Origin of the sequence: Kosakonia radicincitans DSM 16656 (assembly GCF_000280495.2) — a bacterium.
Taxonomy (GTDB): Bacteria; Pseudomonadota; Gammaproteobacteria; order Enterobacterales; family Enterobacteriaceae; genus Kosakonia; species Kosakonia radicincitans.
In genome coordinates this window covers 1,721,164-1,778,834 of record NZ_CP018016.1, presented here as the reverse complement: position 1 = coordinate 1,778,834, position 57,671 = coordinate 1,721,164, and the positions used below count along the sequence as shown (strand labels likewise).

The following is a 57,671-nucleotide window of genomic DNA, read 5'->3' as shown; positions in this document are numbered from 1 at the left end:
CTGGTCATCAGGAAATAGACCATCAGGCCGATCAGAATATAGGAGAACAGCGCCCCGCCAGGACCAGCTGAAGAAATGGTCGCCCCTGATGCGACAAACAAACCCGTACCAATGGAACCGCCAATGGCGATCATCGTCAAATGACGCGCCTTAAGTTCACGACGAAGCGTGGGCGCTTCTGTGGTTTTAATTTCGGAAACCATAAGAAAATGCTATCCATCCAAAAAATGAGGCGCGATTGTAGCAAACGAAACGCCCCCCTTCCGGTATAAAACACGTCATATTAGAGAGCTTCATGATAGGCGGCGAATTATAAGTAAAGCAGTGAATGGTTGATGTTGCGAGCCTGTCGGCAGGCTCGCTGTCATCAGAGAGAGCAATAGCTAATAAAGCGCTGTAATGCGCTGGAGAGGTGTTTCTGGCGATGATGGATGCGCCACAGCGTGCGTACCAGGCGCGGCAACGGAATGGGCACCTCCACCAGCGAACCGCTTTCCAGTTGTTCGGCAATCACGCGGCGCGACAGGCAACTAATGCCCAGCCCGTGACGTACCGCATGTTTGATGGCTTCCGAGTTGCCCAACTCCATGCCGAGATGAAACTGCGGCAAGTGCGACAGCAGTAAATAATCCACAAGTTCCCGCGTACCCGAACCACGTTCACGCAGGATCCACGGCGCGGCAGCCAGTTGCTCCAGCGTAACCGGCCCCTGCAATAACGGCGAGGAAGGCGGCGCGAAAACCACCAGTTCATCCTCCAGCCACGGTTCGGCAATAATCTCCGCGGTGTGGCACGGGCCTTCAATCAGACCGATATCCACGCGGAAATCGGCTACCGCATTGATCACATCCTGGCTATTGCCGACGCTCAGCTCCAGCGGTAAATCGGGGAAATCGCGACGGTAGCGGGCAATCACTTCCGGCAGAATGTAGTTACCGATGGTACTGCTGGCAAAAACGCGGATGGCACCGTTATCTTCGCGAAACAACTGCTCAATTTCCGTTGCCTGCTCCAGCGCTGCCAGCGCACGCGGATAGAGCAGTCGCCCGTGTTCGTTCACCACCAGCCGCTTACCGACGCGGTCAAACAGTTGCACGCCAAGCTGCCCTTCCAGATCGGTAAGCGCAGCACTCACCGCCGACTGGGAGAGCGCCAGCATCTGCGAAGCCTGTGTGGTGGAGCCGCTTTTCAGCACTTCGGCGAAGACTTCCAACTGACGCAACGTTATATGCATAGAGGTTACTTACCACTTATAAAGATTGATTATAAATATATAATCAATTTTACCTTTAAGCCAGCGAGCCTTACCCTTTTATCCAGCAAAAGGAGAAGGTTATGACTGAAATCACACTACAGACTCACCGTCATCCGGCCTGGCGTTTTATCCCCGGCCTGTTACTCAGCGGTTTCATTACGGGGCTCGCCCTGTGGCTTGGCGCTATCCCGTCGGTAGCAGGTATGGGATTAAGCGCCCTGACGCTGGCGATCCTTATCGGTATGGTTATCGGCAACACGCTCTACCCTGCCCTGCATACGCAATGCGACAGCGGTGTACTGTTTGCCAAACAGCATCTGCTGCGGCTTGGCATTATTCTGTATGGTTTTCGCCTGACGTTTTCGCAAATTGCTGATGTCGGCGTAAGCGGGATTGCCATTGATACGTTGACCCTCTCCAGCACCTTTTTGCTGGCCTGCTTCCTTGGGCAAAAAGTCTTTGGGCTGGATAAAAAAACCAGTTGGTTGATTGGCGCTGGTAGCAGTATTTGCGGGGCCGCCGCCGTGCTGGCAACAGAGCCGGTGGTCAAGGCCGAGGCCAGTAAAGTCACCGTTGCCGTAGCGACCGTGGTGATCTTCGGTACGCTGGCGATCTTTATTTACCCTGCACTTTATCCGCTGCTGGGTCAGTGGTTCAGCCCGGAAACCTATGGCATCTGGATTGGCTCTACCGTGCATGAAGTGGCGCAAGTGGTTGCCGCCGGGCATGCCATCAGCCCCGATGCTGAAAACGCGGCAGTGATTGCCAAAATGCTGCGCGTCATGATGCTGGCTCCCTTCTTATTACTGCTGGCGGCACGCATCAAACAACTCAGCCCGCAGGCAGGCGCAGAAAAAAGTAAGCTGACGATCCCGTGGTTTGCACTTGGCTTTATCGCGGTAGCGGTGTTTAACTCGTTCCACCTGCTGCCCTCTTCCGCAGTGAATGCGTTGAACACGCTGGATACTCTGCTGCTGGCGATGGCAATGGCGGCGCTGGGGCTGACCACGCACATCAGCGCGCTGAAGAATGCCGGTGCGAAACCGCTGGTAATGGGATTACTGCTGTTTGTCTGGCTGATTGTCGGCGGCGGCGCGATTAATCTGGCCGTTCATCACCTGATGGCATAAACCACTACATGCCAGCCCTGGAGACCCGCTATTATTGACGTTTTCCCCTGGCGGGTTTTAACAGGAGTTTTTATGAAATACATTGGTGCGCATGTGAGCGCCTCGGGCGGCGTAGCGAATGCCGCCGTCCGCGCCGCTGAAATCGAGGCAACGGCTTTTGCGCTGTTTACCAAGAACCAGCGCCAGTGGCGTGCCGCGCCGCTGAGCACGGAGGCCATCGACGAATTCAAAGCCGCCTGCGAAAAATATCACTACACGCCCGCACAGATCCTGCCGCATGACAGTTACCTGATTAACCTCGGACATCCGGTGGCCGACGCGCTGGAAAAATCCCGCGAGGCCTTTGTGGACGAGCTGACGCGTTGTCAGCAACTGGGACTGACGTTGCTGAACTTCCATCCTGGCAGCCATCTGATGCAGATCCCGGAGGACGAGTGCCTGGCGCGTATCGCCGAATCCATCAATATCGCGCTGGCGCAAACCGAAGGGGTAACTGCGGTGATTGAGAACACTGCGGGCCAGGGCAGTAATCTTGGGTTTAAGTTTGAACATCTGGCGGCGATTATTGATGGCGTGGAAGATAAATCCCGCGTCGGCGTCTGCATTGATACCTGCCACGCTTTTGCCGCAGGTTACGATCTGCGTACGGAGCAGGCAACGGCAGAAACATTTGCTGAATTTGAGCGTGTGGTTGGCTTCAAATATCTGCGCGGTATGCACCTGAACGATGCGAAAAGCGCATTTGGCAGCCGCGTTGACCGCCACCACAGCCTTGGTGAAGGTAATATCGGCCACGATGCGTTTCGCTGGATTATGCGCGATGAGCGTTTCGATGGCATTCCGCTGATCCTCGAAACCGTCAACCCGGATATCTGGGCGGAAGAGATTGCCTGGCTGAAAGCGCAACAAGACGCTGACGCCGCGGCATAAATCGTGCTGCGGGACGCCCCATTGTCTGATGGCGTTTCGCTTATCAGCGTTGCCAGTTGGCGACAGCAAATTACGCCATAAAAAAAGGCCGCTTAGCGGCCTTTTTTACTCATTACGTTTTATGCAACTTTCGCAACCACTTCCGTTTCCGGACGTTTCAGGAAGGCATACACCAGACCTGTCAGCAGCGTACCGGCAACGATGGAGAGCAGGTAACCGAGAACCGGCGTAATCGCACCCGGGATCAGCAGTACAAACAGACCACCGTGCGGTGCCATCAGTTTTGCACCAATCGCCATTGAGATAGCACCTGTCAGCGCACCACCGGCGATACAGCACGGGATCACACGCATCGGATCACGAGCCGCGAACGGGATAGCCCCTTCAGAGATAAAGCACAGGCCGAGAACCAGCGCCGCTTTACCACCTTCACGTTGACCTTTATCGAACTTGTTACGCGCAACCAGCGTTGCTAAGCCCATTGCCAGCGGCGGAACCATACCGGCCGCCATAATGGCTGCCATCGGCGCGTAAGTCTGAGTACTCAACAGACCCACCCCAAACGCATAAGCCGCTTTGTTCACCGGGCCGCCCATGTCGGTACACATCATACCGCCGAGGATTGCGCCCAGCAGAACAGCGTTTGCCGTGCCCATGGTTTGCAGCCAGGAAGTCAGACCGGCCAGGATTTTCGCAACCGGCGTACCGATCAGGTAAATCATCGCCAGACCGACAATCAGGCTGGAGAACAACGGAATGATCAGAATCGGTTTCAGCGCTTCCATACTCGGTGGCAGCTTCAGACCTTTACTGATGGCTTTTGCCAGATAACCGGCGAGGAAACCGGCGATAATACCACCGATAAAACCGGAACCGGTGCTTACCGCCAGCATCCCGCCAATCAGACCCGGCGTCAGGCCCGGACGGTCAGCGATAGAAAAGGCGATGAAACCCGCCAGTACTGGCACCATCAGCGCGAATGCCGAACCACCACCGATTTTCATCAGCGCAGCCGCCAGCGTGCCTTCTTCTTTAAACGCGGTGATACCGAAAGCGAAGGAGAGTGCGATCAGCAAGCCACCCGCGACCACCATCGGCAGCATATAAGAGACGCCGGTCAGCAGGTGACGATAAGCGCCCGCGCCCTCTTTTTTCCCTTCCGAACTTTCGGACTGAGCCTGACCTGACGGTTGATAAGGCTTCGCTTCCGCGACGGCTTTATCTAGCTCCTGAGCCGTTTTCTTCAGCGCCAGACCCGTTGTGGTGCGGTACATCGGTTTACCCGCAAATTTTGCCAGGTCAACTTCAATATCGGCGGCAACCACGACCAGATCGGCTTGTGCCACCTCTTCCGGCGTGATGGCATTGCCTGCACCCACGGAACCACGCGTTTCCACTTTCACCCACCAGCCGCGTTTTTTTGCTTCGGTTTCAATGGCTTCTGCGGCCATAAAGGTGTGCGCCACGCCGGTCGGGCATGCGGTAACCGCAACGATGCGTTTCGGGCCATTGCTGGCAACTGGCGCAGCCGCTACCGCTGTCGGCGCAGTGTAAAGCGCGGCATGGTTTTTCGCTTCGCTGAGGAACAGATCCGGGTGTGCCACTGCACGATTGATATCGCCCAGCCACACTTTTTTCCCGCTGAGCGCACTGTCGTTTGGCAGTTGACTACCCAGCACAATCGCCAGTTCCGCTTCGCCAGGGTTTTCGATGAATTGCAGATTTGCTTTCTGCGCCGCCGCACCCAGTAAGGTCTTCGCCATATAGGCGCGGGCCTGTCCGAGTTCGGAGTCAATAATCAGCAGCGTTTTCATTATGCCTCTCCTGCTGTTAGTTAAAGGGTTTTAAGTCAACTCGCGCCATCATCGCGGCTAACTGGGTACGGTCGGTAATACCTACGTTACTCTGACTAACCGCCAGTGCAGCAACAGCGGTAGCCAGGCGTAATGTATGTTCACTGGACTCACGCATCAGCAAGCCATAAATCAGGCCGCCAACCATTGAATCCCCTGCGCCAACGGTGCTTACCACTTCCATTGACGGCGGTTTGGCAATCCATTCCCCTGAAGCGTTAACCCACAGAGCCCCTTCTGCGCCCAGCGAGATCACCACGTGGGCGATCCCCTGTTCGCGAAGCGCGTGAGCGGCTTCAATAACATCCTTCAATTCAGGTAATTTGCGGCCCGCCCAGATTTCCAGCTCGCGGCGGTTTGGTTTTACCAACCACGGCGCGGCTTTCAGGCCAGCCACCAGCGCATCACGGCTGCTATCGAAAATAATGCACGGGCACTGGCTGCGCAGGCGCGTCATCCAGTCGGTAAAGGCTTCCGGGCTAACGCCGGATGGCAGGCTGCCGCTGACGCAGACCATGTCGAACTGACCCAGCCAGGTCAGTGAGTCGTTGACAAAACGCTCCCAGTCAGCCGGAGTCACTTCAAAGCCGGAGAAATTGAAATCGGTCACTTCACCGTCTTTTTCCGTCAGCTTCACGTTAATGCGGGTACGTCCGGCAACCACCTGGAAACGGTTGGCAATACCCAACTCGCTGAACAGTTGCTGAAAACCATCCTGGTTATCCTTACCAAGGAACCCGCCAACGGTCACGTCAATGCCAAGATCTTTCAGTACCTTCGCAACGTTGATCCCTTTACCCGCCGCATGCAGGCCGGTAGTGCGGACCAGGTTCACTTCGCCGCGTTCAATTTCCGGGGTGAACCCCACCAGATCATAGGCCGGGTTCAGGGTAATAGTGGCAACACGTCTGCTCATTTACGCGCCCTCCCCAAGACCGGCAGCGATGGCTTCGCCTATCGCTTTCAGCGCCTGTTCAGCATCACTGCCCTGCGCCGTGAAACGCAGGCGATGCCCTTTTTTCACGCCCAGCGCGACAACTTTCATCAGGCTACGGCCGTTTGCCGGTTTACCGGTGCCGTCGAGGTTCGTCACGGTGATTTCGCTGGTAAATTGCTTGATGGTGTTGACCAGCATGGTGCCCGGACGGGCGTGCAGGCCGTGCTCGTTACGCACCACAAACTCATCGCTCAGCACATCGCCAACCAGCGCATCATCGCTGGTCAGCAGCGCCAGCAGCGTGGCCGCATCAGCATTCAGCAAGCTGTCAGCTTTGTTTTCTAACAGCAGATCGCTCAGGCGCTTCAGCACGGCAACAGGCTGCTCATCAGCCATTGCAACGCTGACCAGCAGCGCAGCTTGCTCACCTTCGACGTCGAACGGGGTTTCCGCGCGGCTTATCGCCACGGCGCTCAGCAAATTGCCTTCTGCGCTATCGTTCAGCCAGATGCCCTGACCAAGGTTCAGCGGTTTCTCATTAATCGCACGCGTAACATAAGCCGCGTCAACCGCACCGGCTTCTTTCAGACGCGCCGCATTCAGCGCCTGCAGTGTCAGCAGATCGCTTGCTGCAACATCAAGGGTTAAGGTGTCGTTATCCAGCTTCAGCGCCTCGCTCTGTTTCTCGCCCATCAGCAGAGCACGCAGCTCTTCAGCCGTGGTGGCGGATTGCAGTTGCGCAGCGACGTCATCATCGCTCAACACATGCGTCAGCTGACGCAGCAGGCCGAGGTGCTCATCGGAACTTGCAGCAATCCCGATAGCAACGTAGGCAACCTGGCCCTCGCTCCACAGAATGCCCTGCGGGAACTGGAACACTTTGACGCCGGTTTTCAGCACCTGGTCGCGCGTGTCGGTCGTGCCGTGCGGAATGGCAATACCATTGCCAAGATAGGTGGAGGTTTGCAGCTCGCGCGCCAGCATGCCATTGACGTAGCCATCAGCTACATTGCCTGCTGCTGCCAGCGCTGCTGCGATCTGGCGGATAGCCTCTTCTTTATTACCGGCCTGCTGGCCCGGATGGATGTCCTGAACGGATAACTGGAACATGTAACCCCTCTCTCGCTGATATTGAATCGTTTCAGCTAACTTGAGAAATAAGGCGCCATCACTCTGGTTCAGATATTACGCGATGACGCTGAAACGTTTCATGGAATCTTCACCTTTTTACTCCAGCAATCAAGAAATCTCTGAATTTGCGTTGCAGAATTTAGAGCTACTGCACATTTCATCATCGCGTTAAGCGAATTTGCTGAAGTGGATTTGAATTTCAGCACCGAAGTTTCAGCTTCATTCAGCTTTGATGAGAATGATTTGAAATGGCGTTTTGATTTTTCGTGGCAAATGTTGCTTAGCAGGCTGTGCTTTTTTAGCGCAACGGCGTAAACTCCGCGTCTCACTATTGGATCTCATGAAAAATGCAAAACTCTCCCGCCGCCGCCAGACCCGGCACGTTTGATTTTACATCGACGGCGTTCCTGATTGTCGCGTTCCTGACCGGCATTGCCGGTGCCCTGCAAACCCCCACGCTCAGCCTGTTTTTAACCAACGAAGTGCAAGTCCGCCCGGCGATGGTTGGTTTCTTTTTTACCGGCAGCGCGGTGATTGGCATTCTGGTCAGCCAGTTTCTTGCCGGACGTTCCGATCGCAAGGGCGATCGGAAGTCGCTGATTGTGTTCTGCTGCCTGCTGGGCATGTTGGCCTGCGTGCTTTTCGCCTGGAACCGCAACTACTTTGTTCTGCTGTTTGTCGGCGTGTTCCTCAGCAGTTTTGGTTCCACCTCCAACCCGCAGCTTTTTGCTCTGGCGCGTGAACATGCGGATCATACTGGTCGCGAGGCTGTGATGTTCAGCTCCATCCTGCGTGCGCAGGTCTCGCTGGCATGGGTGATTGGTCCGCCGATCGCTTACGCGCTGGCAATGGGCTTTGGTTTTACGGTGATGTATCTCTGCGCTGGCGCTGCGTTTATTGTCTGTGGCGCCATGGTGTGGCTGTTTTTGCCCACGATGCGCAAAGAACCCAAACTGAATTCGGCCGTGCTGGAAGCACCGCGCACGCATCGCCGCGATACACTTTTGTTGTTCGTAATTTGCACGCTGATGTGGGGCACTAATAGCCTGTATATCATTAATATGCCGCTGTTTATTATTGATGAATTGCATCTGTCGGAGAAACTGGCAGGGGTGATGATGGGCACTGCCGCCGGGCTGGAAATCCCGACCATGCTGATTGCGGGTTACTATGCGAAGCGTTTTGGTAAACGTTTTTTAATGCGCGTCAGCGCGGTTGCCGGGATCTTTTTCTATGTCGGGATGCTGACGGTGCATACGCCAGCCCTCCTGTTAGCTTTACAAGTGCTGAACGCTATTTATATCGGCATTCTCGCCGGGATTGGCATGCTCTATTTCCAGGATCTGATGCCTGGTCAGGCGGGTTCAGCCACCACCCTTTATACTAATACCACGCGTGTCGGCTGGATTATTGCCGGCTCTCTGGCAGGCGTGGTGGCAGAAATCTGGGACTATCACACGGTGTTCTGGATTGCGCTGGCGATGACGCTGATAACCCAGCTCTGTCTGACGCGTATTAAAGATATTTAGGGCGCCGTCTGGCGTTCTAAATCGAGCAGGTAAACCATCGCATCAGCGCGATTCGAGCCGCACATATCGCGGCCCGGCTGCAACCCGGCGCACACTTTTGGGCGCAGCGGCGAAGCGAAGATTTTGCAACGCTGCTGTTCATCCAGCTGGACGCAGGGAGTGTTGGCCGGTTTACCATTGGGCATGCCGGGGATTGGGCTGGAGATGGACGGTGCGGTACAACACGCTCCACAGTCCGGGCGGCATTGCATAGTGGCTCTCTTTTTTGACGGCGCGCCGGGCTGGCGCGTACAGGGCGCAAACTACCATCTTTTGCAGCCCAAAGGCAAAACTCAGATTCCGCTTGCCTGGAATCCGCCGCGCGAGTAGTTTGTCGCGATATTTTTGTTATTTTAATCTCACAGGACCCTTGCAATGCCAAGAGCGAACGAAATTAAAAAAGGTATGGTGCTGAATTACAACGGCAAGCTGCTGATTGTGAAAGATATTGATATCCAGGCACCGAGCGCCCGTGGCGCAGCGACACTGTACAAGATGCGTTTTTCCGATGTCCGTACCGGGTTGAAAGTGGAAGAGCGTTTTAAAGGCGATGATATCCTCGATACCGTTACCCTGAACCGCCGCTTTGTTGACTTCTCTTACATTGATGGCAACGAATACGTGTTCATGGATAAAGAAGATTACACGCCGTATACCTTCACGAAAGATCAGATTGAAGAAGAGCTGCAGTTTATTCCGGAAGGCGGCATGCCGGATATGCAGGTTCTGCTGTGGGATGGCCAGCTGCTGGCGCTCGAACTGCCGCAGACTGTCGATCTTGAAATCGTGGAAACGGCTCCGGGCATTAAAGGTGCTTCTGCCAGCTCCCGTACCAAACCCGCCACCCTGAATACTGGCCTGGTTGTGCAGGTGCCGGAATATCTGACCACCGGTGAGAAGATCCGCATCCATATCGAAGAGCGCCGCTACATGGGCCGCGCTGACTGATCTCGTGTTGCCATGAAAAAAACCACTTCAATGAAGTGGCTTTTTTTTGCCTGATGGCGCTTTGCTTTACATCAGAACGACATTACAGCAAATCGCGGAACAGGGTTTTCTTCAGCGCCAGCTCAACGCCGCGCACTTCCGCCATCCCTTTCAGACGACCAATCGCCGAGTAACCCGGGTTAGTTTTCTTGCGCAGATCGTCCAGCATCTGGTGACCATGATCCGGGCGGAACGGGATCGGGCGCAGATCGCCTGCTTTCTTGCGGCGCTGCTCTTCAGTCAGAATCGCTGCCACAACAGAGACCATATCCACATCGCCCTGCAAATGCGCAGCCTCGTGGAAGGTTTTCGGGTTATCTTCACGGCACGTTGAACGCAGGTGCGTAAAGTGAATGCGATCGCCGAAGGTTTCAATCATCCGCACCAGATCGTTATCAGCACGCACACCGTATGAACCGGTACACATGGTGAAGCCGTTATTGATGCTGTCGACAGCTTCTTTCAGCCACTGCATATCTTCAATAGTCGAAACGATACGCGGCAGGCCGAGGATTGGACGCGGCGGATCGTCCGGGTGAACCGCCAGACGTACGCCCACTTCCTGAGCAACCGGCACAATAGCGCGCAGGAAATAAGCCATGTTTTCACGCAGTTGCGCTTTATCGATACCATCATATTCCGCCAGACGCGCACGGAACTGATCCAGCGTATAACCCTCTTCGGCGCCCGGCAGACCGGCGATGATATTGCGTGTCAGCTTTTCGACTTCCGCATCGCTCATCGCGTTGAAGTAAGCCTGCGCCTGGCGCTGCTCTTCTTCGCTGTAGTCCGCTTCCGCGCCTGGGCGTTTCAGGATATGCAGCTCGAAAGCGGCGAAGGCGATCTGGTCGAAACGCAGCGCTTTGGAACCGTCCGGCAATTGATATTCAAGATCAGTACGCGTCCAGTCGAGGATCGGCATAAAGTTGTAGCAGACAGTATCGATACCGCAGGTCGCCAGGTTACGGATGCTCTGCTGGTAATTGGCGATCCAGGTTTCATACTGGCCGGAATGGGTTTTGATATCTTCATGTACCGGGATACTCTCCACTACCGACCAGGTCAGCCCTTTTTCTGCCAGTAGCGCCTGACGCGCCTTGATCTCCTCAACCGGCCACACCTGACCATTTGGGATATGGTGCAGCGCAGTGACCACGCCGGTTGCACCTGCCTGCCGCACATCGTCAAGAGATACCGGATCGTTCGGTCCATACCAACGCCAGGTTTGTTCCATCGCCTTACCCTCTAAAGTTGTTATACCAATACACATCATTGCATGACGACTACCATACATGTTTAGCTGGAAGGGTCAATTCCTCCCACAGCAATGATTGATCCAGCTCACATTCCCCGGATATTTAAGGCATACCAATTCTTTTTGCTGTCATATAACTTTACACTGCTGTTGTTAATTATTGGTTAATCAGGTGTATACAGATGAAGACTATTGCTTCCGCATTGCTTCCCGCCACGGTACAGCAACCTCAGTATGATCGCACACAGCTGCGCTCGCGAATTGTGCACTTCGGTTTTGGCGCATTTCATCGCGCGCATCAGGCGCTGTTAACCGACCGGGTGCTGAATACGCAGGGCGGTGACTGGGGGATTTGTGAAATCAGCTTATTCAGCGGTGATGTACTGATGTCGCAACTGCGCGAGCAGGATCATCTGTATACCGTGCTGGAGAAAGGCGCAACCAGCAACCAGCCGATTATTGTCGGCGCAGTCAATGAGTGTCTGAACGCAAAGCTCGATTCCCTGCCTGCCATCATTGAGAAATTTTGTGAGCCTCAGGTGGCGATTGTTTCGCTGACGATTACCGAAAAAGGCTACTGTATCGACCCGGCCAGCGGCCAGCTGGATCTGCACCAGCCACGTATTGAACATGACCTTCAACACCCGCACGAGCCGCATTCGGCGCCGGGCATTCTGGTTGAAGCGTTGTATCGTCGTCGTGAGCGCGGGTTGCCGCCATTTACTGTACTCCCCTGCGATAACATTCCCGACAACGGGCATATTGTGAAAAATGCGGTGTTGGGCATGGCAAACACCCGCTCACCGGAACTGGCGCACTGGATCGCGGAGAATGTCAGTTTCCCGGCGACAATGGTCGATCGCATTGTACCGGCAGCAACAGACGAATCGCTGGCGGAAATCAGCGATGTACTGGGCGTTTTCGACCCCTGCGCTATCAGCTGCGAGCCGTTTATTCAGTGGGTGATTGAAGATAATTTCGTCGCCGGGCGTCCGCAGTGGGAAGTCGCAGGCGTACAACTGGTGCAGGATGTGCAGCCGTGGGAACAGATGAAACTTCGTATGCTCAACGGCAGCCACTCTTTCCTTGCTTATCTGGGGTACCTGGCCGGTTTTGCGCATATTAATGACTGCATGCACGATGAAGCATTCCGCGAAGCAGCGCGTCGTCTGATGCTGGATGAGCAAGCGCCAACCTTGCGTATCACCGGTGTAGATCTGACAGCTTATGCTGACAGCCTGCTTGAACGCTTCGCTAACCCGGCGCTGAAACACCGCACCTGGCAAATCGCCATGGACGGTAGCCAAAAACTGCCGCAGCGCATACTGGACAGCGTTCGCGTCCATTTACAGCGGGAAAGTCACTGGCCGCTGCTGGCACTGGGCATTGCTGGCTGGATGCGTTATGTCAGCGGCGTGGATGATGCCGGGCAGCCTATTGATATTCGCGATCCGCTGGCGGATAAAATTCACGCCATTGTCGAAACCAGTAACGAAACTGAGCGCGTGGCTGCGCTGCTGGCGCTGAAGGAGATATTCGGTAACGATCTGCCACTTAATCCGTTGTTTGTCGATGCCGTTGGCGATGCATGGCAAAGCATTGTCGCCCATGGCGCTCACGGCGCGGTAAAACGCGTGCTCAGCGCTTAACAATTATTGCGATTTACGCGGATGGTTCGTGCTTTACACCGTCCGCGCCCTTCTCTTTTTTCATTTTTTTCTCCAGGATCACAAATTACCTACGTTTTATTGACGACTGGAGCTTTTGTGACCAAGACCAATCTCATTACTGGCTTTCTCGGAAGCGGCAAAACCACCTCTATTTTGCATCTGCTGGCGAATAAAGATCCGCAGGAGAAATGGGCTGTGCTGGTGAATGAATTTGGCGAAGTCGGTATCGACGGCGCATTGCTTGCCGACAGCGGCGCACTGCTTAAAGAGATCCCCGGTGGTTGCATGTGCTGCGTAAATGGTTTGCCGATGCAGGTGGGGCTGAACACCTTGCTGCGTCAGGGCAAGCCCGACCGTCTGTTAATTGAACCAACCGGGCTCGGCCACCCGAAACAGATCCTCAATATGCTGACGGACCCGGTCTATGAACCGTGGATTGACCTGCGCGCCACCCTCTGTTTGCTTGATCCACGCCAGTTGCTGGATGAGAAAGCGCTTACTAATGATAACTTCCGCGATCAACTGGCGGCTGCCGACATCATTGTCGCCAATAAGCAGGATCGCGCGACCATAGAGAGCCAGCAAGCACTGGAAGCATGGTGGTCCCGCTTCGGCGGCGATCGTCAGCGGGTCAGCGTCACCCAGGGCGCGATTGATGGCGCGTTGCTCGATCGCCCGCGTCGTAATCTGCGGGAACTCCCTTCCAGTGCCGCGCATGAGCATACGCACGGTGAGCGGAAAGGTCTTGCGGCGCTGAGCCTGCCTGCGCATCAACGCTGGCGTCGCAGTCTGAACAGCGGCCAGGGCCATCAGGCATGTGGCTGGATTTTTGATGAAGACACGGTGTTTGACACCATTGGCCTGCTTGAGTGGGTGCGCCATGCCCCAGTTGAGCGTGTCAAAGGCGTTATGCGCATACCGGAAGGCCTGCTGCGGGTGAATCGCCAGGGAGAGGATTTTCATCTCGAAACGCAGAATGTTGCGCCGCCGGATAGTCGAATCGAGCTAATTACCGCCTCAGAAGCGGACTGGAACATGCTTCAGTCCGCTTTGTTGAAGCTTCGTTTAAGTCAGGAGCACTAACGTTCCCCCTGTGTTTATTAAGAATCCTTAAGTAATGAAAACTCGTTTACCCTTGATTATTTTGCTGAACGCCATCGGGCTGGCGTTGTTTATGTGCTGGTATCTGCCTGTAAATCATGGTTTTTGGTTTCCGCTAGACTCGGCCATTTTCCACTTCTTCAACCGTGGGCTGGTAGAAAATCGTGCCTGGCTTTGGCTGGTGGCGCTAACCAATAACCGCGCGTTCGATGCCTGTTCGCTGGTCGCCATGGGCTGCCTGATGCTCTCGTTCTGGCTGCCAGCCGATCGCACCGGCCGTCGCCGTGTGGTAATCATTGGTTTGACCATGTTATTGATTGCTGTAGTGGTAAACCAGCTGGCGCAGCATCTGATGCCGGTACAACGCGCAAGCCCGTCCCTCTACTTTACCGATATTCACCGCGTCAGCGAGCTGCTCGATTTCCCGACCAAAGATGCCTCGAAGGATAGTTTCCCCGGTGACCACGGAATGATGTTGCTTATTTTCGCTGCGGTGATGTGGCGTTATTTCGGCAAAAAAGCATTTGGCATTGCCCTGATTATTTTTGTGGTTTTTGCCTTCCCACGCGTCATGATCGGTGCACACTGGTTTACAGATATTGCTGTTGGTTCGTTATCCGCCGTGCTGATTGGTCTGCCGTGGTGCCTGTTAACGCCGTTAAGCGATAAAATTATCGCTTTGTTCGATCGTTATTTGCCTGGAAATAACAAACTTTAAACAATCACCCAACATCAATAAATGTCATCCATTAGGGATCGTTTTCGATCCCTAATTCAAATCTGCCGCCTTTTCCCACTATTGTCATTTTCCTGTCATGGTAAACTGCATATGAATTAGCACATTGCGTGCTTTTTACACTGCACGGGTTAATATTTGAGCATTTCAGGAAATTCACTTTCTGTATCATAATTTCTTATAAAAAAATGCAGAAAAGCGCTCGCCATGCCCAGGATGTTCAGGTAACCTCGGTTCGTCTTGTCGCAAAGAGTGCTGTTATTCTCGTTGTGCGTTTTTTTGTGCGTTCTTCCACAAATCTATGCCGGAGTAATTGTCTCGATGCCTTCAGATAATTAATCTCGCTGCGTTGGCATTTTTATAACGATATTTATCGTTAAGGACTTCAAGGGAAAATAAGTAACATGGTCAAATCTCAGCCGATTTTGAGATATATCTTGCGGGCGATCCCTGCAATTGCAGTAGCGGTACTGCTCTCTGCTTGTTCTACAAATACCGCAAAGAACATGCATTCTGAGACGCTTGCTGTGGGTGAAGACAGTTCTTCACTGCAAACCTCTCAGGATGAATTTGAAAATATGGTTCGTAATCTGGACGTAAAAAGCCGCATTATGGATCAATATGCTGACTGGAAAGGCGTTCGCTACCGTCTCGGCGGCGACACCAAAAAAGGCATCGACTGTTCTGGTTTCGTGCAGCGCACCTTCCGTGAACAGTTTGGGTTAGAACTGCCGCGTTCCACATGGGAACAGCAGGAAACCGGTAAGTCCATCTCGCGCACCAGTTTGCGTACGGGCGATCTGGTTCTGTTCAGGGCGGGTTCAACGGGTCGACACGTTGGCATCTACATTGGCAATAACCAGTTTGTTCATGCTTCCACCAGTAACGGTGTGATGATTTCCAGCATGGATGAGCCTTACTGGAAGAAGCGCTACAACGAAGCGCGACGCATCCTGACACGCAGCTAATTGCTTAATGCCGGTTTACCCTTGAGCTGGCGATTAAGTCTAAAAACACTGCTCCGGCGGTGTTTTTTTATGCCTGTTGTATGCCATCCCCTTCTTTTCAAGTTATAGTCCAGCAACTGTTGCTCCCGCATCTCTGAACGCCTGGAATGGACCTGACACTATGTTCAGCCGTTATTTTTCCCTGAATCGCAAAATTATACTGATAAGCCTAATCGCGGGAGTACTCTCTGCATTGATTGTCGGTGGACTGCAATTGGGGCTGGAGCAGCATAAACGCGAAGATCGCTATACCGCATTAGTGAACAATATCCAGCACTGGCTCTCAGGCTATCTCCGTGAAATACGAACAACAGCAGAATCGCTGCAACCGTTCACGCTGAATGAGTGTCATGTCGTCGTCAGCGAGCTGACCTCCAGAGCCGCATTCACGATTAACGTGCGAGCGTTTCTGCTGGTAAAAGATCAACGAGCCTTTTGCTCATCGGCCACCGGCGAGATGAGTATGGCAATGAAAGATCTGGTACCGGATATCGACCTGACGAAAAACATGGATATGGTGTTACTGCCCGGCACACCGATGATGCCGAACAAACCCGCCATCGCCGTCTGGTTTCGCAGCCCGCTCCGGGAGAACCGCGGGGTGTTCGCCACGCTGAATATCAATCTGACACCTTATATGCTCTATACCTCGCAACGCCCCGATCTGACCGGCGTGGCGCTGGGCATCGGCAATCGTGCCGTTTCTACCTTTTCACCCGGTTTAGTTGATCTGAGTACGATAACCCCGCCGCCGATACGAGCTACGCACATTGAAGGGTCGCCAATCACGTTTTATCTCTATGCAGAAAAGTGGCGATCAGAGGATATTCAATTCGCCGTGCTGCTTGGTGCCACTTTTGGCATACTTTTTGGCCTGCTGACAGCCTATATCCTGCAAAACAATCTCACCCCTGGCCGCGAGATCCTGACCGGTATCAAGCGCGATCAGTTCTATATTGTTTACCAGCCAGTGGTGGAAGCGAAAAATTTGCAGGTCACCGGCGTTGAAGTTCTGATGCGCTGGAAGCATCCAACGGCAGGTGAAATACCGCCGGATGCATTTATTCATTTTGCTGAAGCCCAGCAACTGATTGTGCCGTTAACGCAGCATCTGTTCCGTTTAATCGCCCACGATGCGCCGCGATTAAAGACATTGCTGCCCGAAGGCGCAAAACTGGGCATTAACATTGCCCCAGGTCACCTGCAAGATGAAACCTTTATGCAGGATATCCGCCAGCTATCACGTTCACTCCCCGCCCACCATTTCAGTATCGTACTGGAGATCACCGAGCGGGATATGTTGCGTTTTAACGAAGTGACTGCGCGGTTTGAGCAGCTTCGGGAAGAGGGCTACGAAACCGCTATTGATGATTTCGGCACCGGCCACAGCGCGCTGATTTATCTGGAACGTTTCACGCTGGACTACCTGAAAATCGACCGTGGCTTCGTCAATGCCATTGGCACAGAAACCGTGACGTCGCCCGTGCTTGATGCCGTGCTGACGCTGGCAAAAAAGCTGAATATGCTGACCGTCGCCGAAGGTGTTGAAACGCCAGAGCAAGCCCGATGGCTGCGCGAACATGGCGTTCATTATATGCAGGGCTACTATTTTAGCCGTCCGATGACGCTGCAACAGTTTACCGAATGGCAGCCGCCGCCATTTTCCGCCCTGCTATAGGCGCGAATTATTTCACAACCTGCCGGGCCTCCCTTATTATTCAATGATTAGAGGTTAAGGCGCCTGCTGCGCCGCCGTTCACAGGAACACAGCGAATGAAGTTTTTGCGTATTTCAGCTTTCGTGCTGGCGTTTGCCGCTCTGGCTTGTCAGGCCCAGACCATTAAAGAGAGCGACTCATTTGCCGTGATCGGCGAGCCTAAATACGCCATCAACTTTACCCATTTTGACTACGTGAATCCTGCCGCACCGAAAGGCGGTAGTGCAACGCTGTCGGTGATTGGCACCTTCGATAACTTCAACCGTTTTGCCATGCGGGGCAACGCCGCAGTCCGAACTGAATCACTGTACGATGCCCTGTTTACCACCTCCGATGATGAACCCGGCAGTTACTACCCGCTGGTCGCAGAAATGGCCCGCTATGCGGACGATTTCTCCTGGATGGAGGTTTCGCTGAACCCCCGCGCAACATTTCACGACGGTTCGCCCATCCGCGCCAGCGATGTGGCTTTTACCTTTCAAAAATTTATGACGGAAGGCGTGCCGCAATTTCGCCTGGTCTACAAGGGAACGACGGTGAAAGCGATTTCGCCGTTGACCGTACGCATTGTGCTGGCGAAACCGAGTAAAGAGAGCATGCTTAGCCTGCTGACGCTGCCAGTAATGCCGGAAAAATTCTGGAAAGATCACCGGCTGGATGAACCACTCTCGCGCCCTCCGCTGGGCAGCGGTCCTTATCGCATCAGCGCCTGGCGCATGGGGCAGTACATTACTTATAGTCGGGTCAAAGACTACTGGGGCGCGAATCTGCCGGTTAACCGCGGACGCTGGAATTTCGACGCGATCCGTTACGATTACTACCTCGACGATAATGTCGCGTTCGAAGCCTTTAAGGCGGGCGCATTCGATATGCGCAGCGAAAGTGATGCCAAAAACTGGGCCACGCGCTATACCGGCAGCAACTTCAGCCATGGTTATATTGTTAAAGATGAACAACCGAACGCATCAGCGCAGGATACTCGCTGGCTGGCGTTTAATATTCAGCGGCCGATTTTCAGCGATCGCCGCGTCCGCGAAGCCATCTCGCTGGCTTTTGATTTTGAATGGATGAACAAGGCGCTGTTTTACGGCGCCTACAGCCGCGCTAACAGCTATTTCCAGAACACTGAATACGCCGCGCGCGCTTATCCCGATGCGGACGAATTAGTCCTGCTGGCGCCGCTGAAATCACAAGTACCGCCGGAAGTTTTCACTTCCGTTTACACACCGGCAAAATCCGATGGCAGCGGTTATGACAGGGCTAATCTGCTCAAAGCCGATAAACTGCTGACGGAAGCGGGCTGGGTGCTGAAAAATCAGCGGCGAGTGAATGCGCAAACCGGCCAGCCTTTCACCTTTGAGCTGCTGCTGCCTTCCGGCGGCGATACCTTGTGGGTTCTCCCGTTCCAGCACAGCCTTGCACGCCTGGGCATCGATATGGAGGTGCGCCAGGTTGATAACTCGCAGGCCACCAGCCGCCTGCGCAGCCGCGATTACGATATGATGCCGCGCCTGTGGCGGGCGCAATTGTGGCCGAGTGAGGATCTGCAGATTGCCTGGAGCTCGCAATACATTGACTCTTCATATAACGCGCCCGGCGTCAAAAACCCGGCGGTGGATAATCTGATCGCGCAGATCGCGCACTGGCAGGGCAATAAGGAGAAACTGTTGCCTCTTGGTCGCGCACTGGATCGCGTGCTGACCTGGAATTACTACATGCTGCCAATGTGGTATATGTCGGCCGATCGCATCGCCTGGTGGGATAAATTCTCAATGCCTGGCGTTCGCCCGCTCTACTCACTGGGTTTTGACACCTGGTGGTATGACGTAAATAAAGCGGCAAAATTGCCCGCAGCCAGACGTTAAGGAGATCGGATGGGCGCCTATATCATTCGTCGCTTATTGCTGATAATTCCCACTCTCTGGGCCATTATCACCATTAACTTTTTCATCGTGCAGATTGCCCCCGGCGGCCCTGTCGATCAGGCTATTGCCGCCATCGAGTTTGGCGATCATAGCGCATTGCCCGGTAGCGGCGCAGGCGGTATGGGCGCAACCCATGCGCGAACCGGCGTGGGCGATGTTCTCAGTAACGACAGCCACTATCGCGGCGGGCGCGGCCTCGATCCGCAAGTCATCGAAGAGATCAAAAAGCGCTATGGTTTTGATAAGCCGCTATACCAGCGCTACTTCAAAATGCTGTGGGATTATATACGCTTCGACTTCGGTGACAGCCTGTTTCGCAGCGCCTCAGTGCTGCAATTAATCAAAGACAGCCTGCCGGTTTCTATCTCTGTTAGCCTGTGGGCAATGCTTATCGTCTATCTGGTGTCGATACCGCTCGGCATTCGCAAAGCGGTCTACAACGGCAGTCGTTTCGACATCTGGAGCAGCGCGGTCATTATCGTTGGCTATTCAATCCCCTCTTTCCTGTTCGCGATCCTGCTGATTATCTTTTTTTCCGGCGGCAGCTATTACGATATTTTCCCGCTTCGCGGACTGGTCTCGACAAATTTTGACACGCTGCCCTGGTATCAAAAAATCACCGACTACCTGTGGCATATCACTCTGCCGGTACTGGCTTCGGTGATTGGCGGATTAGCCGCGCTGACGATGCTGACCAAGAACTCCTTTCTGGATGAGATCCGCAAACAGTATGTGGTTACTGCTCGCGCCAAAGGCGTCAGCGAGCGCAATATCATGCGCAAACATGTGTTCCGCAACGCCATGCTGCTGGTGATTGCCGGTTTTCCTGCCACCTTTATCAGCATGTTTTTTACCGGTTCACTATTGATTGAAGTGATTTTTTCGCTTAACGGTCTTGGCCTGCTGGGCTATGAAGCCACGCTCTCGCGGGATTACCCGGTTATGTTTGGCACACTCTATATTTTCTCTCTGATCGGCCTGCTGCTGAATATCCTCAGTGATATCACTTATACGCTGGTGGATCCGCGAATCGATTTCGAGGGACGCTGATGTTTCAACTTAGCTATGTCAACCAGATGCGCTGGGAGCGCTTTCGCCATAACCGGCGCGGCTACTGGTCGCTATGGATCTTTTTAACCATTTTTATTCTCAGCCTGTTTGCCGAGTTGGTGGCGAATGACCGACCACTGCTGGTGCGTTATGAAGGGCACTGGTATGTCCCACTGGTTAAAAATTACAGTGAAAGCGATTTTGGCGGCCCGCTGGCCACGGCAGCGGATTATCAGGATCCGTGGCTGAAAAAGCAGCTTGAAGAGCACGGCTGGGCGTTGTGGGCGCCGGTGCGATTCGGCGCGCGCAGCATTAACTACGACACCGCTACGCCCTTTCCCTCACCGCCTTCAGCACAGAACTGGCTTGGCACCGATGCAAATGGCGGCGACGTTCTGGCGCGGATCCTCTACGGTACGCGAATTTCGCTGCTGTTCGGCCTGATGTTGACCTTTTGTACCAGTGTGATTGGCATCATGGCTGGCGCATTACAAGGCTATTACGGCGGTAAAATCGACCTGCTTGGACAACGTTTTATTGAAGTCTGGTCAGGTCTGCCAACGCTATTTTTAATTATTTTGCTCTCCAGCGTGATCCAGCCAGGCTTCTGGTGGCTGTTGGGTATCACTGTGCTGTTCGGCTGGATGACGCTGGTCAGCGTGGTTCGCGCTGAATTCCTGCGCACACGTAACTTTGACTATATCCGTGCCGCTCAGGCGCTGGGGGTTAGCGATCGCGCGATTATGCTGCGCCATATGTTGCCTAATGCGATGGTCGCCACCCTGACGCTGCTGCCGTTCGTGCTTTGCGGCTCAGTGGGAACGCTGACTTCGCTGGATTTCCTCGGCTTTGGTTTGCCGCTTGGCTCGCCGTCGCTGGGTGAGTTGCTGTTACAGGGGAAAAATAACTTACAGGCGCCGTGGCTGGGGATTGCCGCGTTCGTCTCCACCGCCCTGCTACTTTCGCTGCTGATTTTTATCGGCGAAGCGGTGCGCGACGCATTTGATCCGAATAAGGCGGTGTAATCATGGCCACTCCCCTGCTCTCTATCGATTCCCTCTCTATTGCTTTTCGTCAGCAGCAGACGTTACGCACCGTCGTCAGCGATCTCTCCTTGCGTATCGAAGCCGGTGAAACGCTGGCGCTGGTGGGTGAATCCGGTTCCGGCAAAAGCGTCAGTGCACTGTCGATCCTGCGCCTGCTGCCCTCGCCGCCGGTGGTTTATCCTGCTGGCGAAATTTTGTTCCACGGAGAGTCGCTGCTGCATGCCAGTGAACGCACGCTACGCGGTGTGCGCGGCAACACCATCGCCATGATTTTCCAGGAACCCATGGTGTCGCTTAACCCGCTACACACGCTGGAAAAACAGCTTTATGAGGTGTTATCGCTGCACAGAGGAATGCGTCGTGAAGCCGCGCGCGCGGAGATCCTTGATTGTCTGGATCGAGTAGGAATACGAAACGCACGCCAGCGTTTAGGGGATTTCCCACATCAATTTTCCGGCGGCGAACGCCAGCGCGTGATGATCGCCATGGCGCTGTTGACGCGCCCGGAGCTGCTGATTGCTGACGAACCCACCACCGCGCTGGATGTTACCGTGCAGGCGCAAATTCTGAAACTGCTGCGCGAACTGCGCGATGAGTTGAATATGGGGCTGCTATTTATCACCCATGATTTAGGCATCGTGCGCAAGCTGGCAGACAACGTTGCTGTGATGCAAAACGGTCGCTGCGTCGAGCAAAACAGCGCTCAGGCGTTGTTCAGCACGCCAGTGCATCCCTACACCCAGCGGTTGCTCAACAGCGAGCCATCAGGCGATCCCGTTCCGCTCCCTGACGATGCGCCGCCGTTACTGGAAGTACAAAATCTCGGTGTCAGCTGCCCGGTGCATAAAGGGATTTTTAAGCGTGTGATCGCGCATAATCAGGTGGTGCGTAATATCAACTTTTCTCTACGGGCGGGTGAAACGCTGGGGCTGGTAGGCGAATCGGGGTCCGGTAAAAGCACAACCGGGCTTGCGCTGCTGCGTCTGGTGGCTTCGCAGGGCACGATTTTTTTTGATGGGAAGCCGTTGCATCTCTGGAATCGTCAGCAGATGCTGCCGGTGCGTCATCGCATCCAGGTGGTGTTTCAGGATCCCAATTCCGCGCTCAATCCTCGTCTCAACGCACAGCAAATTATCGAAGAGGGCTTGCGGGTGCATCACCCCGCGTTAACGCGCAGTGCCCGCGAGCAGCGGGTGATTGAAGTGATGCAGGAAGTGGGCCTGGATCCCGAAACACGGCGGCGTTTTCCCGGCGAGTTTTCCGGCGGCCAGCGCCAGCGCATTGCGATTGCCCGTGCGCTGATCCTGAAGCCGGAACTGATCATTCTGGATGAACCCACCTCATCGCTGGATCGCACCGTGCAGGCGCAGATTCTTACATTGCTTAAGTCTTTACAGCAAACGCACCGGCTGGCGTATATCTTCATCAGCCACGATTTGCAGGTGATCCGCGCGTTATGTCATCAGGTCATTGTGCTGAAACAGGGTGAAGTCGTTGAGCAGGGTGAATGTCAGCGTATTTTTAGCGCGCCGGAACAGGCATATACACGTCAGCTGTTGTCATTACGCTGACGTTCAGAACGGGTTTTGGCGGGAGAATGGCTCGGCGATGGCAACGCCAAAGTTTTTCAGGCGGCAGGTCGCGGCGAACTCATCCTGGCAGTTGACGAACAGGCACGGCTCCCCTTCGCACTCCAGAACGGAACAATCCACTTCAATATCACTCAACGCCTGGCTGAGCTTGTGCATCACCGGCCAGGCATTATCACCATCCGGACTGAGCAGTTTTAAGGCGACAAGGCTGTCTTCCGCAGACTGACCATTTTGCGGAATCGGTTCAACTTTTGCGCCTGCAAAACCATCCAGCCAGCGATAAGACTGGGGCAGACGATGGATGATGGAGAGCTGTAATGTATTCACTTTCTTTCCCCAGAAGTACTTACACTTCACAAATATTTCACATCTAGATTAACACAATATTGACAATTCATCTTGTCAACTACGCAGAAAAGGTCACATCCCGCGCAGCGTATGGGCTGGCTGCTCATTTATCTGGGTTTTAATGGGTAAGCAACGGACCGTGTTTCGCGCTATATGTACCCGTTTCTGCGATCTAACTCAACCTTTTTCACTACAATGATGTGACTTTTTACACTAATTGATTTTACATAAAATAAACAAATGCGGGCGAATGTATGTCGTTTCTGGTTGACATGCATCAAAAAAGGGAACGTTTTCACGCTCCCTTTGGTGAGGATTCAGGCAGGTTTCTTTGAACGGCTGGCGTAGAGGTAAAAGAGGATTGAGCTGGTCGCACAAAAGGTGATCGACCAGATCATTGGCCAGGCGGTGTTAAAGGCCGCCATCGACAACAACGCGCCGACAATCGCGCCGATGCCGAAACGGAACGTGCCCGCCAGCGACGAGGCCGTTCCTGCCATATGCGGGAATTCATCAAGAATTACGGCCATCGCATTGGATGCCACCAGCGATACACAGCCGACAAATGCCGCCACGCCGAGCACCAGCGCCCAGAAGCCCACACCCAACAAGGCTGTCATTACCATCCAGATAGCCATCGCGAACTGGATCCACAACCCACTACGGAACATGTTCAGCGCGCCGACACGACGCACAAAACGGCCGTTGATAATCGTCATGATAAACAGGAACACAATATTCAGCGCAAAGTAATAACCAAAATTCTGCGGTGAAACGTGGTTGATTTGGATATAGACGAACGGCCCGGCGCTGAGAAAGGAGAACATTCCGGCAAAGCTGAAGCCGCTCGCCAGCATATAGCTCAGCACACGTTTGTGGCGAAACAGCGAAGCAAAGTTGACGATGGTGGTGCGCAGGTGAAACTTATGCCGTTTCTCAACGGGCAGCGTTTCGGGGATAAACAGCATAATCATCACCGACGCCAGCAGCGCGGCAATCGCCAGGATCCAGAAAATAGCATGCCAGCTAAACCAGACCAGCACCGCGCCGCCGACCATTGGTGCCAGCAATGGCGCAATAGTGGTGACCAGCATGACAAACGACATCATGCGCGAGAACTCCTCACGCGGGTAGATATCGCGCATCAGGGCGTTGATCACCACGCTCGATGCCGCTGCTGCCAGACCGTGGAAAAAGCGCATGGTGATCAGTTGATCGATGCTCTGTGCCAGCGCGCAAGTGACAGCCGCGGCGGCAAAGATCAGCGTACCGCCAAGAATAACCGGCTTACGCCCGATGCTGTCGGCCATCGGCCCGTACAGCAACTGCCCCACCGCAAACCCCAGAATATAGGTGCTGAGGGTCATCTGCGCGCTGCCCGCCGGGACGCCAAACTGCTCGGCGATCACCGGCAGTGCCGGCAGATACATATCAATGGATAACGGCATCAGCATGGCCAACAGGCCAAGAATGAACACTATACTCAGTGAAGAGTGTGGCCTGCTGGTCACGAAGATCTCCTGAAATTAACGAAAAGGCATGCCAACGCTGGCGATTTCATCTTCTGTCAGCGGCCGATACTCGCCGGGAGCCAGATCCTCATCCAGCGCAATCGCGCCGATCCGCTCGCGGTGCAGCGCGACGACATGGTTACCGACAGCCGCAAACATGCGTTTCACCTGATGATAGCGGCCTTCGCTGATGGTCAGGCGCACCTGCGTCGGGGTGATCACTTCCAGCTCTGCGGGTTTGGTGAGATCTTTCTCGTTATGCAACTGGATGCCATGAGCAAACTGCGCGGCGGTATCTTCGCTGACCGGAGACTCGAGCGTCACCAGATAGGTTTTTTCGCAGTGATGGCGCGGCGAAGTAATGCGGTGCGACCATTGACCATCATCGGTCATCAGCACCAACCCGGTAGTGTCGATATCCAGACGCCCCGCGGCATGCAGCTTGTGGGCAACCGGTTCATCAAGAAAATAGAGCACGGTGGGATGATCCGGATCGTCGGTAGAACAGACGTAACCTTCCGGTTTATGCAGCATAAAATAGCGCGGGCCATTCTGCTGAACCAGGGTGTTGCCCTCGTATTCAACCTCGTGCTCAGGTTGCAGTTTAAAGGCTGTATCTCTGACGATGTCGCCATCGACGGTAACACGGCTGGCGCGGATTTCACGCCCGGCAATCGCCCGGCTGACGCTAAGCTGCTGAGCGATAAACTTATCAAGTCGCATGAATTTTTCTGGCCTGTATGGTGCTGGGTGCGGGCAAAACGCCCACAAGAAGAAATGAGTACCCTGACAGTATAACGAGCATCACAAACCGCTCAAAGGAAAGATTCGTGGCATACTGTGCAGTGTCACCCTGCAACCCATCGAGACCATGACTTTTACGCTACGCCCTTATCAACGTGAAGCGGTGGATGCCACCCTCGCCCATTTTCGCAAACATGCTGAACCCGCCGTGATTGTGCTGCCTACCGGCGCAGGAAAAAGCCTGGTGATCGCTGAACTGGCACGGCTCGCTCGTGGCCGTGTACTGGTGCTGGCACACGTCAAAGAACTGGTGGCGCAGAATCATGCGAAATATGTGGCGCTGGGGCTGGAAGCCGATATTTTCGCCGCCGGGTTGAAGCGTAAGCAGAGCCACCGAAAAGTGGTGTTCGGCAGCGTACAGTCGGTGGCGCGCAACCTGGAGCAGTTTCAGAGCGAGTTTTCCCTGCTGGTGGTCGACGAGTGTCATCGTATCAGCGACGATGACGACAGCCAGTACCAGCAAATCCTCAGCCACTTGCGCGAAGTGAACCCTCACGTGCGTTTGTTTGGCCTTACCGCCACGCCTTTTCGGCTGGGAAAAGGCTGGATTTACCGCTTTCACTATCACGGCATGGTGCGCGGCGACGAAAAAGCGCTGTTCCGCGACTGCATTTATGAGCTGCCGCTGCGTTATATGATCAAGCACGGCTATTTAACACCGCCGGAACGGCTGGATATGCCGGTCGTGCAGTACGATTTCAGCCGCTTACAGGCGCAAAGTAATGGGCTGTTCAGCGAGACCGATCTTAACCGCGAACTGAAAAAGCAGCAGCGCATTACCCCGCATATCATCAGCCAGATTATTGAATTCGCGCAAACGCGCAAAGGGGTGATGATTTTTGCGGCGACCGTCGAGCATGCGCGGGAGATTACCGGCCTGTTACCCGCAAACGATGCGGCGCTCATCACTGGTGAAACGCCAGGCCCGCAACGCGATGCGCTGATTGAGGCATTCAAAAATCAGCAGTTCCGTTACCTGGTTAACGTGGCGGTGCTGACCACCGGTTTCGATGCGCCGCATGTTGATTTAATTGCCATTTTACGACCAACGGAATCCGTCAGCCTGTATCAGCAAATTGTCGGACGCGGCCTGCGACTTGCACCCGGTAAAACCGACTGTCTGATCCTTGATTATGCCGGGAACCCTCACGATCTCTATGCGCCGGAAATTGGTGCGCCGAAAGGCAAAAGCGATAACGTCCCGGTGCAGGTTTTCTGCCCCGGCTGCGGCTTCGCCAACACCTTCTGGGGAAAAACTACCGCCGACGGCACGCTGATTGAACACTTTGGTCGCCGCTGCCAGGGCTGGCTGGAAGATGATGAAGGCAACCGCGAGCAGTGTGATTACCGTTTTCGCTTTAAAAACTGCCCGCAGTGCAATGCGGAAAACGATATCGCGGCCCGCCGCTGCCGCGCCTGCGATACCGTGCTTGTCGATCCGGACGATATGCTGAAAGCAGCGCTGAAGTTAAAAGATGCGCTGGTGCTGCGCTGTAGCGGCATGACGTTGCAACACGGTGCCGATGAGAAAGGCGAATGGCTAAAAATCACCTATTACGATGAAGATGGCGCCGATGTCAGCGAGCGCTTCCGTCTGCAGACACCTGCCCAGCGAACCGCTTTCGAACAGCTGTTTATCCGCCCGCATACGCGCACGCCCGGCGTGCCACTGCGCTGGATTGTCGCCGCCGATATCGTGACGCAACAGGCGCTGTTGCGTCATCCCGATTTTGTGGTCGCCCGCATGAAAGGGCAGTACTGGCAGGTGCGGGAAAAGGTGTTTGATTATGAGGGTCGCTTCCGGCGGGCGCATGAATTGCGCGGGTAAACGTACTTTTGATTGATGTATCGAACGTTCGAGGATAGAATACCGCCCGCTTTTGCATCCGCAAAGCCGATCATCTGCCTGTTGCTGGGTCGCCTGTAACAGGATTTATTTAAGAGAGATTTAAATGTTTACTATTAACGCAGAAGTACGTAAAGAGCAGGGTAAGGGTGCGAGCCGCCGCCTGCGCGCAGCGAACAAGTTCCCGGCAATCATCTACGGTGGAACTGAAGCGCCGATCGCTATCGAACTGGATCACGACAAACTGTGGAACATGCAGGCGAAAGCTGAATTCTACAGCGACGTTCTGACCATTGCAGTTGATGGCAAAGAAGTAAAAGTAAAAGTTCAGGCTGTACAGCGTCACGCGTTCAAAGTACGCCTGACTCACATCGACTTCGTTCGCGCTTAATCGCCGACAAGTTGAAGAAAACCCCGCTCCGGCGGGGTTTTTTTATGCCTTATCAACGTCGATACGCGGCTCGCTGAGTCATATGGCGGCTCACGTCGTGCGTAAAAGAAAACCTGCCCAAATGAGCAGGTTTCAGAGGATTACTTCCCACCCGTGAATCGGCGTTGCAGTTGATCGCGCAGATTCGGCGGCGTGCCTTTGATGGTCAGCGTATCCGTAGCCGGATCCCAGAAAATACGTTCGCCCAGCAGCAAAGCATCAAAGTTGATCGTCAGACCACCGCCGCTGCCCGCAAATTTGGTCAGCTGTCGCAGGGTACTGCGATCCGCCGGGAAACTCTCTTCCAGCTCGTAGCCCTGGCCTGCGGTAAACTCTTCGAAGCTTACTTCGCTGACGCCCGCCAGCTCTTTAGAGAGCGATGCCAGTTCAATCTCTTCGCCCGCCTGCAACTGCTCATTGCAGTAGGTATAAACCTGCTGGCGCACGGTCTGGCGTTCTGATTTATCCAGTTCGGCCTGCGCGGTGAAGTCGTCTACCGCCTGCAACAGACCGCGGTTTTGCGCTTTCGCGTTCAACCCTTCGCTGGCACCGAGGAAATCCATAAAGAAGTCTGCGACTTTGCGCCCTACTCGCCCTTTCAGGAAGGTCAGATAGCGGGTTGATTCCGGATTAGTTTCCCACTCGGTTAAATCAATGCGCGCCACAATATCGGCATGATTAATATCGAGATAATGCGTCGAGCTGATGTCGAGATTTTCATTGACGCGCATGCTGCTTAAGTTGTTCAGCACCGCCACCAGCAGATACTCCACCGCCAGGTAGCGGTAGTGGCAAAACAGCACAATACCGCCATCAGCAAACGGATATTTCGCCAGTTCATCACGTAAGCGCCCGGTTGCCGCGCGGCTGAAAGCAAGGAACTCTTCCTCGCCCTGACGCTGAAGACGCAGCGCCTGCGCCAGTTCGCTCTCTTCGTTAAACAGACCGTAGGCTTTATTTTTGGCGCTGTATACCCGATGCAGTTCCGCCATCATCTCTTCGACAGGTGCGGTCGGTTCCAGCAAAGAATCGCGCAGCACCAGTTCAAGGGTTTGCTCATCGCGCTTGATAAGCTGGTGCAGGGCAATCTGGTTGATGTCCAGACTCATGATAAACTCTCCTTTTAGACGGCGGTATTCAACCACCACCAACGCAACTGTGCAACTGCTGATAAAAAAGCAGAAAAAAAGCGATTGCTACGGTAATATGTTGCCCTTTCATGAGTAAACAGATTCCGATTTATGCCACAAATCTCCCGCTACAGTGATGAACACGTTGAACAGCTGCTCAGTGAGCTGGCAAACGTGCTGGAAAAACACAAAGCCCCGACCGATCTCTCCCTGATGGTGCTGGGCAATATGGTGACGAACCTGATCAACACCAGCGTCGCCCCTGCACAACGTCAGGCGATCGCGAAATCGTTCGCTCAGGCTTTACAATCGTCAATTGGCGACGACAAAGCGCATTAAGGGAAATATCGACAGTCTATGGTGACCAATCGTCAGCGCTACCGTGAAAAAGTCTCCCAGATGGTAAGCTGGGGGCACTGGTTTGCGTTGTTCAACATTTTGTTGTCCATCGTTCTCGGTAGCCGTTATCTGTTTGTCGCCGACTGGCCGACTACCCTCTCCGGGCGTATCTATTCTTATCTCAGCGTGGTTGGGCATTTCAGCTTTCTGGTGTTCGCCACCTACTTGCTTGTGCTCTTCCCGCTGACGTTTATTGTAATGTCGCAGCGCCTGATGCGCGTGCTGTCCGCCATCCTTGCGACGGCGGGCATGACGCTGCTGCTGATCGACAGCGAAGTATTTACCCGTTTCCACCTGCATCTTAATCCTGTTGTCTGGGAACTGGTGATTAACCCGGACCAGAACGAAATGGCGCGGGACTGGCAGCTCATGTTTATCAGCGTGCCGGTGATCTTGCTAATTGAGATGTTATTCGCCACCTGGAGCTGGCAGAAGCTGCGCAGCCTGACGCGCCGTCGCCACTATGCCAAGCCGCTGGCCGCCTTTTTCTTCGTCGCCTTTATTGCCACGCATGTGATGTATATTTGGGCCGACGCCAATTTCTATCGCCCGATTACCATGCAGCGCGCTAACCTGCCGCTCTCTTATCCTATGACCGCGCGACGTTTTCTGGAAAAACACGGTTTGCTGGATGCGCAGGATTATCAGCGCCGACTGGTGGAACAAGGCAGCCCTGAAGCCGTCTCCGTACAATACCCCTTAAGCGATCTGCGCTACGCTGATATGGGTTCCGGTCAGAATGTACTGCTGATTACCGTTGATGGCCTCAACTATTCACGTTATGAAAAACAGATGCCGCAACTGGCCAGCTTTGCACAGCAGAACGTCAACTTTACGCAGCATATGAGTTCCGGCAACACTGCTGACAATGGCTATTTCGGCCTGTTCTACGGCATCTCGCCGGGTTACATGGACGGCGTGCTGTCGGCGCGTATTCCGGCGGCGCTGATCACTGCCTTTAACCAGCAGGGTTACCAGCTTGGCTTGTTCTCTTCGGACGGCTTCAGCAGCCCGCTCTACCGCCAGGCACTGCTCTCCGATTTCTCATTGCCAGCCGCGCAAACACAGAGTGACGAGAAAACCGCCTCGCAGTGGATCAACTGGCTGGAGCATTATGCGCAGGATGATAATCGCTGGTTCTCGTGGATTTCGCTGAACGGCACGGCGTCTCTGGACAGTTCGCAGCCAAACTTCGCGCGTAAATACAGCCGCGCGGCGGCAGATGTCGATGCGCAAATCGGGCGCGTGCTGGATGCGCTGCGCGCGACGGGCAAGCTGGACGATACGGTGGTGATTATTACCGCTGGCCATGGCGTTCCAGAAAGCAAAGCGGACGATAGTTTCGAATGGTCGCGCAGCCGGCTGCACGTTCCACTGGTCATCCACTGGCCGGGAACGCCGGCGCAGCGTATCAATACGCTGACGGATCATAAAGATGTGATGACCACGCTGATGCAGCGGCTGCTGCATGTCAGCACGCCAGCCAACGCCTGGTCACAGGGGCAGGATCTGTTTAACGTACCGCGCCGCCACAATTGGGTCACCGCGGCGGGCGGCGGCACGCTGGCGATAACCACGCCGGAGATGACGCTGGTGCTGAGTCCTAACGGCAATTACCATACCTGGAATGCGCAGGGTGAGAAGATCCGCGATCAAAAACCGCAGCTCAGTTTGTTGCTGCAAGTGTTAACGAATGAAAAACGTTTTATCGCTAACTGATTGATTAATTATGAATCACTCAGGTGCCCCTCTGCTTGCAATCAGCAACGAAAAGGGTACTATTAGCGCCACATGTCGGCACGTAGCGCAGCCTGGTAGCGCACTGTCATGGGGTGTCAGGGGTCGGAGGTTCAAATCCTCTCGTGCCGACCAAAATTCTCCAAAAAAAACCAACCCATGCGGTTGGTTTTTTTTATGCCTGTAATTTACTGAAGGTAATACGCGGCGTCAGACAAACACGCTTACCTGGCATCGACCACGGTACAGTTGATCACGCTACCGCCCGGATAACTCAGTTTAAACCGCTGTCCGTTAGCCGGAATGGCTTTATCAGACAAAGAGAGTGAATAGCCATCCGCTAACATTTTTGTCGATTCATCCACTTCATATGTGTTGGTATTCACCGTCCATGCAGGGCTAAATTTGTTACCTCGGGCATTAATGCAATCTGCTTTTAAGGTGTAGACCCCATTTCGCGAAGTGGCAGACTTTGGCAGCAATTCCGCTTTACGCTTATTGCCGGGCTTTACAGATGCCGTCTGTAACTGGTTTTGCAGGGCTCCGATCTGCTTATCTTTCGTGTTCATCTGCGATCGCAGTGAGTCCACATAATCAGAGGACGAATGATTAGCCACAGCACCACCCGTAACATAACCGCCAACGCCCAGGACAATACTGAATACGAACAGCTTTTTAATCCAGCCGCGCAGAATACCCAACTTTTCATCTTGTTCCTGTGAAGTACGGTGCCACTTGATTGCCAGTTCTTTTGCTTCGCGCAAATCGGCAGGGTTACCTCTGGCGGCAGCTAAAGCATTTTCAAGATGTAAAACCCTGCGCCGCTCATCATCAAATGAACGTTGCAGCGCCGCATATTCCGCTCTGAGCGCTGCCAACTCGGCACCGTGCTGTGCCTCCTCCTTACGGACCAGAAACGCTTTGGGATTGAGCCCTTCTTTTTGCATCGCAGCGGCGGCCGTTCTAAGCGCCTGCGCAGCCTCATACGCGCTGGAATTATTCAGTGCGCTACCGATCATCTTTTTTATTTTTTCCGTCATCCTGTTTCCCTGTTACAGGCCGCACATTACCGTAACTCATTGTATCTAAAAGTGCAGGCTTGCCAAATATCGGATATCCATCAACTAACAGGTAAAAAAAAACCGCAACGCATCCGTTACGGTTTTATTTTTTCGGAAAGGCAATTACAACGCGATATCCGCAACCGTTTCGCCATCGTTGTGCGGCTGGGTCGTTGGCTTCTGCACCGGTGGTGTGGCATCTGCTACCAGAGACTCGTCGCATTTCAACCCAAGGATCTCGCTGGTGTAGCGCAGCTCTGCATCGGCAGCTTCAATATTGCCGTTAAGTTGCGTACCAAAAGAGGGGATGATCTCTTTCAGCTTCGCTTGCCAGGCTGCGGAAGCAAAGCGTTCAGTAAACACTTTCTCCATCAGCTCAAGCATAATCGGCGCCGCGGTAGATGCCCCCGGCGAGGCGCCCAGAAGCGCAGCAATAGTACCTTCTTTATCGCTCACCACTTCGGTGCCGAGGCGCAGTACGCCGCCCTTCCCGGCTTCACGTTTGATGATCTGTACACGCTGACCCGCCTGCCACAGACGCCAGTCCTCTTTCATCGCCAGCGGGTAGTATTCCCGCAGTGCGTCGAAGCGGTCATCTTCGTTTTGCAGTACCTGGCTGACCAGATATTTTACCAGGCTGAAGTTGGTCATTCCCACCGTCAGCATCGGTAAGATATTGGATGAGTTGGTCGAACGCAGCAGATCCCACAGCGAACCGTTTTTCAGGAAACGTGTTGAGAAGGTCGCGAACGGTCCGAACAACAGCACACGTTTACCATCAATAATGCGGGTATCAATATGCGGAACCGACATCGGCGGTGCGCCAACGGTCGCCTGACCATAGACTTTTGCCAGATGGTGGTTGACCACATCCGGGTTCTCCGCCACCAGGAACTGGCCGCCAACCGGGAAACCGGCATAGTCTGCCGCTTCCGGAATACCGGATTCCTGCAACAATTTCAGCGCCGCGCCGCCCGCGCCAATAAAGATAAACTTCGCTTTTACCACGCGCTCGCCGCCACCTTTCAGGTTGCTGAGCGTCACGCTCCAGCTGTTATCGGCATTGCGTTTGAGGCTGCGAACTTCCGTGCTCAGTTGCAAAGAGAAGTTCTCTTTTTTCTGCAATGAGCCAATCATCTGGCGCGTCAGTTCACCGAAGTTAACGTCGGTACCAATCTCGGTGCGGGTAGCGGCGATTTTTTGCTTCGCATCACGCCCTTCCATCACCAGCGGCGCCCACTGTTTGATCTGCTCGGGATCTTCGGAATAGCGCATACCGCGGAACAGCGAACACTGCTGCAACGCTTTGTAACGGGCACGCAGGAAGTTCACATTGTCATCGCCCCAGACAAGGCTCATATGCGGTACGGTGTTAATAAATGAGCGCGGTTCGCGCAGCACACCGGTTTTGACCTGATGCGCCCAGAACTGGCGAGAAATACGGAACGCTTCGTTGATTTCAATCGCTTTTTTAATGCTGACCGTGCCGTCAGCCGCGCGCGGGGTGTAGTTCAGCTCCATTAAAGCAGCATGGCCCGTACCGGCGTTGTTCCAGCCGTTCGAGCTCTCCTCTGCCAGGGCATCCAGCCGTTCCACCATCGTAATCGACCAGTCGGGTTCGAGATCTTGAAGCCAGGTACCCAATGTGGCACTCATGATCCCACCACCGATTAAAAGCACATCTGTTTCCTGCTCTTTCGATGCGGACGCTTTCGCTGCCTTTGAGACAGCATTTAGCCCGACAGCCATCGAAAACAGCCTGGCAGTCATTCTTTTCATGGTATTAATGCCTTACTTTTAGTGCTGTTTTATTCGCATTTATTGAGGGTAAAGTAGTTAACCCTCCTAACGTAGCACTTAAGAAGTGAGATTTAAATAATGTTTAAACATTAAATATTCATTGTATAAATGTTACTAATAAGTTGATTTTCCAGATTAGATTTAACACTTATTGTTGACCCGCCGCGGTTAAAATCTGCTATTATTTTGCGCTTTGCCAAACGCACCGATGCCGTTTGCGCGCCTGTTGTTGAACGCCACACCGACCTGCGAACCTTATGACTGAAAAATTACACTCCCCGGCAAACCGTAGCGTTGATGTCCTGCGTTCCCCGTCATTATTGACCCGTGAATGTCTGGCTGGCGTGATCACTGCGCTGGCGCTGATCCCGGAAGTGATCTCTTTCTCGGTGATTGCCGGTGTCGACCCGAAAGTGAGCCTGATTGCCTCGGTCGTACTGTGCCTCAGCATGTCTTTTTTGGGCGGACGCCCGGCGATGGTGACGGCGGCAGCGGGGTCAGTCGCTCTGGTTATCGGTCCCATGGTTAACCAACACGGTATGGAATACATCCTCCCGGCGGTTTTACTGGCGGGGGTGATTCAAATTCTCTTCGGTCTGAGCGGTATGGCGCGACTGATGCGCTTTATTCCTCATGCGGTGATGACCGGTTTCGTCAACGCACTTGGCATTCTGATCTTCTTTGCACAAATCCCCCATTTCTGGAGCAAAGACCCGCTGATTCTGGGGCTTTTCGTACTGACGCTGCTGATTGTACTGTGGCTGCCGCGCTGGGTAAAAAGCATCCCTGCGCCGCTGGTTGCCATTGTGTTACTCACCGCGTTTACTCTCTTCAGCAGGCAGATTCTGCCGACCGTGGGCGATGAAGGCCCAATGCAGGGCGGATTACCGGGGATAAGCTCATTTCTGGTTCCGCTCAACTGGCAGACATTGAATATCGTCTGGCCCTGCGCGCTGAGTATCGCCTTTGTTGGTTTGATGGAATCCCTGCTGACCGCCAAACTGGTGGACGATTTAACCCATACGCCTTCGCACAAAGGCCGCGAGAGCGCCGGGCTTGGCATCGCCAATATTCTGGCGGGGTTCTATGGTGGAATCGCTGGCTGTGCGATGATCGGTCAGACCATTGTGAATGTGGAGATGGGTAAAGGTCGCACGCGCGTCTCAACGCTGGCCGCCGCGCTGGTGCTGTTGCTGCTGGTGACAGCACTCAGTAGCGTGATGGCGAAAATTCCGATGGTTGTGCTGGCGGGTATTATGGCCATCGTTGCCTTTAAAACCTTTAACTGGGGCAGCCTGCAACCGGCAACGCTCAGGCAGGCGCCGGTCATGGAAACGGTGGTGATGCTGGTCACGGTGGTCGCTACCGTCAGTACCGGTAACCTGGCGATTGGTGTGCTGGGCGGGCTGGTCACGCTGGCGCTCACGCCGCCAAGGTGGCGTAAGTCAGCAAACGTTACAGCAAAAACAGCGTCGCCAGCCCAAGAAAAATAAAGAAGCCACCGGTATCCGTGATCGCGGTGATCATCACGCTGGAGCCAACCGCCGGGTCGCGCCCCAGCCGGGTCATGATCATCGGGATCAACACTCCCATCAACGCCGCCATCAATAAGTTCAGCACCATCGCCAGCGTCATGACGCCGCCCAGCGCCGCATCGTCGTACAGCCACCATGTGATGCAGCCCATAATGCCGCCCCACACCAGACCGTTAATCAACGCGACGCCAAGTTCACGCATAATCAGGAAAGCAAAGTTGCCCGGCTGAATGTTTTGTAACGCCAGGGCGCGCACAATCATGGTAATAGTTTGGTTGCCGGTGTTGCCGCCAATCCCGGCGACAATCGGCATCAGCGACGCCAGCGCCACCAGTTGCGAAATGGTGTGTTCAAAACCGTCGATCACGCGCGAGGCGATAAATGCCGTACACAAGTTGATAGCCAGCCACGCCCAGCGGGTTTTCACCGCTTTGCTTACCGGGGCAAACACGTCTTCTTCGGCGCTCAGACCGCCCATCTGACGCAAATCGTTATCAGTCTCTTCATAGACCACATTGACGATCTCATCGATGGTCAGACGGCCCATCAACATTCCGTTATCATCGACCACTGCCGCGCTAAGCAGGTTGTCACGCTCGAAAGTACGCGCCACTTTTTCCGCGTCCTCTTCCGGAGAAAAGGCCACCGGATCCGCATCCATCACTTCGCTGACCCGCCTCCCGGCGGCATTGAGCAAAATGGTTTGCAACGCCAGTTCCCCCATCAACCGGTTATCACGGCCGATAACAAACAGTTTGTCGGTGTTGTCCGGCATTTTGCCGAGTCGTCGCAGATAGCGCTGAACCGCCGCCAGCGTTACTTCAGAGCGCACGGTGATCACCTCGAACTCCATGATCGCGCCGACACAGTTTTTGCCGTAGCGCATCACTTCCCGCATGCGGTTACGCTCTGCGCGCGGTAATGTCGCCATTAAGCGGCCGGTCAGGTTACGCGGCAGATGCTGCACCAGCCAGATTTGGTCGTCGATATCCAGCGTTTGCAGTGCATCGAGCAGCGCGCGGTCGCTCATCTCATCAATCAGGTCATCCCAGACATTTTCCGACGCTTCAAGCAGAACTTTGCCGCGTTTATCATCGCTCACCAGCCGCCATAATGCGTGGCGTTCATCTACCGGCAAGGCCTCCAGCGTATCGGCGAGATCCGGTGGCGGCAAGTGGGAGACCAGCGCGTTAACCTCTGCCAGATCCCGCTCCAGCGCAGCGCTATCCACCTGCTCGGCGAGGGTGAGTTGTCCGAGCAGTGAGGCGGTAAGCGGTTTATGGGTGATCAGTAACCAAATCAGGCGCGCACGCTCCTCGTCGCGCAGTTTGACGCTGTTTTTTTTGCTCAATGACATTAGCCGTTCCCTGAATGCAAAGCGCCCTGAAGCCGGGGCCGAATAGACTTAAGCATAGCGGCAGCTTTTGTAAAAAATAATAAACAGCGGGGGCGTTTGGTGAAAAAAGGAGCGAATGCCCCCTTCGCTCGAAGAGGGCGCATTGCTCAGGCAGTGCGGGAGACGGCGTCGCGGGAAGCTTGCGCGCGCTCTTCACCGACCAACTCAGTCAACTGACCATTGCGCATCTCCAGCAGGCGGTCGGCGTGGGTAAAATAGTGATCATCGTGGCTGATGGCAAAAATGGTTTTCCCCATCTGTTGCATCAGCGGCAGCAACACCTGGTAGAAATCGCGGCGGAAATGGGGATCCTGATCGGCCGCCCATTCGTCAAGCAACAAAATATCGCGCTCTTCCGCCAGCGCCAGCAGCAGCGCCACGCGCTTTTTCTGCCCTTTCGAGAGCTTCAGATTGAGGATCTTGCCGTTGTTCAGTTCCAGTTTATGCGCCATCTTCAACTGATCCAGCCACTTATCGACCAGCGCCGGATCCGCCGGTTTACCTTCCGGCCCGAGCAGATCGTCAAACAACCAGACATCGGTAAACACCGCCGAGAACAGTTTGCGATAATCTTCCGGGCGATCCTGCGCCATCGGTTTACCATCCAGCAGGATCTCGCCGGAAACTGGCTGATACAGCCCGGTCAGCAGCATCGCCAGCGTTGATTTACCGCTGCCGTTGCCCCCAATCAGAAACACCAGTTCGCCCCGGTTCAGCGTCATGTTGATCGGGCCGACAGAGAAATCATTCTCCTGATATTTAAAGGTCACGTTGCGCAGCTCCAGCGTTTTCCAGCCGGGAAAAGCCTGCGGACGCGGAAATGCTGGCTGATACGGCGCCAGAGCAAAATGCTTCAGTTTTTTGAAAGCAACCTGGGCGCTCAACAGCGTCGGCAATGCGCCGACCGCCGACAGCAACGGCGTACGTAAAAATAGCAGCGTCAGCGAATAGGTTGCCGCAACGTTGGTATCCGCCCAGCCCAGACTATTTGCCATCCAGAACACGAGGCCAATCGCGCCGAGCATCATAATGTTCGACCAGTTGACGGCGCTGAGATGGAAAGTGTCGGCACGAATAATATGGTGGCGGTACTCGCGCGCATCCGGCAGGTACATCTTCTCGAAAATATGTTCGGCGCGTTCCCGATTCAGATTCAGCTCTTTGCGCCCTTCCAGCACCGTCTGGAAATCGTTATAGAGCTTGTCTTCCGTCTCGCGCAGCGTCGCCATATGTTTATACACGCGGGAAACCAGAATAAAGCCGCCCCAGATGGTCAGCGCCATCCACAGTGCAGTGATCACCAGCATTTTGCCGGATAGCATCGCCAGATAAATGCACGAACCTACAGTCAGGATAATGCCCTGCACCAGTTCCGGCAGGCGCACAAAAGCGATGGTGATGTTGCGCACATCGCTGGTCAACCCGGCCAGTAGCGACGCGCTGCCCAGTTGTTCAATGCGCTCCACCGGCGTATCGAGGATCCGTTTGATAAATTCACTACGCAGACGGTAAATGAAATGGTGGCCGAGCGTGGTCAGCGCCAGTTGCGAGCCGAGTGTCACCGCCATTAACAGCAGCAGCAAGCCGAGAAATTCCGGTAGCACGGCCAATGATATATCGACGGTTTCGATCAGACGCTGGTTAATAAAAGCGATCAGCCCGATACCCAATGCAGCGCTGGCAAGGGTAAGCGCCAGTACCGCCACGAATGGCCAGCGATACTGCCGCCAGACAAGAAGAAGGAGTTCCATAACAACGGCCCGGTCAACAAAAACAGCCAGCAGTTTAAACGGACACTGTTTTACATCAAGAATAATTCTTATTTTTATTCGCTGTTGCCAGCCTGGCGGAACGTCAGGTTGTAACGACACTCGCCAGTCACCGGGTGATAACCCGCTTTCAGCGGCGCGATGCCATGATAAAAGAGCCGCGATTCACCGCCCCACACCACAATATCGCCATGTTCCAGCATCAATCGTTGCAGCGGATCGTTACGCTTCAGCCCACCAAACTGGAAAATAGCCGGTAAGCCCAGCGAGACAGAGACAATCGGCGCGCGCAAATCAGGTTCGTCCTTATCCTGATGCAGCGATAACTTCGCACCAGGCGCGTAACGGTTGATCAGGCAGGCATCCGGGCGAAACTCAGGGTAACCCGCCGCAATGCTGGCTTTATGACATAGCGCCGTGAACGCAGCCGGCATTTCCGGCCACGGCTGCGCCGTTTGCGGATCGACAGGCGCGTAGAGATAACCGTGCTGATTAGTCGTCCAGCCAAGCCTGCCGCAATTGGTCATCGCCACGGACATGGTATACCCACCCGGCGTGACCATATGGCGCAGCGGCGACTGGCCAACCACCTGCGCAATGCCGCGCATCAGCGCTTCCACATGTGGCAGCGCGAAACGGCGCAGCACCACCGCGCCGGGCGCCAGCGGCTCCTGCCAGGGTTCTTCATCGGCAAACAAATCGAGCATTAACTCTCCTCTTTTTTCGCTTCCCGTTGCAGTAGTTGCGCTTTGCGTGCGATTCCCCAGCGATAACCGGAGAGCGCGCCATCGCCACGTACCACGCGATGACAAGGGATAACAATCGCCAGCTTATTCGCTGCGCAGGCGCTGGCCACCGCCCTCACCGCACCGGGTTTGCCTATTTGCTGCGCAAGGCGCTGATAGCTGATCGTTGTGCCAGCAGGGAGTTCGCGCAGCGCCTGCCATACCTGGAGCTGGAAAGCCGTGCCGCGCAAATCCAGCGGCAATGTAAATGGCGCATCCGCACGATCAAGACGGCGGATCACCTGCGCGACGCGTTCAAGCATCGCCTCATCGCCCTGCACGTTTCGGGCATGAGGAAAAATCGTATGCAGTTCTGCCAACAGTTGTTCATCACTGTCGGCCAGTAAAATGGCACAGATGCCCCGTTCACTTTCCGCCACCAGACAGCGCCCCAGCGCACAGTCACTCAGGGCGTAACGAATATCAGCATCGTCACCGCCACGGCGAAACTGACGCGCCGTCATTCCCAGCGCGGCATCCGCCTGGCGATAGTAGCTGCTACTGTCGGGGAACCCCGCCGCCAGCACGGCATCGGTCACCGTGTCGCTCTCTGCCAGCGTGTTGCGCAGACGCCGGGCGCGGAAGGCTTGCTGCCAGGCTTTCGGTGTCATCCCGGTCACCGATTTAAACAGGCGATGAAAATGGTACGGACTGATGCCCACCTCAGTTGCCAGTTGATCGAGGGTGACAGGCGTATCCTGCTCCAGCAATCGACAAGCGGTGGCCACTTTATCCAGCCGCTGCTGTTGCGGATGCGCTTTATCGGGCTGGCAACGTTTGCATGGGCGAAAACCCGCGGCAACAGCGCTATCGGCATCCGGGAAGAAACGCACATTCTGGCGCAGGGCGTGGCGCGCGCGACAAGACGGGCGGCAGAAGATACCGGTGGTCAGCACCGCAAAAACAAACTGACCATCCGCCTGTGGGTTGCGCGCCAGCACCGCCTGCCAGCGCTGTTCATCAAGTAAAGTCGTCTCGTTCATGTCAGGCTCCTTATTTAAGCTTAGCCCCACTGTGCACGCTCGCGAAGAACCCGACACCCGCAATCTTGCGTTTTAATTTTTTTCGCTGACCAGGAAGGAAGAAAATTGCGGCGACATCCAGGTGCTAAAACCGTCACCCTCTTTCATGATCATAAATACCGCCAACCCTTCTCGCGTCACCACTTTTTTGGCTTTATCGGTACCCAGTACCATTAAGCCGGTGTCCCACGCATCCGCTTCCAGCGCCGTAGGTGCAATCACAGTGACCGAAACCAGGCGGTGATCGATGGGACGCCCGGTGCGCGGATCGATAATATGCGAAATACGTTTGCCATCCAGCTCGTAATAGTTGCGATAACTTCCGGAGGTGCTGATCCCATGACCGTTAATATCGACCACGGCTTGCGCGACATTTTCACGATCGGTCGGTTTCTGAATCGCTACCTGCCACGGCTGGCCCTGCGCATTCATGCCCCGGCTGGCAAGCGCGCCGCCGACGGAAACCAGATAGCGGGCAATCCCTTCATGCTCCATAAGCCGCGCCAGATGATCCGCCGCATAGCCTTCACCGACTGTCGATAAATCGACGAACAGATCCGGCAGATCTTTTTGCAGGAATTGTTCCCCCGCGCGGTTAATCACCGTCAGATGCTGCAAGCCGGTACGGGCTTTTGCCGCATCGATTTGCGCCTGCGTTGGGCTGACTATCGGTTGTTTATCCGGACCAAATCCCCACAGATTCACCAGCGGCCCAACGGTAATATCCATTGCACCGTCCGTTTTTTCCCCGACCCGCAAAGCGATGGTCACGATATCCGCCATTGCGGCGCTGACCGGCCAGGGCGCGGTACTGGTCGCGTGATTAAAGCGCATTAGCGCAGAATCGCTCTTCCACGTTGACATTAAACGATCGTCAGCATCCAGCTGAGCCTGAATTTTTTGCTGTAGCGCCTGAGCGCGCTGCGCATCAATATCCACCAGACTAACGCGCCAGAAAGTCCCCATCGTTTTGCCTTCCAGCACGGTTGGTTGCGCCTGTTCGCTGCGATCGCAGCCAGCCAATAACAGCAGCGAGGCGGCCACGAAGCTGCGGAAAATAGTCATTGTCATTGCTTGTTATCTCCTTGCTGGCGGCAAGCGTACATCAAAAACCGGACAATAAAAAAGGCGCCTTGCGGCGCCTTAGCAATCGTTGTGGCGAACTTAGAACTGGTAAACCAGGCCCAGTGCAACGATGTTGTCGGTAGAGATACCGGCAGAACGGGTAAAGTCGTTGTCGTCCAGCAGGTTGATTTTGTAATCAACATAGGTGGACATGTTTTTGTTGAAGTAGTAGGTCGCGCCAACATCGATGTATTTCAGGATATCCTGATCGCCGTAGTTAACGGTACCGGTGTTGTTGGTGATGTCCTTACCTTTAGATTGCAGGTAAGCGATGGACGGACGCAGACCGAAGTCGAACTGGTACTGAGCAACCACTTCGAAGTTCTGTGCTTTGTTAGCAAAACCGTAGATATCGCTGGTGCTCTGAGAGTTACCGAAACGAGTTGCGTTATAGGTCTGAGAGTACTGTGCCGCCAGGTAAATATTGTTGGCATCGTATTTCAGACCGCCGCTGTACACTTCAGCGCGGTCGCCTTCACCGAACAAAGCAGCATTGGTAGTCACGTTCTGGTCAGCAGTACGACGAGAAGAAGACATTGCACCACCGACGCTGAAGCCTGCGCCCAGATCGTAGGTCAGAGATGCACCGTAGCCATCGCCATTCTGTTTCAGCGTGCTACGACCTGTGTCGTTTTCACCACTGACGCTGCCGTTTTTACCCTGATACTGCAGAGCAAAGTTCAGGCCATCAACCAGACCGAAGAAGTCGGTGTTACGGTAGGTGGCAAGGCCGTTTGCACGTTGTTGCATGAAGTTATCTGAACCGTAAGTGTCGCCGCCGAATTCCGGCAGAACGTCGGTCCAGGACGTTACATCGTAAATTACGCCGTAGTTACGACCGTAGTCGAAAGAGCCTGCATCAGTCACGCGGATACCGGCGAAAGCCACACGAGTCCATGCCTGATCGCTTGCAGATTCAGTGTCGTTAGCCTGAACGTTATATTCCCACTGGCCGTAGCCAGTAACCTGATCGTTTACCTGAGTTTCGCCTTTGAAGCCGAAACGCACGTATGTCTGATCGCCATCAGAACCTTTGTCGTCAGAGAAATAGTGCAGACCATCTACTTTGCCGTACAGATCTAATTTGTTGCCATCTTTGTTATAAACTTCAGCCGCATTTGCTGCGCCTGCTACCAGCAGAGCTGGTACCAGAAGGGACAGTACTTTAACTTTCATTTTATTAACCCTCTGTTATATGCATTTTTATTTGCCACTGCTTGCTGACTAACCCTCTAATCAGCTGGCAAATTCATTGTGCTTAAAATAGGAAAATAATCCATCGGGAATATGATACGAAAACTTTGAAGATGTTTCATATTTAATGATAGATGTTTCAATTTGTAAAATCCAGGGAACTTTTTATAGCACGAATAGCTAATTGATATCGCACAAATAATCAAATAAAATTAAAAACACCATAAAAAACAATCACATAAATAAAAATAAATGATAGCACTGAATGCAAAAACGAAATCTCTAATCGTCACTAAAATACAACACGCTATCATCATTAACTTTATTTATTATCGTCATTCGAATCTGAATGTCTGTTTACCCCTCTTATGACCGAATGCCCTGCATTCGGTTTTTTTTACCTTTCTTTACTTAACTTGAATAATAATCTACATATAATAACTATTTGTAACGACTATTAATTAATCAACAAACGTGCCAGATTTATCTTATTGACTTAGGAATTTAATTAATTTCTTGTTATTTATTGCGTTCTTCTTATTCAGCACTGAGAAATATTTGTACAATCTCCACGTTTTGTACATTTTTGCCGCTTCGTTTAAATGAGAGACAAAAAGCCACATTCTGCGGATAATGGCTGAAAAGAGAGTCTGGAAATTCACTCATTAACCGATATACTGCCTGCTGTACACTGCTCTGCAACACATCTATTTGTAGTCCGCGCACGACAGGCGGTAGTTACGGCATGGCAGCAACATTGTTTCAGCGGATGCTGAGCGTCACCTGCAGTGTTGTCATAACGGGTTACACACAAGAATGAGTCAATCTGACACAATGATTCCTGGCAAATTTTCCCTGATACCGGGCAACATTACCCGTTTCTTCCTCTTATTGATTATTGTCCTGCTGGTAACGATGGGGGTGATGATCCAGAGCGCGGTCAACGCCTGGCTGAAAGATAAAAGCTATCAAATCGTCGATGTTACGCATGCCATCCATAAGCGTATCGACACCTGGCGGTATGCTACCTGGCAGATCTACGACAATATCGCTGCGGCTCCGGCGACCACACCGAGCGAAGGTTTACAGGAAACGCGTCTGAAACAGGATGTCTATTACCTCGAAAAACCGCGCCGCAAGACAGAAGCGCTGATTTTTGGTTCGCACGACAGCTCCACGCTGGAGATGACACAGCGCATCTCAACGTATCTCGATACACTGTGGGGCGCAGAAACCGTTCCATGGTCGATGTACTATCTGAACGGCCAGGATAACAGCATGATCCTGGTTTCAACGTTGCCTCTAAAAGATCTGACCTCGGGTTTTAAAGATTCCACCATCAGCAATATCGTCGATTCCCGACGCGCAGAAATGTTGCAGCAGGCTAACGCCCTCGATGAGCGCGAAAGTTTTTCCTCCCTGCGCCGTCTGGCCTGGCAAAATGGCCACTATTTTACGCTGCGCACCACCTTTAACCAGCCGGGTCACCTGGCGACGGTGGTTGCGTTTGACTTGCCGATTAACGATCTGATCCCGCCGGGCATGTCACTGGACAGCTTCCGCCTCGACCCTGATAGCACGCAAAATACCACACGCGGGCAGGATAAAGAGACCACAGATAATGTGACCGTCAACTTTAATAGCTCGCGTATTGAGATTGCTTCTGCATTGAACGGCACCGGGCTGCGTCTGGTGTGGCAGGTTCCTTTCGGTACGCTGCTGCTCGACACCCTGCAAAACATTCTTTTACCGCTGTTGCTGAATATTGGGCTGCTGGCGCTGGCGCTATTTGGCTACACCACCTTCCGTCAGCAACCGGGCCGTAAGACGGATAGCCTGGCGGCGCCGGGAGCAAACAACGAGCTGCGCGTGCTACGAGCTTTCAACGAAGAGATTGTCTCATTACTGCCGCTTGGCTTGCTGGTACACGATCAGGAAGCTAACCGCACTGTGTTGAGCAACAAAATAGCCGACCATCTGCTGCCGCACCTGAATCTGCAAAATATCACCGCCATGGCGGATCAACACCAGGGCGTCATCCAGGCCACCATAAATAATGAGCTGTATGAAATCCGCCAGTTCCGCAGCCAGGTGGCTTCACGTACGCAGATCTTTATTATTCGCGACCAGGACCGCGAAGTGCTGGTCAACAAGAAGCTAAAGCAAGCGCAGCGTCTGTATGAGAAGAACCAGCAGGGTCGCGCCGCCTTTATGAATAATCTGGCTGACTCGCTGAAACAGCCGGTAAAGGCTCTCGCTGCTGAAGCGGCCGCCCTTGAAAACAAAGAGGGCAATCACGTCGCCGATCACGCCGACAGGCTGGTACAACTGGTGGATGAAATTCAGCTGGCCAATATGCTGGAAAGCGATAGCTGGAAAGGTTCGCCTTCCGTGTTCTCGATTCAGGATCTGATTGATGAAGTGGTGCCGGAAGTTCTGCCAGTGATCAAGCGTAAGGGCCTGCAATTGTTGATCAACAACCCGCTGCCGGCTAACGAGGAGCGCCACGGCGATCGCGATGCGTTACGCCGAATCCTACTGCTTTTGATCCAGTACGCGGTGACGACCACGCAAATGGGTAAAATCACCCTTGAAGTGAATATGGATGAATCGGCAGAAGATCGCCTGACCTTCCGTATTCTTGACACTGGCACAGGCGTAAATACCAGTGAAATTGACAATCTGCACTTCCCGTTCCTTAACGATACACAGAGCGATCAGTACGGAAAAGCAAACGCCCTCACCTTCTGGCTGTGCGATCAGTTAGCCAGAAAGCTCGGTGGGCATTTGAATATTAAGGCCAGGGAAGATCTGGGCACCCGCTACTCTTTGCATGTTAGAATGGCGGCCCGCTCACCGCAGGTTGAAAGCGAAGAGAAATTGCTCGATGATGTTGTCGCGATGATTGACATCACCTCGAATGAAATCCGCAATATCGTAGTTCGCCAGTTGGAAAATTGGGGTGCAAGCTGTATTTCCCCGGATGAACGTCTTTCAAGTCAAGAATATGATCTCTTTTTGACAGATAATCCGTCTAATCTTACAGCCTCAGGCTTGCTTTTAAGCGATGATGAGGCCGGTGTGCGGAAAATTGGCCCAGGCCAATTGCGCGTTAACTTTAATATGAGCAATGCAATGCAGGGAGCAATATTGCAGCTTATAGAAGAGCAACTGGCGCAGGAAGATGTACCGGAATCGCCATTGGGAGGCGATGAAAACGCGGAACTCCATGCCAGCGGCTATTATGCACTGTTTGTTGACACAGTACCCGATGATGTTAAGAGGTTGTATACTGAATCAGCGTTACGCGATTTCGCTGCGCTGGCGCAGACAGCACACCGCCTGAAAGGTGTGTTTGCTATGCTAAATCTGGTACCTGGTAAGCAGTTGTGCGAAACGCTGGAGCAATTAATTCGTGAGAGCGATGCTCCAGGCATAGAAAATTACATCAGCGACATTGACGCTTACGTCAAGAGCTTGCTGTAGCAAGGTAGCCTAATACATGAACAATATGAACGTAATTATTGCCGATGACCATCCGATTGTACTGTTCGGTATTCGCAAGTCACTGGAACAAATCGAATGGGTTAACGTAGTCGGTGAATTTGAAGACTCTACAGCGCTCATTAATAATCTGCCGAAACTCGAGGCAAATGTTCTGATCACCGACCTGTCAATGCCGGGCGATAAATACGGCGATGGTATTACGCTGATCAAATACATTAAACGCCATTTCCCTGCGCTGTCGATTATTGTTCTTACCATGAACAATAACCCGGCAATTCTGAGTGCGGTGCTGGATCTGGATATCGAAGGTATCGTACTGAAACAAGGCGCGCCGACCGACCTACCGAAGGCACTGGCCGCGCTGCAGAAAGGTAAGAAATTTACCCCTGAAAGCGTTTCTCGCCTGCTGGAAAAAATCAGCGCTGGCGGCTATGGCGACAAACGCCTGTCACCGAAAGAGAGCGAAGTACTGCGTCTGTTTGCAGAAGGTTTCCTGGTAACGGAAATCGCTAAAAAGCTGAATCGCAGTATCAAGACCATCAGTAGCCAGAAGAAATCTGCGATGATGAAACTGGGCGTCGATAACGACATTGCCCTGCTGAACTACCTCTCCTCGGTCACGCTGACCCAGACAGAAAAAGAGTAATCCCACACAACCCCGGCTTTCGCCGGGGTTCCTTTTTATCCCCTGCTGTTTCTGACCCGCGCGACATAAGCGGCCAGTGTTTGCTTCAGCACATCCAGCGTCACCGGTTTCGACAGGCAGCTATCCATACCGGATTCAAGGCAGCGCTGTTTCTCTTCCGCCAGCGCGTTAGCCGTTACGCCAATCACCGGCAACGTCAGGCCCAACTGGCGAATCCGCTGCGTCAGACGATAACCGTCCATATTCGGCATGTTGACGTCGCTGAGCACAATATCAATGTGGTTCTTGCTTAGCACGTTCAATGCATCCACCCCATCGTTGGCTGTTTTGCATTGATAGCCCAGCGATCCCAGCTGATCGGCAAGTAATCGCCGGTTAATCGGATGATCGTCAACCACCAGGATCATCATATCGTCGTTGCGCGATACCTCATTGTCCTCTATGGCCTGCGTCGCGCTCGCCTGCGGTTCCACCACCTGTACGCGGTAAATGCGTCCCAGCAACGCCAGCAAATCGTGCGGCGCGGCGACGCTGTGTAACCATTCGCCCGGCGCACGTTCAACTGGAATACCGATATGGCGACGGCAGAAAACAATCACCGCCCGCGCGCCCGAAGGATGTTCCAGATCATCATCGGTAATCAACGTATCCTGAAGGCCGAGTTCTCGCCCGTCGTACTGCTTCGTATGGATGCCATTCCAGTTCAGCAAGCTCTGCAAATAGGCCGATAGTGAGGCGTTACGCACCGCCAACCAGCAGCAGGTCTCCGCCAGCCCATCGACATCAGCGCGCTCCGGCGCGACCGCATTGTAAAGCGGAATACGAATAGTGAACTGGCTGCCCATACCCGGTTCGGTATCCACCGCGATATCGCCGTCCATCATGCTAATCAGCTTCTCGCAAATCGCCAGCCCCAGGCCTGTGCCCTGGAAATTACGCTGCACACCGGTTCCGACCTGGAAGAAAGGATCAAACAACCGCACCACTTCTTTACCGGGGATCCCCACACCGGTATCGCGCACGCGTATGCTAAGATAATCCGCATCACGCTGTACATGCAGCACAATGCAACCGATGTCGGTGAACTTAATCGCATTGCTCAGCAGGTTTGAGATCACCTGTTGCAAACGCATTGGATCGCCGTTGAGAACCACGGGCACATCAGGCTCGATAAAACAGTAGAGCCCCAGTTGTTTACGCACCACCAGCGGCAGATAGTTGGCGGTAATATGGCTCATCACCTCGCGCGGGGAAAACTCCCGCGGCTCGATTTTTAACTGCTCAGACTCAATTTTCGAGAAGTCGAGAATATCGCTGATAATTTTCAGCAGCAGGCTGGAAGAGTTATTCATCGCCGTCACCAGGCGGTCAACGCCCTTCGGCAGCTCTTTGGTCTGCAGCAGATCGAGGTTACCGATAATGCCATACAGCGGCGTGCGCAGTTCATGGCTGACGGTCGCCAGGAACATCGATTTCGACTGGCTGGCCTGTTCTGCCGCCTGCGCCATTTCCTGTAACGACTCTTCCATTTTGACGCGCGCGGAGACATCCACCAGCACACAAATCGCCACGTTTTCATTGCGATAGCGCGAATGAACAAAGCTGATTTGCAGATTAGTGTTGTTGCTGGTCAACACATCAACAAAATTGACCTGCTGGCCGCAGATGATCTGCGTCAGCCGCTGCCGATCTTCATGCGTAAGCATGTTCAGGTAATTATGCGCCAGTTCGTTACTGAGAATATTCGTCCCGTCCTGGGTGCGCAGAATACAGATCCCCACCGGCGCAGAAGCGACGATTTTACGGTTGAACTGCTCATGCTCTTCCAGCCGCTGCGCATCATTTTCCGCCGGAATAAAGATACGTCGCTCATACATGCGCGCCAGGGTAAACAGCGCCACGCCAACCAGCACGTTCAGGAGCACGGCATTGAGGATCAGCATGCGGATACGTTCCAGTACCATATCGACAGGAACGGAATAGACCACGCTTAATGAGGATGGCGGTAAGCTCTTTTTCAGGATCAGCTCGCGGAAACCAGAGGTATAACCGAACCACGAACGTTCCTGCATCCAGCGCGGATCGGCAACAATGCCGCTCTCCTGGCCGGTCAGCGAAATCAGCGAGTGCCCGCTTTCATCCAGAATGGTGACGCCCATCGGCAGGCTGCCCGGCGTAAAGAAATTCTCCATGCGGATTGACTGTTCGGTGCCCAGCAACGCCTGAAGACGATTACCAAGATAAACCGGCGTCAGCGCGTAAAAGTAACCAATTCCAGGGCGCGGCCCCTGGCTCATCCAGTAGAGGTTATTGCTGCGCTCATCCTGCGGCGCATTGCGGTATTTCACAATCCGCTCATGCAAGCTTTTTAAGGTATCGTCACGCTCGACCGGCAGGTCGCGCAGGCCGAAATCCGCCATACACAGATTGTCACTGCCAATCAGAAATACGCGGTTGAGATCGTAGGCGGCTGAGAAATTGTCACGCCAGTAGCGCATAAACCAAGCCAGCGACTCCAGCGAACCACGCCATGAACTACTCATTGCAGAGCAGTCAGAATCGGGGAACAGCGGTAAAAACGCCGGCACGTCGGTTTTATCATCGCGACTGCGCGAGGTAAGGATGCCGTTTTCCGCCGTCAGACGGTTTTCGGCAATGTACTTCAGCTCTTTCATCACATCTGAGGTGCGCTGAATATAACGCTGTGCCTGATCGGAACTGAGGTTGAATTCCTGACGAATCTCTGACTCTTTGTCGTGCAACGCATTGACGATGTAAAACACTGAAAAAAAGGCAATTAACAGCCACAGCAATAGCGCCAGCGCTCTGAATAAATAGCGGGAAACTTTCAGGGTACTGCGAAAAGAGACGAGGTATTTCAACCTGGGGAAACTCCGCCACAAGGAAGTTAAAAAAGAGTGTCGTTAAGGTAGCGATAAATCGCGAATGCCGCAATGGCAATGAAAAAGGGCCGGAAAACCGGCCCTCTGTGACGCATTACTCGTCGGCGTCATCCGCCGTATCGTCGTCAGTGTCAACTTCCGGCGCGATGTCGTCATCGCCTTCCGCCACACTGCCATCGATGGAGTCCAGCTCTTCGTCATCCACCGGTTCGGCGACACGTTGCAGACCCACAACGTTTTCATCTTCCGCGGTACGGATGAGGATCACACCCTGGGTGTTACGGCCCACCACGCTGATTTCCGACACGCGTGTACGCACCAGCGTACCGGCATCAGTGATCATCATGATCTGGTCGCAATCATCGACCTGCACCGCGCCGACCACGGAGCCATTACGCTCGGTGACCTTGATGGAGATAACGCCCTGTGTACCACGAGATTTGGTCGGGTACTCGGTTTCAGCAGTACGTTTACCGTAACCGTTCTGCGTGACCGTCAGGATGGCGCCTTCGCCGCGCGGAACAATCAGCGATACCACGCTGTCTTTTTCCGCCAGCTTGATGCCGCGTACACCGGTCGCCGTACGACCCATCGCGCGCACCGCACCCTCTTTAAAGCGCACCACTTTACCGGCAGCAGAGAACAACATCACTTCGTCGTTCCCGGAAGTCAGATCGACGCCAATCAGTTCGTCGCCTTCGTTCAGGTTAACGGCAATGATCCCGGCAGAACGCGGACGGCTGAATTCGGTAAGCGCAGTTTTCTTCACGGTACCGCTGGCGGTCGCCATAAAGACGTTAACGCCCTCTTCGTATTCGCGTACCGGCAGGATCGCCGTGATACGTTCGTCCTGCTCCAGCGGCAACAGGTTGACGATCGGACGACCACGCGCGCCACGGCTCGCTTCCGGCAGCTGGTAAACCTTCATCCAGTAGAGACGGCCACGGCTGGAGAAGCAGAGGATCGTATCGTGGGTGTTGGCCACCAGTAGGCGGTCGATAAAGTCTTCTTCTTTAATACGCGCAGCCGATTTACCTTTACCACCACGGCGCTGGGCTTCGTAGTCGGTCAGCGGCTGATACTTCACATAGCCCTGATGCGACAGCGTAACCACAACGTCTTCCTGATTGATCAGGTCTTCGATATTGATATCGGCGGTGTTCGCGGTAATTTCGGTACGGCGCTCATCACCGAACTGTTCGCGAATCAGTTCAAGCTCTTCGCGAATCACTTCCATCAGGCGCTCAGCGCTGCCGAGGATGTGCAGCAGTTCAGCGATCTGCTCCAGCAGCTCTTTGTATTCATCGAGCAGTTTTTCATGCTCAAGGCCAGTCAGTTTCTGCAAACGCAGATCCAGAATCGCCTGTGCCTGTTGCTCGGTCAGGTAGTACTTACCGTCACGGATACCGAACTCCGGCTCCAGCCACTCCGGACGTGCTGCGTCATCGCCCGCACGTTCCAGCATCGAGGAGACATTGCCCAGATCCCACGGCTGCGCGATCAGGCCCGCTTTCGCTTCGGCCGGGGTCGGCGCACGACGGATCAGTTCGATGATCGGATCGATATTCGCCAGCGCCACGGCCAGCGCTTCAAGGATATGCGCTCGGTCACGGGCTTTACGCAGTTCGAAAATGGTACGACGGGTCACCACTTCACGGCGGTGACGCACGAACGCGGCCAGAATCTCTTTCAGCGTCATGATCTTCGGCTGACCATGGTGCAACGCCACCATGTTGATACCGAAGGAGACCTGCAATTGCGTCTGGGAGTAGAGGTTGTTCAGCACCACTTCGCCCACAGCATCGCGTTTCACTTCGATGACGATGCGCATACCGTCTTTATCAGACTCGTCGCGCAGCGCGCTGATGCCTTCAACGCGTTTGTCTTTCACCAGTTCGGCAATCTTCTCGATCAGGCGCGCTTTGTTCACCTGATACGGAATTTCATGCACGATAATGGTTTCACGGCCGTTTTTCGCATCGGTTTCTACCTCTGCGCGGGCGCGAATGTAGATCTTGCCACGACCGGTGCGGTAGGCTTCTTCAATCCCACGACGACCGTTAATGATGGCGGCAGTCGGAAAATCCGGCCCCGGAATGTACTCCATCAGCCCTTCAACGCTGATGTCTTCATTGTCGATATAGGCCAGGCAGCCGTTGATCACTTCCGTCAGGTTGTGTGGCGGAATGTTGGTTGCCATACCGACCGCGATCCCGGAAGAACCGTTCACCAGCAGGTTCGGGATCTTGGTGGGCATTACATCTGGGATTCTTTCGGTGCCGTCGTAGTTATCGACGTAGTCAACCGTCTCTTTTTCCAGATCGGCCATCAATTCATGGGCGATCTTCGCCAGGCGAATTTCCGTATAACGCATCGCCGCCGCGGAGTCGCCATCGATGGAACCGAAGTTGCCCTGACCATCAACCAGCATGTAACGCAGCGAGAACGGCTGCGCCATACGGACAATGGTGTCATACACCGCGGAATCACCATGGGGATGGTACTTACCGATTACGTCACCAACGACACGGGCAGATTTTTTGTAGGCTTTATTCCAGTCATTGCCCAATACGTTCATGGCGTAAAGTACGCGACGGTGAACCGGTTTCAGGCCATCTCGGACATCCGGCAGCGCACGGCCAACAATGACCGACATCGCATAGTCCAGATAGGAGCTTTTCAGCTCTTCCTCGATGTTAACCGGTGTAATTTCTCTCGCAAGGTCGCTCATCTAACCGCTATCCCTCTACTGTATCCCGGATTCAAAGGTCGCAAATTATAACACAACCGCTGTGAGACAGGTAAATCTATAACTCCCGCGCAAAGGTTTATTCATCCCGTCGGCCTGATATACTCACACGTCTTATTGAGAGAGGAGTAAATGCGCCCATGAATGCCGAAAAAACACTGGCCGCTCAGAATGTTGACCACGCTGAAATCGCCAAATTCGAAGCTGTCGCTTCACGCTGGTGGGATAAAGAGGGTGAGTTTAAGCCCCTGCACCGTATTAACCCGCTGCGTCTGGGCTACATTAGCGAACATGCCGGCGGTCTGTTCGGTAAAAAGGTGCTCGATGTTGGCTGCGGCGGCGGCATCCTGGCGGAAAGCATGGCGCAGGAAGGCGCAACGGTGACCGGTCTGGATATGGGCTTTGAACCGTTGCAGGTCGCGCGTATGCATGCGCTGGAATCCGGCGTGCAGGTCGATTATGTTCAGGAAACCGTCGAAGAACATGCCGCGAAACACGCGCAGCAGTACGACGTGGTGACCTGTATGGAGATGCTGGAGCACGTCCCCGATCCGCAATCGGTGGTAAAAGCGTGTGCGCAGCTGGTTAAACCGGGCGGTCACGTCTTCTTCTCGACAATTAACCGCAATGGCAAATCCTGGCTGATGGCTGTCGTCGGCGCAGAATATGTGCTGCGCATGGTGCCGAAAGGCACGCACGACGTGAAGAAATTCATTAAACCTGCTGAATTATTAACCTGGATCGATGAGACGGTGCTTCAGGAACGTCATATCACCGGGCTGCATTATAATCCGCTGCTGAATAAATTTACCTTAGGGCCGGGCGTTGATGTTAATTACATGTTACACACAACGGCAAAAAACAACTAAGGTCATTAGTTAAAGTTATAAATGTTGCGCAGTATCAAGCTGCGCATTTGCCTTTCCCGATGAAGAAATCAGCACTCGATCAAAAATTCATTTTTTTTTGCAAAATGTTGACATCCCCGCCAGGCCTTACAGCATGAGGACTTAGCGTTTATTACGCTTTCGCAACCTCAATTTAACCTCAAAATCAACTCTTGTACTGAAAAGAATCCTTACTAGAATAATCACCATATAGCGTTTTCCTTATCGCAAACCCCCTACATATAGTATTTATCCACAGAGTTAGTCACAGCGACGAACTGTGGATAATTGGGGGATACTTTTATTTCACGGACAGGTAATCACATGAATCAGAGTCTGCTGGTGACAAAACGTGATGGTGGCACTGAGCGCATCAATCTCGACAAAATCCATCGAGTGCTGGATTGGGCGGCAGAGGGGCTGAGTAACGTCTCTATCTCTCAGGTTGAACTGCGTTCACATATTCAGTTTTACGACGGGATCAAAACCTCCGACATCCATGAGACCATCATCAAGGCCGCCGCGGATTTAATCTCCCGCGATGCGCCGGACTACCAGTACCTGGCCGCGCGCCTGGCGATTTTCCACCTGCGTAAAAAAGCTTACGGTCAGTTTGAACCGCCAACGCTGTACGACCACGTGAAAAAAATGATCGAACTGGGTAAATACGATCATCATCTGCTGGAAGACTACACGGAAGAAGAGTTCAAGCAGATGGACGGTTTTATCGATCACTGGCGTGATATGAACTTCTCCTATGCCGCCGTGAAGCAGCTGGAAGGGAAATACCTGGTACAGAACCGCGTGACCGGCGAAATCTACGAGAGCGCGCAGTTCCTCTATATTCTGGTTGCTGCCTGCCTGTTCTCGAACTACCCACGTGAAACGCGTCTGGACTACGTGAAGCGTTTCTATGATGCGGTATCCACGTTCAAAATTTCGCTGCCGACGCCGATCATGTCCGGCGTGCGTACTCCGACGCGTCAGTTCAGCTCCTGCGTACTGATTGAGTGCGGCGACAGCCTGGATTCCATCAACGCCACTTCCAGCGCGATTGTGAAATACGTTTCCCAGCGTGCCGGTATCGGCATCAACGCCGGTCGCATCCGCGCGCTGGGCAGCCCGATCCGTGGTGGTGAAGCGTTCCACACTGGCTGTATTCCGTTCTACAAACATTTCCAGACGGCGGTGAAATCCTGCTCGCAGGGCGGCGTACGCGGTGGTGCGGCCACCCTGTTCTACCCGATGTGGCACCTGGAAGTAGAAAGCCTGCTGGTACTGAAAAACAACCGCGGCGTGGAAGGTAACCGCGTGCGTCACATGGACTACGGCGTACAGATCAACAAACTGATGTACACCCGTCTGCTGAAAGGTGAAGAGATCACCCTGTTCAGCCCGTCCGACGTCCCGGGTTTGTATGACGCGTTCTTCGCCGATCAGGACGAGTTCGAGCGTCTGTACACCCAATATGAGAAAGACGACAGCATCCGTAAGCAGCGCATCAAAGCGGTTGAGCTGTTCTCACTGATGATGCAGGAACGTGCTTCAACGGGCCGTATCTACATCCAGAACGTCGACCACTGCAACACTCACAGCCCGTTCGACCCGCAGGTCGCACCGGTACGTCAGTCCAACCTGTGCCTGGAAATCGCGCTGCCGACCAAGCCGCTGGATGACGTTAATGACGACAGCGGTGAAATCGCACTCTGTACGCTGTCTGCTTTCAACCTCGGCGCCATCAAAAACCTCGACGAGCTGGAAGAGCTGGCAACGCTTGCGGTACGTGCTCTCGACGCGCTGCTGGATTACCAGGATTACCCAATCCCGGCGGCAAAACGTGGCGCCATGGGCCGCCGTACGCTGGGTATCGGCGTGATCAACTTTGCTTACTGGCTGGCGAAGAACGGCAAGCGTTACTCCGACGGCAGCGCCAATAACCTGACGCATCAAACCTTCGAAGCCATTCAGTACTGGCTGCTGAAAGCGTCTAACGAGCTGGCGAAAGAGCAAGGTGCATGCCCGTGGTTCAATGAAACCACCTATTCGCAGGGCATTTTGCCGATCGACACCTACAAGAAAGATCTCGACGGTATTACCAACGAGCCGCTGCATTACGACTGGGAAGCACTGCGCGAATCCATCAAAACGCACGGTCTGCGTAACTCCACGCTCTCCGCGCTGATGCCGTCTGAAACGTCATCGCAGATCTCCAACGCCACCAACGGAATCGAACCGCCGCGCGGCCACGTGAGCATCAAAGCGTCGAAAGATGGTATTCTGCGCCAGGTGGTGCCGGACTACGAAAAACTGAGCACCGCTTACGAGCTGCTGTGGGAAATGCCGAACAATGACGGCTACCTGCAACTGGTCGGCATTATGCAGAAGTTTATCGATCAGTCGATTTCGGCGAACACCAACTACGATCCGAGCCGTTTCCCGTCGGGCAAAGTGCCGATGCAACAATTACTGAAAGACTTGCTCACCGCGTACAAATTTGGCGTGAAAACGCTGTACTATCAAAACACCCGCGATGGAGCGGAAGATGCCCAGGATGACCTGGTACCTTCCATCCAGGACGATGGCTGCGAAAGCGGCGCATGTAAGATCTAACGAAGGGGCGGGGAAACCCGCCCTTTTCTTTCGCAAGACAGGACACTTTCATGGCTTACACCACTTTTTCACAGACGAAAAACAATCAGCTACTGGAGCCGATGTTCTTTGGCCAGCCGGTTAACGTGGCGCGCTACGATCAGCAAAAATATGACATCTTTGAAAAGCTGATTGAAAAACAACTCTCTTTCTTCTGGCGTCCGGAAGAAGTTGATGTTTCCCGCGACCGTATCGATTTCCAGGCGCTGCCGGAACACGAAAAACATATTTTTATCAGCAACCTGAAATACCAGACGCTGCTGGATTCCATCCAGGGTCGCAGCCCGAACGTCGCACTGCTGCCGCTGATCTCCATTCCGGAACTGGAGACCTGGGTCGAGACGTGGGCGTTTTCCGAAACCATCCACTCGCGCTCTTACACCCACATCATCCGCAACATCGTTAACGATCCAGCGGTGGTGTTTGACGATATCGTCACCAACGAGCAGATCCTCAAACGTGCGGAAGGCATCTCGCATTTCTATGATGACCTGATTGAGACGACCAGCTACTGGCATCTGCTGGGCGAAGGCACACACACCGTGAACGGCAAAACCGTTACCGTGAACCTGCGCGAGCTGAAAAAGAAACTCTACCTGTGCCTGATGAGCGTTAATGCGCTGGAAGCGATTCGCTTCTATGTCAGCTTCGCCTGCTCCTTTGCCTTTGCCGAGCGCGAACTGATGGAAGGCAACGCCAAAATCATCCGCCTGATTGCCCGCGATGAAGCGCTGCACCTGACCGGCACTCAGCATATGCTGAACCTGCTGCGCTCTGGCGCTGACGATCCGGAAATGGCAGAGATTGCCGAAGAGTGCAAACAGGCATCCTATGACCTGTTCGTGCAGGCGGCTTTGCAGGAGAAAGAGTGGGCGGAATACCTGTTCCAGGGCGGTTCAATGATCGGCCTGAACAAAGACATTCTCTGCCAGTACGTCGAATACATCACCAACATCCGCATGCAGGCGGTTGGCCTCGATCTGCCGTTCCAGACGCGTTCAAACCCGATTCCGTGGATCAACACCTGGCTGGTTTCCGATAACGTGCAGGTGGCGCCGCAGGAAGTGGAAGTCAGTTCCTACCTGGTCGGTCAGATCGATTCTGAAGTCGATACCGACGATCTGAGCAGCTTCCAGCTCTGATGAGTCGCGTAACGCTGCGCCTTTCCGGCACCGAGGTGCTGTGCCGGGATGAGCACCCTTCCCTGCTGGTGGCGCTGGAGTCACAGCAGGTGGAAGTGGAGTACCAGTGCCGCGCAGGCTACTGCGGTTCCTGCCGTTGTCGTCTGGTAGCAGGCCAGGTTGACTGGATTGCCGAGCCGCTGGCCTTCGTTAACGAAGGGGAAATTTTGCCCTGCTGCTGCCGGGCGAAAGGCGATATTGAGATTGAGATGTAAAAAAGGGCCATACGGCCCTTTTTTGTTGACGGCTTCAGCACCATCTGGCGAAACAGCTTTCCCTACTGCCGCTTATCTTTTAAAAACTGCACTGCTTTATCCGGGAAGTCGGTAAACAAGCCATCGACATCCGCCTGCCGGTACAGCACCTC

Annotated in this window: 46 protein-coding genes and 1 tRNA gene (2 of these 47 only partly in view); 25 read left to right on the top strand and 22 right to left on the bottom strand. The window is 53.9% G+C overall.

All coding sequences use genetic code 11. The annotated features are described in order from the left end of the window. Window positions 1-203 carry the 5' end (the start) of an amino acid permease gene (locus tag Y71_RS08720; RefSeq protein WP_007371167.1) on the bottom strand. Its footprint begins 1,267 nt before the window's first position, so the window shows 203 of its 1,470 coding nt (coding positions 1-203); the start codon lies at window positions 201-203; its stop codon lies beyond the left edge, outside the window. Between the two features lie 164 nt (window positions 204-367). Then, complete coding sequence (gene yieE, locus Y71_RS08715; RefSeq protein WP_007371166.1) at window positions 368-1,234, bottom strand: DNA-binding transcriptional regulator YeiE; 867 nt, start codon at window positions 1,232-1,234, stop codon at window positions 368-370. 101 nt (window positions 1,235-1,335) lie between these two features. Here yieE and Y71_RS08710 point away from each other — a divergent pair, with 101 nt between their 5' ends. Continuing rightward, window positions 1,336-2,385: a YeiH family putative sulfate export transporter gene (locus Y71_RS08710; RefSeq protein ID WP_007371165.1), complete on the top strand. Its 1,050-nt coding sequence runs from the start codon at window positions 1,336-1,338 to the stop codon at window positions 2,383-2,385. Between the two features lie 72 nt (window positions 2,386-2,457). Beyond that, window positions 2,458-3,315, top strand: coding sequence for a deoxyribonuclease IV (nfo, locus tag Y71_RS08705; protein ID WP_007371164.1), 858 nt, complete (start codon window positions 2,458-2,460; stop codon window positions 3,313-3,315). A gap of 119 nt (window positions 3,316-3,434) precedes the next feature. On the opposite strand, the gene fruA is transcribed toward nfo, so the two are convergent. Genes fruA through fruB form a run of 3 tightly spaced genes read right to left on the bottom strand, consistent with a single transcriptional unit; the run spans window position 3,435 to window position 7,215 of the window. Continuing rightward, complete coding sequence (fruA, locus tag Y71_RS08700; protein WP_007371163.1) at window positions 3,435-5,129, bottom strand: PTS fructose transporter subunit IIBC; 1,695 nt, start codon at window positions 5,127-5,129, stop codon at window positions 3,435-3,437. 16 nt (window positions 5,130-5,145) lie between these two features. Further along, window positions 5,146-6,084 (bottom strand): 1-phosphofructokinase, encoded by a 939-nt coding sequence (fruK, locus tag Y71_RS08695; RefSeq protein ID WP_007371162.1) that lies wholly within the window; start codon window positions 6,082-6,084, stop codon window positions 5,146-5,148. Next, on the bottom strand, window positions 6,085-7,215 hold the full coding sequence (gene fruB / locus Y71_RS08690; RefSeq protein WP_007371161.1) for a fused PTS fructose transporter subunit IIA/HPr protein: 1,131 nt from the start codon (window positions 7,213-7,215) through the stop codon (window positions 6,085-6,087). It lies immediately after the preceding gene. A gap of 368 nt (window positions 7,216-7,583) precedes the next feature. Between fruB and setB the strand changes: the two genes are divergently transcribed. Beyond that, a complete protein-coding gene (gene setB / locus Y71_RS08685; RefSeq protein WP_007371159.1) occupies window positions 7,584-8,765 on the top strand; it encodes a sugar efflux transporter SetB in 1,182 nt (393 codons plus the stop codon). Here the strand turns inward: setB and Y71_RS08680 are convergent. After that, window positions 8,762-9,016 (bottom strand): YkgJ family cysteine cluster protein, encoded by a 255-nt coding sequence (locus tag Y71_RS08680; protein ID WP_035888848.1) that lies wholly within the window; start codon window positions 9,014-9,016, stop codon window positions 8,762-8,764. The two genes, setB and Y71_RS08680, sit on opposite strands and share 4 nt — an antisense overlap. A gap of 163 nt (window positions 9,017-9,179) precedes the next feature. On the opposite strand from Y71_RS08680, the gene yeiP reads away from it, so the two are divergent. Continuing rightward, window positions 9,180-9,752: an elongation factor P-like protein YeiP gene (gene yeiP, locus Y71_RS08675; protein ID WP_007371156.1), complete on the top strand. Its 573-nt coding sequence runs from the start codon at window positions 9,180-9,182 to the stop codon at window positions 9,750-9,752. A gap of 82 nt (window positions 9,753-9,834) precedes the next feature. Here yeiP and uxuA read toward each other — a convergent pair whose 3' ends face one another. Continuing rightward, entirely contained in the window at window positions 9,835-11,025 is a 1,191-nt protein-coding gene (uxuA, locus tag Y71_RS08670) for a mannonate dehydratase (RefSeq protein ID WP_007371155.1), read from the bottom strand. 203 nt (window positions 11,026-11,228) lie between these two features. Between uxuA and Y71_RS08665 the strand changes: the two genes are divergently transcribed. The 9 genes from Y71_RS08665 to yejF all read left to right on the top strand — a co-directional run bounded on the left by Y71_RS08665 (window position 11,229) and on the right by yejF (window position 22,869). Continuing rightward, entirely contained in the window at window positions 11,229-12,695 is a 1,467-nt protein-coding gene (locus tag Y71_RS08665) for a mannitol dehydrogenase family protein (protein ID WP_007371154.1), read from the top strand. Window positions 12,696-12,812: 117 nt separating this feature from the next. Beyond that, window positions 12,813-13,799, top strand: coding sequence for a CobW family GTP-binding protein (locus tag Y71_RS08660; protein WP_007371153.1), 987 nt, complete (start codon window positions 12,813-12,815; stop codon window positions 13,797-13,799). A gap of 34 nt (window positions 13,800-13,833) precedes the next feature. Next, on the top strand, window positions 13,834-14,535 hold the full coding sequence (locus Y71_RS08655) for a phosphatase PAP2 family protein (RefSeq protein ID WP_007371152.1): 702 nt from the start codon (window positions 13,834-13,836) through the stop codon (window positions 14,533-14,535). A 422-nt stretch (window positions 14,536-14,957) separates the two neighbouring features. After that, window positions 14,958-15,521 carry a bifunctional murein DD-endopeptidase/murein LD-carboxypeptidase gene (gene mepS / locus Y71_RS08650; RefSeq protein WP_007371151.1) on the top strand — a complete coding sequence of 188 codons (564 nt, stop codon included), beginning with the start codon at window positions 14,958-14,960 and terminating at the stop codon, window positions 15,519-15,521. Window positions 15,522-15,681: 160 nt separating this feature from the next. Next, entirely contained in the window at window positions 15,682-17,238 is a 1,557-nt protein-coding gene (locus tag Y71_RS08645; RefSeq protein WP_007371150.1) for a cyclic di-GMP phosphodiesterase, read from the top strand. Between the two features lie 95 nt (window positions 17,239-17,333). Next, complete coding sequence (locus Y71_RS08640) at window positions 17,334-19,142, top strand: extracellular solute-binding protein (RefSeq protein ID WP_035888842.1); 1,809 nt, start codon at window positions 17,334-17,336, stop codon at window positions 19,140-19,142. Between the two features lie 9 nt (window positions 19,143-19,151). Further along, window positions 19,152-20,252, top strand: a complete 1,101-nt coding sequence (locus tag Y71_RS08635; protein WP_007371148.1) for a microcin C ABC transporter permease YejB — start codon at window positions 19,152-19,154, stop codon at window positions 20,250-20,252. Then, window positions 20,252-21,277: a microcin C ABC transporter permease gene (locus Y71_RS08630; RefSeq protein ID WP_007371147.1), complete on the top strand. Its 1,026-nt coding sequence runs from the start codon at window positions 20,252-20,254 to the stop codon at window positions 21,275-21,277. Before Y71_RS08635 ends, Y71_RS08630 begins: the two co-directional genes overlap by 1 nt. A gap of 2 nt (window positions 21,278-21,279) precedes the next feature. Further along, entirely contained in the window at window positions 21,280-22,869 is a 1,590-nt protein-coding gene (yejF, locus tag Y71_RS08625; RefSeq protein ID WP_007371146.1) for a microcin C ABC transporter ATP-binding protein YejF, read from the top strand. A gap of 3 nt (window positions 22,870-22,872) precedes the next feature. Here yejF and Y71_RS08620 read toward each other — a convergent pair whose 3' ends face one another. The 3 genes from Y71_RS08620 to rsuA all read right to left on the bottom strand — a co-directional run bounded on the left by Y71_RS08620 (window position 22,873) and on the right by rsuA (window position 25,472). Next, on the bottom strand, window positions 22,873-23,217 hold the full coding sequence (locus Y71_RS08620; RefSeq protein WP_007371145.1) for a YejG family protein: 345 nt from the start codon (window positions 23,215-23,217) through the stop codon (window positions 22,873-22,875). 338 nt (window positions 23,218-23,555) lie between these two features. Further along, a complete protein-coding gene (locus Y71_RS08615; protein ID WP_035942167.1) occupies window positions 23,556-24,749 on the bottom strand; it encodes a Bcr/CflA family multidrug efflux MFS transporter in 1,194 nt (397 codons plus the stop codon). A 15-nt stretch (window positions 24,750-24,764) separates the two neighbouring features. Then, window positions 24,765-25,472 carry a 16S rRNA pseudouridine(516) synthase RsuA gene (gene rsuA, locus Y71_RS08610; protein ID WP_007371143.1) on the bottom strand — a complete coding sequence of 236 codons (708 nt, stop codon included), beginning with the start codon at window positions 25,470-25,472 and terminating at the stop codon, window positions 24,765-24,767. A gap of 148 nt (window positions 25,473-25,620) precedes the next feature. Between rsuA and radD the strand changes: the two genes are divergently transcribed. Together radD and rplY are read left to right on the top strand one after the other, a co-directional pair. Then, the gene (gene radD, locus Y71_RS08605) at window positions 25,621-27,381 is read left to right on the top strand and encodes a DNA repair helicase RadD (protein ID WP_007371142.1); all 1,761 of its coding nucleotides are present in this window, start codon (window positions 25,621-25,623) and stop codon (window positions 27,379-27,381) included. A gap of 124 nt (window positions 27,382-27,505) precedes the next feature. After that, window positions 27,506-27,790, top strand: coding sequence for a 50S ribosomal protein L25 (gene rplY / locus Y71_RS08600; RefSeq protein ID WP_007371141.1), 285 nt, complete (start codon window positions 27,506-27,508; stop codon window positions 27,788-27,790). Between the two features lie 140 nt (window positions 27,791-27,930). On the opposite strand, the gene yejK is transcribed toward rplY, so the two are convergent. Continuing rightward, the gene (yejK, locus tag Y71_RS08595) at window positions 27,931-28,938 is read right to left on the bottom strand and encodes a nucleoid-associated protein YejK (protein ID WP_007371140.1); all 1,008 of its coding nucleotides are present in this window, start codon (window positions 28,936-28,938) and stop codon (window positions 27,931-27,933) included. Window positions 28,939-29,070: 132 nt separating this feature from the next. On the opposite strand from yejK, the gene Y71_RS08590 reads away from it, so the two are divergent. The 3 genes from Y71_RS08590 (at window position 29,071) to Y71_RS08580 (ending at window position 31,230) form a co-directional block, all read left to right on the top strand. Then, window positions 29,071-29,298 (top strand): YejL family protein, encoded by a 228-nt coding sequence (locus Y71_RS08590; RefSeq protein ID WP_007371139.1) that lies wholly within the window; start codon window positions 29,071-29,073, stop codon window positions 29,296-29,298. Window positions 29,299-29,316: 18 nt separating this feature from the next. Then, on the top strand, window positions 29,317-31,077 hold the full coding sequence (gene yejM / locus Y71_RS08585; protein ID WP_007371138.1) for an LPS biosynthesis-modulating metalloenzyme YejM: 1,761 nt from the start codon (window positions 29,317-29,319) through the stop codon (window positions 31,075-31,077). A gap of 76 nt (window positions 31,078-31,153) precedes the next feature. Beyond that, window positions 31,154-31,230 (top strand) — tRNA-Pro (locus Y71_RS08580). Between the two features lie 89 nt (window positions 31,231-31,319). On the opposite strand, the gene Y71_RS08575 is transcribed toward Y71_RS08580, so the two are convergent. Together Y71_RS08575 and mqo are read right to left on the bottom strand one after the other, a co-directional pair. Continuing rightward, on the bottom strand, window positions 31,320-32,135 hold the full coding sequence (locus tag Y71_RS08575; RefSeq protein WP_007371137.1) for a hypothetical protein: 816 nt from the start codon (window positions 32,133-32,135) through the stop codon (window positions 31,320-31,322). 144 nt (window positions 32,136-32,279) lie between these two features. Continuing rightward, on the bottom strand, window positions 32,280-33,935 hold the full coding sequence (gene mqo / locus Y71_RS08570; protein ID WP_007371136.1) for a malate dehydrogenase (quinone): 1,656 nt from the start codon (window positions 33,933-33,935) through the stop codon (window positions 32,280-32,282). A gap of 278 nt (window positions 33,936-34,213) precedes the next feature. Between mqo and Y71_RS08565 the strand changes: the two genes are divergently transcribed. Then, the gene (locus Y71_RS08565; RefSeq protein ID WP_007371134.1) at window positions 34,214-35,449 is read left to right on the top strand and encodes a SulP family inorganic anion transporter; all 1,236 of its coding nucleotides are present in this window, start codon (window positions 34,214-34,216) and stop codon (window positions 35,447-35,449) included. On the opposite strand, the gene mgtE is transcribed toward Y71_RS08565, so the two are convergent. From mgtE to Y71_RS08535, 6 genes are all read right to left on the bottom strand, one after another. Further along, a complete protein-coding gene (mgtE, locus tag Y71_RS08560) occupies window positions 35,412-36,848 on the bottom strand; it encodes a magnesium transporter (RefSeq protein ID WP_007371133.1) in 1,437 nt (478 codons plus the stop codon). The genes Y71_RS08565 and mgtE overlap by 38 nt on opposite strands. A gap of 146 nt (window positions 36,849-36,994) precedes the next feature. Continuing rightward, window positions 36,995-38,638, bottom strand: coding sequence for a multidrug ABC transporter permease/ATP-binding protein (locus Y71_RS08555; RefSeq protein ID WP_007371132.1), 1,644 nt, complete (start codon window positions 38,636-38,638; stop codon window positions 36,995-36,997). 74 nt (window positions 38,639-38,712) lie between these two features. Beyond that, window positions 38,713-39,363 carry a DNA oxidative demethylase AlkB gene (gene alkB / locus Y71_RS08550; protein ID WP_007371131.1) on the bottom strand — a complete coding sequence of 217 codons (651 nt, stop codon included), beginning with the start codon at window positions 39,361-39,363 and terminating at the stop codon, window positions 38,713-38,715. Continuing rightward, window positions 39,363-40,424 (bottom strand): bifunctional DNA-binding transcriptional regulator/O6-methylguanine-DNA methyltransferase Ada, encoded by a 1,062-nt coding sequence (ada, locus tag Y71_RS08545; RefSeq protein WP_007371130.1) that lies wholly within the window; start codon window positions 40,422-40,424, stop codon window positions 39,363-39,365. Before ada ends, alkB begins: the two co-directional genes overlap by 1 nt. Window positions 40,425-40,496: 72 nt before the next feature. Next, a complete protein-coding gene (gene apbE / locus Y71_RS08540; protein WP_007371129.1) occupies window positions 40,497-41,534 on the bottom strand; it encodes an FAD:protein FMN transferase ApbE in 1,038 nt (345 codons plus the stop codon). Between the two features lie 93 nt (window positions 41,535-41,627). Next, window positions 41,628-42,764: a porin OmpC gene (locus Y71_RS08535; RefSeq protein ID WP_007371128.1), complete on the bottom strand. Its 1,137-nt coding sequence runs from the start codon at window positions 42,762-42,764 to the stop codon at window positions 41,628-41,630. Window positions 42,765-43,598: 834 nt separating this feature from the next. Between Y71_RS08535 and rcsD the strand changes: the two genes are divergently transcribed. Both rcsD and rcsB read left to right on the top strand, forming a co-directional pair. After that, window positions 43,599-46,268 carry a phosphotransferase RcsD gene (gene rcsD / locus Y71_RS08530; RefSeq protein ID WP_081120726.1) on the top strand — a complete coding sequence of 890 codons (2,670 nt, stop codon included), beginning with the start codon at window positions 43,599-43,601 and terminating at the stop codon, window positions 46,266-46,268. Between the two features lie 16 nt (window positions 46,269-46,284). Continuing rightward, window positions 46,285-46,935 (top strand): response regulator transcription factor RcsB, encoded by a 651-nt coding sequence (gene rcsB, locus Y71_RS08525; protein WP_007371125.1) that lies wholly within the window; start codon window positions 46,285-46,287, stop codon window positions 46,933-46,935. A 35-nt stretch (window positions 46,936-46,970) separates the two neighbouring features. Here rcsB and rcsC read toward each other — a convergent pair whose 3' ends face one another. Further along, window positions 46,971-49,817: a two-component system sensor histidine kinase RcsC gene (rcsC, locus tag Y71_RS08520; RefSeq protein WP_007371124.1), complete on the bottom strand. Its 2,847-nt coding sequence runs from the start codon at window positions 49,815-49,817 to the stop codon at window positions 46,971-46,973. 115 nt (window positions 49,818-49,932) lie between these two features. Next, complete coding sequence (gene gyrA, locus Y71_RS08515) at window positions 49,933-52,569, bottom strand: DNA topoisomerase (ATP-hydrolyzing) subunit A (RefSeq protein WP_007371123.1); 2,637 nt, start codon at window positions 52,567-52,569, stop codon at window positions 49,933-49,935. A gap of 158 nt (window positions 52,570-52,727) precedes the next feature. On the opposite strand from gyrA, the gene ubiG reads away from it, so the two are divergent. The 4 genes from ubiG (at window position 52,728) to yfaE (ending at window position 57,519) form a co-directional block, all read left to right on the top strand. After that, window positions 52,728-53,456, top strand: a complete 729-nt coding sequence (gene ubiG, locus Y71_RS08510; RefSeq protein ID WP_007371122.1) for a bifunctional 2-polyprenyl-6-hydroxyphenol methylase/3-demethylubiquinol 3-O-methyltransferase UbiG — start codon at window positions 52,728-52,730, stop codon at window positions 53,454-53,456. Window positions 53,457-53,798: 342 nt separating this feature from the next. Further along, window positions 53,799-56,084 (top strand): class 1a ribonucleoside-diphosphate reductase subunit alpha, encoded by a 2,286-nt coding sequence (gene nrdA / locus Y71_RS08505; protein ID WP_007371121.1) that lies wholly within the window; start codon window positions 53,799-53,801, stop codon window positions 56,082-56,084. A 50-nt stretch (window positions 56,085-56,134) separates the two neighbouring features. Then, complete coding sequence (gene nrdB, locus Y71_RS08500) at window positions 56,135-57,265, top strand: class Ia ribonucleoside-diphosphate reductase subunit beta (protein ID WP_007371120.1); 1,131 nt, start codon at window positions 56,135-56,137, stop codon at window positions 57,263-57,265. After that, window positions 57,265-57,519, top strand: a complete 255-nt coding sequence (gene yfaE, locus Y71_RS08495) for a class I ribonucleotide reductase maintenance protein YfaE (protein WP_007371119.1) — start codon at window positions 57,265-57,267, stop codon at window positions 57,517-57,519. The genes nrdB and yfaE overlap by 1 nt, the downstream gene beginning before the upstream one ends. 62 nt (window positions 57,520-57,581) lie before the next feature. Here the strand turns inward: yfaE and glpQ are convergent, their stop codons facing one another. Then, a protein-coding gene (gene glpQ, locus Y71_RS08490; RefSeq protein ID WP_007371118.1) for a glycerophosphodiester phosphodiesterase crosses the window boundary here: on the bottom strand, window positions 57,582-57,671 show its final stretch. Its footprint extends 981 nt past the window's final position; 90 of the gene's 1,071 nt are visible here — the last part of the coding sequence; its start codon lies off the right edge, out of view; the stop codon is at window positions 57,582-57,584.

Excerpts from the sequence above, each read along its gene's own strand:
- yieE (WP_007371166.1), bottom strand. The coding sequence starts at position 1,234 with ATGCATATAACGTTGCGTCAGTTGGAAGTCTTCGCCGAAGTGCTGAAA.
- Y71_RS08710 (WP_007371165.1), top strand. The coding sequence starts at position 1,336 with ATGACTGAAATCACACTACAGACTCACCGTCATCCGGCCTGGCGTTTT.
- nfo (WP_007371164.1), top strand. The coding sequence starts at position 2,458 with ATGAAATACATTGGTGCGCATGTGAGCGCCTCGGGCGGCGTAGCGAAT.
- fruA (WP_007371163.1), bottom strand. The coding sequence starts at position 5,129 with ATGAAAACGCTGCTGATTATTGACTCCGAACTCGGACAGGCCCGCGCC.
- fruK (WP_007371162.1), bottom strand. The coding sequence starts at position 6,084 with ATGAGCAGACGTGTTGCCACTATTACCCTGAACCCGGCCTATGATCTG.
- fruB (WP_007371161.1), bottom strand. The coding sequence starts at position 7,215 with ATGTTCCAGTTATCCGTTCAGGACATCCATCCGGGCCAGCAGGCCGGT.
- setB (WP_007371159.1), top strand. The coding sequence starts at position 7,584 with ATGCAAAACTCTCCCGCCGCCGCCAGACCCGGCACGTTTGATTTTACA.
- Y71_RS08680 (WP_035888848.1), bottom strand. The coding sequence starts at position 9,016 with ATGCAATGCCGCCCGGACTGTGGAGCGTGTTGTACCGCACCGTCCATC.
- yeiP (WP_007371156.1), top strand. The coding sequence starts at position 9,180 with ATGCCAAGAGCGAACGAAATTAAAAAAGGTATGGTGCTGAATTACAAC.
- uxuA (WP_007371155.1), bottom strand. The coding sequence starts at position 11,025 with ATGGAACAAACCTGGCGTTGGTATGGACCGAACGATCCGGTATCTCTT.
- Y71_RS08665 (WP_007371154.1), top strand. The coding sequence starts at position 11,229 with ATGAAGACTATTGCTTCCGCATTGCTTCCCGCCACGGTACAGCAACCT.
- Y71_RS08655 (WP_007371152.1), top strand. The coding sequence starts at position 13,834 with ATGAAAACTCGTTTACCCTTGATTATTTTGCTGAACGCCATCGGGCTG.
- mepS (WP_007371151.1), top strand. The coding sequence starts at position 14,958 with ATGGTCAAATCTCAGCCGATTTTGAGATATATCTTGCGGGCGATCCCT.
- Y71_RS08645 (WP_007371150.1), top strand. The coding sequence starts at position 15,682 with ATGTTCAGCCGTTATTTTTCCCTGAATCGCAAAATTATACTGATAAGC.
- Y71_RS08640 (WP_035888842.1), top strand. The coding sequence starts at position 17,334 with ATGAAGTTTTTGCGTATTTCAGCTTTCGTGCTGGCGTTTGCCGCTCTG.
- Y71_RS08635 (WP_007371148.1), top strand. The coding sequence starts at position 19,152 with ATGGGCGCCTATATCATTCGTCGCTTATTGCTGATAATTCCCACTCTC.
- Y71_RS08630 (WP_007371147.1), top strand. The coding sequence starts at position 20,252 with ATGTTTCAACTTAGCTATGTCAACCAGATGCGCTGGGAGCGCTTTCGC.
- yejF (WP_007371146.1), top strand. The coding sequence starts at position 21,280 with ATGGCCACTCCCCTGCTCTCTATCGATTCCCTCTCTATTGCTTTTCGT.
- rsuA (WP_007371143.1), bottom strand. The coding sequence starts at position 25,472 with ATGCGACTTGATAAGTTTATCGCTCAGCAGCTTAGCGTCAGCCGGGCG.
- radD (WP_007371142.1), top strand. The coding sequence starts at position 25,621 with ATGACTTTTACGCTACGCCCTTATCAACGTGAAGCGGTGGATGCCACC.
- rplY (WP_007371141.1), top strand. The coding sequence starts at position 27,506 with ATGTTTACTATTAACGCAGAAGTACGTAAAGAGCAGGGTAAGGGTGCG.
- yejK (WP_007371140.1), bottom strand. The coding sequence starts at position 28,938 with ATGAGTCTGGACATCAACCAGATTGCCCTGCACCAGCTTATCAAGCGC.
- Y71_RS08590 (WP_007371139.1), top strand. The coding sequence starts at position 29,071 with ATGCCACAAATCTCCCGCTACAGTGATGAACACGTTGAACAGCTGCTC.
- yejM (WP_007371138.1), top strand. The coding sequence starts at position 29,317 with ATGGTGACCAATCGTCAGCGCTACCGTGAAAAAGTCTCCCAGATGGTA.
- Y71_RS08575 (WP_007371137.1), bottom strand. The coding sequence starts at position 32,135 with ATGACGGAAAAAATAAAAAAGATGATCGGTAGCGCACTGAATAATTCC.
- mqo (WP_007371136.1), bottom strand. The coding sequence starts at position 33,935 with ATGAAAAGAATGACTGCCAGGCTGTTTTCGATGGCTGTCGGGCTAAAT.
- Y71_RS08565 (WP_007371134.1), top strand. The coding sequence starts at position 34,214 with ATGACTGAAAAATTACACTCCCCGGCAAACCGTAGCGTTGATGTCCTG.
- mgtE (WP_007371133.1), bottom strand. The coding sequence starts at position 36,848 with ATGTCATTGAGCAAAAAAAACAGCGTCAAACTGCGCGACGAGGAGCGT.
- Y71_RS08555 (WP_007371132.1), bottom strand. The coding sequence starts at position 38,638 with ATGGAACTCCTTCTTCTTGTCTGGCGGCAGTATCGCTGGCCATTCGTG.
- alkB (WP_007371131.1), bottom strand. The coding sequence starts at position 39,363 with ATGCTCGATTTGTTTGCCGATGAAGAACCCTGGCAGGAGCCGCTGGCG.
- ada (WP_007371130.1), bottom strand. The coding sequence starts at position 40,424 with ATGAACGAGACGACTTTACTTGATGAACAGCGCTGGCAGGCGGTGCTG.
- apbE (WP_007371129.1), bottom strand. The coding sequence starts at position 41,534 with ATGACAATGACTATTTTCCGCAGCTTCGTGGCCGCCTCGCTGCTGTTA.
- Y71_RS08535 (WP_007371128.1), bottom strand. The coding sequence starts at position 42,764 with ATGAAAGTTAAAGTACTGTCCCTTCTGGTACCAGCTCTGCTGGTAGCA.
- rcsD (WP_081120726.1), top strand. The coding sequence starts at position 43,599 with ATGAGTCAATCTGACACAATGATTCCTGGCAAATTTTCCCTGATACCG.
- rcsB (WP_007371125.1), top strand. The coding sequence starts at position 46,285 with ATGAACAATATGAACGTAATTATTGCCGATGACCATCCGATTGTACTG.
- gyrA (WP_007371123.1), bottom strand. The coding sequence starts at position 52,569 with ATGAGCGACCTTGCGAGAGAAATTACACCGGTTAACATCGAGGAAGAG.
- ubiG (WP_007371122.1), top strand. The coding sequence starts at position 52,728 with ATGAATGCCGAAAAAACACTGGCCGCTCAGAATGTTGACCACGCTGAA.
- nrdA (WP_007371121.1), top strand. The coding sequence starts at position 53,799 with ATGAATCAGAGTCTGCTGGTGACAAAACGTGATGGTGGCACTGAGCGC.
- nrdB (WP_007371120.1), top strand. The coding sequence starts at position 56,135 with ATGGCTTACACCACTTTTTCACAGACGAAAAACAATCAGCTACTGGAG.
- yfaE (WP_007371119.1), top strand. The coding sequence starts at position 57,265 with ATGAGTCGCGTAACGCTGCGCCTTTCCGGCACCGAGGTGCTGTGCCGG.